The sequence below is a fragment of the Arthrobacter sp. 7Tela_A1 genome, from assembly GCF_049311065.1.
In the GTDB taxonomy this organism is placed as follows: domain Bacteria; phylum Actinomycetota; class Actinomycetes; order Actinomycetales; family Micrococcaceae; genus Arthrobacter_B.
The window spans coordinates 57,672-114,264 of record NZ_JAXIOO010000008.1; the positions used below are offsets into that span (position 1 = coordinate 57,672).

Annotated in this window: 57 protein-coding genes, 2 tRNA genes and 1 other RNA gene (2 of these 60 only partly in view); 37 read left to right on the top strand and 23 right to left on the bottom strand. The window is 65.5% G+C overall.

Going from position 1 to position 56,593, the window contains the following annotated elements:
• Window positions 1-325: the 5' portion of a hypothetical protein gene (locus TVB01_RS05360; RefSeq protein WP_422454701.1), read on the bottom strand. Its footprint begins 1,376 nt before the window's first position; only the first 325 of its 1,701 coding nucleotides appear in the window; it begins with the start codon at window positions 323-325; the stop codon falls past the left edge of the window.
• 253 nt (window positions 326-578) lie between these two features.
• Between TVB01_RS05360 and TVB01_RS05365 the strand changes: the two genes are divergently transcribed.
• The gene (locus TVB01_RS05365) at window positions 579-1,874 is read left to right on the top strand and encodes an ammonium transporter (RefSeq protein WP_422454703.1); all 1,296 of its coding nucleotides are present in this window, start codon (window positions 579-581) and stop codon (window positions 1,872-1,874) included.
• Entirely contained in the window at window positions 1,871-2,209 is a 339-nt protein-coding gene (locus TVB01_RS05370) for a P-II family nitrogen regulator (protein ID WP_227895521.1), read from the top strand. The genes TVB01_RS05365 and TVB01_RS05370 overlap by 4 nt, the downstream gene beginning before the upstream one ends.
• A gap of 100 nt (window positions 2,210-2,309) precedes the next feature.
• Here the strand turns inward: TVB01_RS05370 and TVB01_RS05375 are convergent, their stop codons facing one another.
• The gene (locus TVB01_RS05375) at window positions 2,310-3,728 is read right to left on the bottom strand and encodes a glucose-6-phosphate dehydrogenase (RefSeq protein WP_422454705.1); all 1,419 of its coding nucleotides are present in this window, start codon (window positions 3,726-3,728) and stop codon (window positions 2,310-2,312) included.
• Window positions 3,729-3,857: 129 nt separating this feature from the next.
• On the opposite strand from TVB01_RS05375, the gene ffh reads away from it, so the two are divergent.
• The 13 genes from ffh to TVB01_RS05440 all read left to right on the top strand — a co-directional run bounded on the left by ffh (window position 3,858) and on the right by TVB01_RS05440 (window position 13,357).
• On the top strand, window positions 3,858-5,441 hold the full coding sequence (gene ffh, locus TVB01_RS05380; RefSeq protein WP_422454707.1) for a signal recognition particle protein: 1,584 nt from the start codon (window positions 3,858-3,860) through the stop codon (window positions 5,439-5,441).
• A gap of 86 nt (window positions 5,442-5,527) precedes the next feature.
• Entirely contained in the window at window positions 5,528-6,076 is a 549-nt protein-coding gene (locus TVB01_RS05385; RefSeq protein WP_422454708.1) for an NUDIX domain-containing protein, read from the top strand.
• 34 nt (window positions 6,077-6,110) lie between these two features.
• Window positions 6,111-6,815 (top strand): alpha/beta fold hydrolase, encoded by a 705-nt coding sequence (locus TVB01_RS05390; RefSeq protein ID WP_422454710.1) that lies wholly within the window; start codon window positions 6,111-6,113, stop codon window positions 6,813-6,815.
• A gap of 105 nt (window positions 6,816-6,920) precedes the next feature.
• On the top strand, window positions 6,921-7,805 hold the full coding sequence (locus TVB01_RS05395; RefSeq protein ID WP_422454712.1) for a VOC family protein: 885 nt from the start codon (window positions 6,921-6,923) through the stop codon (window positions 7,803-7,805).
• A 193-nt stretch (window positions 7,806-7,998) separates the two neighbouring features.
• Window positions 7,999-8,406: a 30S ribosomal protein S16 gene (rpsP, locus tag TVB01_RS05400; protein WP_422454714.1), complete on the top strand. Its 408-nt coding sequence runs from the start codon at window positions 7,999-8,001 to the stop codon at window positions 8,404-8,406.
• 1 nt (window position 8,407) lies between these two features.
• Window positions 8,408-8,650 carry an RNA-binding protein gene (locus TVB01_RS05405; RefSeq protein WP_055240819.1) on the top strand — a complete coding sequence of 81 codons (243 nt, stop codon included), beginning with the start codon at window positions 8,408-8,410 and terminating at the stop codon, window positions 8,648-8,650.
• A gap of 121 nt (window positions 8,651-8,771) precedes the next feature.
• Window positions 8,772-9,314, top strand: coding sequence for a ribosome maturation factor RimM (gene rimM / locus TVB01_RS05410; protein ID WP_422454716.1), 543 nt, complete (start codon window positions 8,772-8,774; stop codon window positions 9,312-9,314).
• A complete protein-coding gene (gene trmD, locus TVB01_RS05415) occupies window positions 9,315-10,112 on the top strand; it encodes a tRNA (guanosine(37)-N1)-methyltransferase TrmD (protein ID WP_422454719.1) in 798 nt (265 codons plus the stop codon).
• 227 nt (window positions 10,113-10,339) lie between these two features.
• Entirely contained in the window at window positions 10,340-10,699 is a 360-nt protein-coding gene (gene rplS / locus TVB01_RS05420) for a 50S ribosomal protein L19 (protein WP_422454721.1), read from the top strand.
• 61 nt (window positions 10,700-10,760) lie between these two features.
• Window positions 10,761-11,408 (top strand): signal peptidase I, encoded by a 648-nt coding sequence (gene lepB, locus TVB01_RS05425; RefSeq protein WP_422454803.1) that lies wholly within the window; start codon window positions 10,761-10,763, stop codon window positions 11,406-11,408.
• Window positions 11,409-11,419: 11 nt separating this feature from the next.
• Window positions 11,420-12,202 (top strand): signal peptidase I, encoded by a 783-nt coding sequence (gene lepB, locus TVB01_RS05430; protein ID WP_422454723.1) that lies wholly within the window; start codon window positions 11,420-11,422, stop codon window positions 12,200-12,202.
• Window positions 12,203-12,267: 65 nt separating this feature from the next.
• A complete protein-coding gene (locus TVB01_RS05435; protein ID WP_422454805.1) occupies window positions 12,268-13,026 on the top strand; it encodes a ribonuclease HII in 759 nt (252 codons plus the stop codon).
• A 7-nt stretch (window positions 13,027-13,033) separates the two neighbouring features.
• The gene (locus tag TVB01_RS05440; protein ID WP_422454725.1) at window positions 13,034-13,357 is read left to right on the top strand and encodes a DUF2469 domain-containing protein; all 324 of its coding nucleotides are present in this window, start codon (window positions 13,034-13,036) and stop codon (window positions 13,355-13,357) included.
• Here TVB01_RS05440 and TVB01_RS05445 read toward each other — a convergent pair.
• Complete coding sequence (locus tag TVB01_RS05445) at window positions 13,354-13,962, bottom strand: GNAT family N-acetyltransferase (RefSeq protein ID WP_422454727.1); 609 nt, start codon at window positions 13,960-13,962, stop codon at window positions 13,354-13,356. The two genes, TVB01_RS05440 and TVB01_RS05445, sit on opposite strands and share 4 nt — an antisense overlap.
• Window positions 13,963-14,011: 49 nt before the next feature.
• Here TVB01_RS05445 and TVB01_RS05450 point away from each other — a divergent pair, with 49 nt between their 5' ends.
• From TVB01_RS05450 to TVB01_RS05480, 7 genes are all read left to right on the top strand, one after another.
• Complete coding sequence (locus tag TVB01_RS05450) at window positions 14,012-14,671, top strand: 2'-5' RNA ligase family protein (protein ID WP_422454729.1); 660 nt, start codon at window positions 14,012-14,014, stop codon at window positions 14,669-14,671.
• A gap of 99 nt (window positions 14,672-14,770) precedes the next feature.
• The gene (locus TVB01_RS05455) at window positions 14,771-15,145 is read left to right on the top strand and encodes a YraN family protein (RefSeq protein ID WP_422454731.1); all 375 of its coding nucleotides are present in this window, start codon (window positions 14,771-14,773) and stop codon (window positions 15,143-15,145) included.
• On the top strand, window positions 15,145-16,689 hold the full coding sequence (locus TVB01_RS05460; RefSeq protein ID WP_422454733.1) for a YifB family Mg chelatase-like AAA ATPase: 1,545 nt from the start codon (window positions 15,145-15,147) through the stop codon (window positions 16,687-16,689). Before TVB01_RS05455 ends, TVB01_RS05460 begins: the two co-directional genes overlap by 1 nt.
• Window positions 16,686-17,921 carry a DNA-processing protein DprA gene (gene dprA, locus TVB01_RS05465; protein ID WP_422454734.1) on the top strand — a complete coding sequence of 412 codons (1,236 nt, stop codon included), beginning with the start codon at window positions 16,686-16,688 and terminating at the stop codon, window positions 17,919-17,921. Before TVB01_RS05460 ends, dprA begins: the two co-directional genes overlap by 4 nt.
• Before the next feature lie 50 nt (window positions 17,922-17,971).
• A complete protein-coding gene (locus TVB01_RS05470) occupies window positions 17,972-18,496 on the top strand; it encodes a methylated-DNA--[protein]-cysteine S-methyltransferase (RefSeq protein WP_422454735.1) in 525 nt (174 codons plus the stop codon).
• Window positions 18,497-18,527: 31 nt separating this feature from the next.
• Window positions 18,528-19,541, top strand: a complete 1,014-nt coding sequence (locus tag TVB01_RS05475) for a tyrosine recombinase XerC (protein WP_422454737.1) — start codon at window positions 18,528-18,530, stop codon at window positions 19,539-19,541.
• A gap of 212 nt (window positions 19,542-19,753) precedes the next feature.
• On the top strand, window positions 19,754-20,257 hold the full coding sequence (locus TVB01_RS05480; protein WP_227895540.1) for a DUF3145 domain-containing protein: 504 nt from the start codon (window positions 19,754-19,756) through the stop codon (window positions 20,255-20,257).
• A gap of 104 nt (window positions 20,258-20,361) precedes the next feature.
• On the opposite strand, the gene fabF is transcribed toward TVB01_RS05480, so the two are convergent.
• The 8 genes from fabF to TVB01_RS05520 form a co-directional block, all read right to left on the bottom strand.
• Complete coding sequence (fabF, locus tag TVB01_RS05485) at window positions 20,362-21,603, bottom strand: beta-ketoacyl-ACP synthase II (protein WP_422454738.1); 1,242 nt, start codon at window positions 21,601-21,603, stop codon at window positions 20,362-20,364.
• Between the two features lie 96 nt (window positions 21,604-21,699).
• Complete coding sequence (locus TVB01_RS05490; RefSeq protein WP_055240832.1) at window positions 21,700-21,945, bottom strand: acyl carrier protein; 246 nt, start codon at window positions 21,943-21,945, stop codon at window positions 21,700-21,702.
• 78 nt (window positions 21,946-22,023) lie between these two features.
• Complete coding sequence (locus TVB01_RS05495; protein WP_422454740.1) at window positions 22,024-23,085, bottom strand: beta-ketoacyl-ACP synthase III; 1,062 nt, start codon at window positions 23,083-23,085, stop codon at window positions 22,024-22,026.
• Window positions 23,082-24,038: an ACP S-malonyltransferase gene (locus TVB01_RS05500; protein ID WP_422454742.1), complete on the bottom strand. Its 957-nt coding sequence runs from the start codon at window positions 24,036-24,038 to the stop codon at window positions 23,082-23,084. Before TVB01_RS05500 ends, TVB01_RS05495 begins: the two co-directional genes overlap by 4 nt.
• 109 nt (window positions 24,039-24,147) lie before the next feature.
• On the bottom strand, window positions 24,148-25,380 hold the full coding sequence (locus TVB01_RS05505) for a PucR family transcriptional regulator (protein ID WP_422454743.1): 1,233 nt from the start codon (window positions 25,378-25,380) through the stop codon (window positions 24,148-24,150).
• A gap of 117 nt (window positions 25,381-25,497) precedes the next feature.
• Window positions 25,498-27,009: a carboxyl transferase domain-containing protein gene (locus tag TVB01_RS05510; protein ID WP_422454745.1), complete on the bottom strand. Its 1,512-nt coding sequence runs from the start codon at window positions 27,007-27,009 to the stop codon at window positions 25,498-25,500.
• Window positions 27,006-28,211: a CaiB/BaiF CoA transferase family protein gene (locus tag TVB01_RS05515; RefSeq protein WP_422454747.1), complete on the bottom strand. Its 1,206-nt coding sequence runs from the start codon at window positions 28,209-28,211 to the stop codon at window positions 27,006-27,008. The genes TVB01_RS05510 and TVB01_RS05515 overlap by 4 nt, the downstream gene beginning before the upstream one ends.
• A gap of 69 nt (window positions 28,212-28,280) precedes the next feature.
• Window positions 28,281-29,642 (bottom strand): SLC13 family permease, encoded by a 1,362-nt coding sequence (locus TVB01_RS05520; protein WP_422454748.1) that lies wholly within the window; start codon window positions 29,640-29,642, stop codon window positions 28,281-28,283.
• Window positions 29,643-29,817: 175 nt separating this feature from the next.
• Here TVB01_RS05520 and TVB01_RS05525 point away from each other — a divergent pair, with 175 nt between their 5' ends.
• On the top strand, window positions 29,818-30,513 hold the full coding sequence (locus TVB01_RS05525) for a FadR/GntR family transcriptional regulator (protein WP_422454750.1): 696 nt from the start codon (window positions 29,818-29,820) through the stop codon (window positions 30,511-30,513).
• A gap of 103 nt (window positions 30,514-30,616) precedes the next feature.
• Here the strand turns inward: TVB01_RS05525 and aceE are convergent, their stop codons facing one another.
• Window positions 30,617-33,355: a pyruvate dehydrogenase (acetyl-transferring), homodimeric type gene (gene aceE, locus TVB01_RS05530; protein ID WP_422454751.1), complete on the bottom strand. Its 2,739-nt coding sequence runs from the start codon at window positions 33,353-33,355 to the stop codon at window positions 30,617-30,619.
• A 344-nt stretch (window positions 33,356-33,699) separates the two neighbouring features.
• Here aceE and TVB01_RS05535 point away from each other — a divergent pair, with 344 nt between their 5' ends.
• From TVB01_RS05535 to TVB01_RS05555, 5 genes are all read left to right on the top strand, one after another.
• Window positions 33,700-34,119, top strand: a complete 420-nt coding sequence (locus tag TVB01_RS05535) for a DUF3052 domain-containing protein (RefSeq protein ID WP_422454753.1) — start codon at window positions 33,700-33,702, stop codon at window positions 34,117-34,119.
• 5 nt (window positions 34,120-34,124) lie between these two features.
• Complete coding sequence (locus tag TVB01_RS05540; protein ID WP_422454754.1) at window positions 34,125-34,610, top strand: peroxiredoxin; 486 nt, start codon at window positions 34,125-34,127, stop codon at window positions 34,608-34,610.
• 1 nt (window position 34,611) lies between these two features.
• Entirely contained in the window at window positions 34,612-35,571 is a 960-nt protein-coding gene (locus TVB01_RS05545; protein WP_422454756.1) for an NAD-dependent protein deacetylase, read from the top strand.
• An 84-nt stretch (window positions 35,572-35,655) separates the two neighbouring features.
• Window positions 35,656-35,728: transfer RNA gene (locus tag TVB01_RS05550), tRNA-Val, on the top strand.
• A 198-nt stretch (window positions 35,729-35,926) separates the two neighbouring features.
• Entirely contained in the window at window positions 35,927-36,793 is an 867-nt protein-coding gene (locus TVB01_RS05555) for a serine hydrolase (protein WP_422454757.1), read from the top strand.
• A 30-nt stretch (window positions 36,794-36,823) separates the two neighbouring features.
• Here TVB01_RS05555 and TVB01_RS05560 read toward each other — a convergent pair whose 3' ends face one another.
• On the bottom strand, window positions 36,824-38,143 hold the full coding sequence (locus TVB01_RS05560; protein WP_422454759.1) for a cation:proton antiporter: 1,320 nt from the start codon (window positions 38,141-38,143) through the stop codon (window positions 36,824-36,826).
• A gap of 231 nt (window positions 38,144-38,374) precedes the next feature.
• Here TVB01_RS05560 and TVB01_RS05565 point away from each other — a divergent pair, with 231 nt between their 5' ends.
• A complete protein-coding gene (locus TVB01_RS05565) occupies window positions 38,375-39,685 on the top strand; it encodes a DUF2252 domain-containing protein (protein ID WP_422454761.1) in 1,311 nt (436 codons plus the stop codon).
• A gap of 138 nt (window positions 39,686-39,823) precedes the next feature.
• The gene (gndA, locus tag TVB01_RS05570) at window positions 39,824-41,260 is read left to right on the top strand and encodes an NADP-dependent phosphogluconate dehydrogenase (RefSeq protein ID WP_422454763.1); all 1,437 of its coding nucleotides are present in this window, start codon (window positions 39,824-39,826) and stop codon (window positions 41,258-41,260) included.
• A gap of 63 nt (window positions 41,261-41,323) precedes the next feature.
• Here gndA and epsC read toward each other — a convergent pair whose 3' ends face one another.
• The 3 genes from epsC to msrA form a co-directional block, all read right to left on the bottom strand.
• The gene (gene epsC / locus TVB01_RS05575; protein WP_422454764.1) at window positions 41,324-41,908 is read right to left on the bottom strand and encodes a serine O-acetyltransferase EpsC; all 585 of its coding nucleotides are present in this window, start codon (window positions 41,906-41,908) and stop codon (window positions 41,324-41,326) included.
• Between the two features lie 46 nt (window positions 41,909-41,954).
• Window positions 41,955-42,890, bottom strand: coding sequence for a cysteine synthase A (gene cysK, locus TVB01_RS05580; RefSeq protein ID WP_422454766.1), 936 nt, complete (start codon window positions 42,888-42,890; stop codon window positions 41,955-41,957).
• 79 nt (window positions 42,891-42,969) lie between these two features.
• Window positions 42,970-43,494, bottom strand: a complete 525-nt coding sequence (gene msrA, locus TVB01_RS05585) for a peptide-methionine (S)-S-oxide reductase MsrA (RefSeq protein WP_422454807.1) — start codon at window positions 43,492-43,494, stop codon at window positions 42,970-42,972.
• An 87-nt stretch (window positions 43,495-43,581) separates the two neighbouring features.
• Between msrA and TVB01_RS05590 the strand changes: the two genes are divergently transcribed.
• From TVB01_RS05590 to TVB01_RS05600, 3 genes are all read left to right on the top strand, one after another.
• Window positions 43,582-44,523: a Nif3-like dinuclear metal center hexameric protein gene (locus tag TVB01_RS05590; RefSeq protein WP_422454768.1), complete on the top strand. Its 942-nt coding sequence runs from the start codon at window positions 43,582-43,584 to the stop codon at window positions 44,521-44,523.
• A 73-nt stretch (window positions 44,524-44,596) separates the two neighbouring features.
• Window positions 44,597-45,337 (top strand): zinc ribbon domain-containing protein, encoded by a 741-nt coding sequence (locus TVB01_RS05595; protein ID WP_422454770.1) that lies wholly within the window; start codon window positions 44,597-44,599, stop codon window positions 45,335-45,337.
• A 4-nt stretch (window positions 45,338-45,341) separates the two neighbouring features.
• The gene (locus tag TVB01_RS05600) at window positions 45,342-46,316 is read left to right on the top strand and encodes a reverse transcriptase-like protein (RefSeq protein WP_422454772.1); all 975 of its coding nucleotides are present in this window, start codon (window positions 45,342-45,344) and stop codon (window positions 46,314-46,316) included.
• 18 nt (window positions 46,317-46,334) lie between these two features.
• Here TVB01_RS05600 and TVB01_RS05605 read toward each other — a convergent pair whose 3' ends face one another.
• Entirely contained in the window at window positions 46,335-47,105 is a 771-nt protein-coding gene (locus TVB01_RS05605; protein WP_422454774.1) for a YaaA family protein, read from the bottom strand.
• A gap of 43 nt (window positions 47,106-47,148) precedes the next feature.
• On the opposite strand from TVB01_RS05605, the gene rnpB reads away from it, so the two are divergent.
• The 3 genes from rnpB to TVB01_RS05620 all read left to right on the top strand — a co-directional run bounded on the left by rnpB (window position 47,149) and on the right by TVB01_RS05620 (window position 50,836).
• Window positions 47,149-47,530: RNase P RNA component class A (rnpB, locus tag TVB01_RS05610), an RNA gene on the top strand.
• A 199-nt stretch (window positions 47,531-47,729) separates the two neighbouring features.
• A complete protein-coding gene (locus TVB01_RS05615; RefSeq protein WP_422454776.1) occupies window positions 47,730-49,118 on the top strand; it encodes an MFS transporter in 1,389 nt (462 codons plus the stop codon).
• Window positions 49,119-49,369: 251 nt separating this feature from the next.
• The gene (locus TVB01_RS05620) at window positions 49,370-50,836 is read left to right on the top strand and encodes a glyceraldehyde-3-phosphate dehydrogenase (protein ID WP_422454778.1); all 1,467 of its coding nucleotides are present in this window, start codon (window positions 49,370-49,372) and stop codon (window positions 50,834-50,836) included.
• Window positions 50,837-50,945: 109 nt separating this feature from the next.
• Here TVB01_RS05620 and TVB01_RS05625 read toward each other — a convergent pair whose 3' ends face one another.
• The 5 genes from TVB01_RS05625 to TVB01_RS05645 all read right to left on the bottom strand — a co-directional run bounded on the left by TVB01_RS05625 (window position 50,946) and on the right by TVB01_RS05645 (window position 54,288).
• Window positions 50,946-51,518, bottom strand: a complete 573-nt coding sequence (locus TVB01_RS05625) for a peptide deformylase (protein WP_422454780.1) — start codon at window positions 51,516-51,518, stop codon at window positions 50,946-50,948.
• Between the two features lie 45 nt (window positions 51,519-51,563).
• Window positions 51,564-52,721 carry an acyl-CoA dehydrogenase family protein gene (locus TVB01_RS05630; RefSeq protein WP_422454782.1) on the bottom strand — a complete coding sequence of 386 codons (1,158 nt, stop codon included), beginning with the start codon at window positions 52,719-52,721 and terminating at the stop codon, window positions 51,564-51,566.
• A gap of 110 nt (window positions 52,722-52,831) precedes the next feature.
• Window positions 52,832-52,907, bottom strand: a tRNA-His gene (locus TVB01_RS05635).
• Between the two features lie 142 nt (window positions 52,908-53,049).
• Entirely contained in the window at window positions 53,050-53,667 is a 618-nt protein-coding gene (gene orn, locus TVB01_RS05640) for an oligoribonuclease (RefSeq protein ID WP_422454784.1), read from the bottom strand.
• Window positions 53,668-53,712: 45 nt separating this feature from the next.
• Window positions 53,713-54,288, bottom strand: a complete 576-nt coding sequence (locus TVB01_RS05645; protein ID WP_422454786.1) for a hypothetical protein — start codon at window positions 54,286-54,288, stop codon at window positions 53,713-53,715.
• 252 nt (window positions 54,289-54,540) lie between these two features.
• On the opposite strand from TVB01_RS05645, the gene mptB reads away from it, so the two are divergent.
• Window positions 54,541-56,079 (top strand): polyprenol phosphomannose-dependent alpha 1,6 mannosyltransferase MptB, encoded by a 1,539-nt coding sequence (gene mptB, locus TVB01_RS05650; protein WP_422454788.1) that lies wholly within the window; start codon window positions 54,541-54,543, stop codon window positions 56,077-56,079.
• On the opposite strand, the gene TVB01_RS05655 is transcribed toward mptB, so the two are convergent.
• A protein-coding gene (locus TVB01_RS05655; RefSeq protein WP_422454790.1) for a glycosyltransferase 87 family protein crosses the window boundary here: on the bottom strand, window positions 56,042-56,593 show its final stretch. It continues 711 nt past the right edge of the window; only the last 552 of its 1,263 coding nucleotides appear in the window; its start codon lies off the right edge, out of view — the gene reads right to left on this strand; its stop codon occupies window positions 56,042-56,044. The genes mptB and TVB01_RS05655 overlap by 38 nt on opposite strands.

Below are 56,593 nucleotides of genomic sequence, written 5' to 3' on the forward strand. Positions count from 1 at the left end.
TGGCGCTGATATCCAGCGAAAGCGGGTCTACAGCATTCAGGGGAGATCCCTCGGGCGGGCCGGCCTGGTTGTAATAGGCGAACTCCGGCTCCGGGGGCAAAGTGGCCGCAGCGGCAATTGAGACTTTTTCACCCTCGGAAGAGTTCAGGGCGAGAGGGACGGCGATTCCAGCCGTCAGCAGGACGGCGCCCGCGACGCCGCCGGCAATCCATTTCTTCCTGCGAGCCTTAGTGGGGTCTGCGCGGCGGAGGCGCCTGGGCGGCTGGGCCCCGTTCGTGTCCGGCTGCTGTGCACGGCTTCCGCGCGCAGGATTCTGTTGGGGCATGGAAAAGTTCCTCAGGACGGGGACGGGAGTCGCCTACATACTATCCGCGCGCCGCCTGCAAGCCCTGTACTCAACATCCCCGGCAAGTTCCCATCGCCGGGTAACGTGCCTGAAACTTTTCCGTCACTGGTCTTTTACACGGACGGCATCTTTGTAACCTTCCGGCAATCCGGGCGGCCGAAGGCCGAAACCTGACCCGGGCAAAGTTCTTTCCAGGCGGGAGATGCCCGCACAAATGTGGAAGGACGCGAAGATGGATCTGACAGCAGGTCACGTCTGGGTGATGATATCGGCGGCACTCGTGCTGCTTATGACTCCCGGAGTGGCATTCTTTTACGGTGGTATGACCCGGGCCAAGGCTGCCCTCAATATGATGATGATGAGCTTCGTCTCCATTGGTCTTGTCGGAGTCGTCTGGGTTCTCTGGGGCTTCTCCATGACCGGGGGAGACGGCATTGCCGGGCTCTTCGGCAGCCCCTTCGCTTCCTTCGGCCTTGAAGGCCTGATCGGTACGGAAGACATGATCAGTGCCGGCTTCGGAGCCACCTTCGCCATCATCACCGTCGCCCTCATCAGCGGTGCGATCGCAGACCGGGCCAAGTTCAGTGCCTGGGCAATCTTTGTCCCCGTCTGGGTCACCCTGGTCTACTGCCCGCTGGCGTTCATGGTCTGGGGCGGCGGCCTGCTCGGTGAAGAAGGAGCCATTGGTTCCGTGGTCGGGGAAGCCATCGACTTTGCCGGCGGCACCGTCGTCCACGTCAACGCCGGCGTAGCGGCCCTGGTCCTTGCACTGATCATCGGCAAGCGCCGCGGGTTCGGCTCCGATCCGAGCCACCGTCCGCACAACATCCCGTTCGTCATGCTCGGTGCAGCAATGCTCTGGTTCGGCTGGTTCGGATTCAACGGCGGCGCGGCGGGCACTGCGGAGGAAGCCGGCCTGATCTGGGTGAATACCCTGGCAGCTCCCGCCGCCGCAATGGTCGGCTGGCTGATCACCGAACGTGTCCGCGACGGCCGTCCGACGTCCCTCGGCGCTGCCTCCGGCATCGTGGCCGGTCTCGTGGCGATCACCCCGGCCTGCGCCAGCATCTCGCCGCTCGGTGCCCTGGCCCTCGGTCTCGTCGCCGGCATCGTTTCTGCCCTCGCGGTGGGTCTGAAGTACAAGTTCGGCTACGACGATTCCCTCGACGTCGTTGGCGTCCACCTGGTCGCCGGCCTGATCGGCACTGTCGCCCTCGGCTTCATTGCACTGCCGGTCGACGGCGAAGGCGGTGGCCTGTTCTACGGCGGCGGCTTCGCCCAACTGGGTGCACAGATCGTTGCGACCATCGTCGCTATCCTCTTCTCAGCGGTGATGACGCTCATCATCGGCCTGGCTATCCACAAGACCATCGGCTTCCGGGTTTCCGAGGAGCAGGAAATCAATGGCGTGGACCTCAGCGAACACGCTGAGACCGCCTACGAACTCGGCGGCGTCGGCGTCGGCGGTACTTTCCGCCCCATGGCCGAAACCGTTCCCGCTGCCACCAAGGAGAGCATCAACTCATGAAACTCGTCACCGCAATTGTCCGGCCCGAGAAGTTCGACGCCATCCGGGGCGCCCTGGAAAGCTACGGAGTGCAGGGCCTGACGGTCAGCCAGGCCAGCGGCTACGGCCGCCAGCGCGGACACACTGAGGTCTATCGCGGCGCGGAATACACCGTCGATCTGCTGCCGAAGCTGCGCGTCGAGGTGCTGGCCGCCAACGAATGGGTCAACGACATCGTGGATGTCCTGGTTTCCACTGCCAACACCGGCCGGGCCGGAGACGGCAAGGTCTGGGTGACCAATGTCGAAGAAGCACTGCGCGTCCGGACGGGCGAGCGGGGTGACTCCGCACTGTAGGTTCTCCACAAACCGGCATCTCCCAGAGGAAACCTCCCGGCCCCGGCCGGGAGGTTTCCTCGTTATCCGGCTCCGTCAACGTGCCGGCAAAGCCGGAGGGCTACGGGTTGCTGCGGCTGGTGTTCCAGTCCCGGGGACCCTCCGTGCCCGCAGCATAGGTTTGCAGAGGGACCTTGTTTTCCCGCCAGGCGGCGAGCACGGGATCCACGATCCGCCAGCATTCCTCGGCAACGTCCCCGCGGACGGAGAGCAGTTCGTTTCCTTCCAGAACGGCCTCCAGGACTTCTCCGTACGCGGTCAGCCGGGAGGCATGCAGTTCTGCCGTCAGGGAGCTGCGTTCGAGCTTGAAGATGTCCGCAGGGCCGTTGACGTTCATTTCCAGTTCCAGAAAGGCCGGGTTGAAGGAGATCCTCAGCCGGGACGGGAGCGCGGTATCTCCCGTGAAGCCTCCGGGCAGGTGGTTGACCGGCCGGAAGGTGACGACAGCTTCTTTGCGGCGCCGGGCCTGGGCCTTGCCCGAGCGGAGGATAAACGGGACCCCTGCCCAGCGTTCGTTATTGATGGCGATTTCGATCTCAGCGAGGGTCTCCGTGCCCCGGTGGGGGTCTACCCCCGGGGATTCGGTATAGCCGGGGATTTCCTTGCCCTCAATGACGCCGGCTGTGTAGCGGGCACGCCGCGTGCTGGCGGGAAAGTCCTCCGGCACTGATGAGGCCCGGAGGACGGCCGCCACCAGATCGCGCAGGTCCCTTTCACCCAGGCTGGCCGGCGGGCCAATCGCCATGAAGGCCATCGTGTGCAGCAGATGGCTTTGAATCATGTCTTCCAGGGCCCCCGCGCTGTCGTAGTACTTTGCCCGGCCTTCGAGGGCCAGCTGCTCGTCAAACAGGATCTCCATCTTTTCGATGTGCAGGGAATTCCATACGGGTTCCAGGAACCGGTTTGAAAACCGCATGCCTACGAGGTTCATGACGGTTGTCATGCCGAGGAAATGGTCTACCCGGAAGATGTCCTTTTCCGGTACCAGGTCCGCCAGGAGCCGGTTGAGCTCACGTGCCGAGGACTGGTTCGTTCCAAAGGGTTTTTCCAGGACCAGCAGGGTATTCGGGGGAAGGTCGTCGCGGTTGAGCCCCTGCACGACCGAAAGGGTCAGCGCCGGGGGGAGCCCAAAGTACACGGCCAGGGGAACATCGAAGGTGTGCAGCGAGGCTCCCAGATCGTCCGGCCGGGACAAGTCCATCTGCAGGTACCTGCTGCGCTGGACCGCGGCCGAGAGTTCGCGCTGCCCGTCCATATCGGCGTCGTCGTACTCGGAGCGGAAAGCCTCCCTCACCCGGTCCTGCCACTGCTCCCGGGTCCAGTCGCGGGACCCGGAGCCGACTACCACCAGTCCGGGCGCACGCCCACCGGCGATCAGCCGGGCCAGCCCCGGCAACAACAGGCGGCGGGACAGATCACCGGTGGCGCCAAGGATCAGCAGGGTATGGACACGCGTTTCGCGGATGCCTTCATCAGCCATTTCTCCAGCGTGCCACCGGGGGTGCTTTGGTGTAAGGGCCATGCGGTGAATACCCACCCGCGCTTGGTACCCTTAACAGCTGGGCCTGGCAAACATGGCGAACTACCCGATGAAAGAAGTGCGCAGCGCGTGTTCAATTCACTGTCTGACCGGTTGACCTCCACGTTCAAGAACCTGCGGGGCAAGGGACGTCTGAGCGAAGCGGACGTCGATGCCACAGTGCGGGAAATCCGCCGTGCCCTCCTCGACGCCGACGTCGCGGTGCCCGTGGTCCGGGCCTTCACCGCATCGGTCAAGGAGCGGGCCCTCGGTCTTGAGGTTTCGCAGGCCCTGAACCCGGGGCAGCAGGTCGTCAAGATCGTCAACGAAGAGCTCGTCGGCATCCTCGGCGGCCAGACCCGCCGTCTCTCCCTGGCCAAGAACCCGCCGACGGTGATCATGCTCGCCGGCCTCCAGGGCGCTGGTAAGACGACATTGGCGGGCAAGCTGTCCCGTTACCTCAAGGACCAGGGCCACAGCCCGCTGCTGGTCGCTGCCGATCTCCAGCGCCCCAACGCTGTCAAGCAGCTGCAGGTCAACGGCGAACGCGCCGGCGTGCCGGTCTACGCCCCGCACCCCGGCGTCAGTTCGGAATTCGAAGCCGCTACCGGCGATCCGGTCGCCGTCGCCCGGCAGGGTGTTGAGGAAGCCCGCACCAAGCTGCACGACATCGTCATTGTGGACACCGCAGGACGCCTGGGCGTCGATGCGGAACTGATGCAGCAGGCCGCCGACATCCGCGCAGCGATCACGCCGGACGAAGTGCTTTTCGTCATCGACGCCATGATCGGCCAGGACGCCGTTGCCACGGCGCAGGCCTTCAACGAAGGCGTGAACTTCACCGGCGTTGTCCTGACCAAGCTCGACGGCGATGCCCGCGGCGGTGCCGCGCTCTCCGTTGCCTCCGTCACCGGCAAGCCCGTGATGTTTGCTTCCACCGGTGAAGGCCTGAAGGATTTCGAGGTCTTCCACCCGGACCGCATGGCCAGCCGCATCCTGGACATGGGCGACATCCTCACCCTCATCGAGCAGGCGGAGAAGACCTGGGACAAGGATGAAGCTGCCCGGATGGCGAAGAAGTTCGCCGACCAGGAAGACTTCACTCTGGACGACTTCCTCGCCCAGATGGTGCAGCTGCGCAACATGGGTTCCATGAAGAAGATGCTCATGATGATGCCCGGCGCCGCCGGAATGCGTGAGCAGCTGGAGAACTTCGATGAGCGCGAAATCGACCGCGTCGAGGCGATCGTCCGCTCCATGACGCCGCACGAACGCGTGGCTCCCAAGATCATTAACGGTTCCCGCCGTGCCCGCATTGCCCGCGGCTCCGGCGTCCACGTATCAGAGGTCAACGGCCTGCTCGAGCGCTTCGCCCAGGCCCAGAAGATGATGAAGAAAATGGCTGCCGGCGGCGGCATCCCGGGAATGCCGGGAGTTGCCGGCCCTGGCGGGTTCGGCGGCGGCCGCAAGAAGCAGCAGGCGGCCAAGGGCAAGAAGAAGGCGCGCTCCGGCAACCCGGCCAAGGCTGCCCAGGAACTGGCGGAGGCCGAGGCGCGCCGCGCCGGGGCACGCAAGTCCCTGCCCGCCGGTTCGGCCTTCGGACAGCAGGGCGGGGACTTCGACCCGTCGTCCCTGAACCTTCCCAAGGGCTTCGACAAGTTCCTCGGGAAATAGCCGGCTGACCTGAGAGCTGTCATTCCTCCACCCAACGGATAGGCTTCACCGCAACCGTGAAGTGATCCGTACAGGGAGGAAAGAACGTGGCAGCTTCGGGTTTGGCCCGCTTCTACGGCGGCGTCTTCCGCCGCCGGGTCGACGCCGCCGCCCTCGTGCGCGACAGTATGGGTGCCGTTCTTGCCGTCCGTGCAGGCGACGGGCCTTGGGGACTGCCGGGCGCCGTCGTCAAAGCGGGTGAAGACCCCCGGGCTGCGGCTGCACGGGCGTTGTCCTCCGTCCTGGGTGAGCGGATTCCTGCCGGCAGGATGCTTGTGTTCGACTGTGCGGTCACTTCGGCCCAGGAGGCCGGCGGCCTGGCGTTCGTGTACGACGGCGGATCGCTGCCGGCCGCCAGTTCCGGCTTTCGGGCCGCCGGCGATACCGTGCATGCCAGGTTCCTCTCCCTTGATGCGTGCACGAGGCTGCTCAAGCCGGCAGGAGTGGCCCGGCTGGCGGCAGCGCTGACGGCCCTGGAAACGCAGTCCGTGGCGGAGCTGGTCGACGGACAGATGATCCCGGGAGGCCTGCCTGCCAGGACGGGAATACCAGCCATGATGCCGCAGCTTCCCGAGGTGTCCCACCTGCTCGGCTAGAGCACGCCCGGGCTCCCGGAGATAAGCTGGCCGGATGGCCCAGCAGCGGATTGTCTTTGTCCACGGAAACGGATCTTTCGGTGCGGCCGCGTGGCGCGGGCAGCATGCACTGGCGCGCAGTTATGACTGCCTTTTCCTGCGCCGGCACGGTTACCACCCGGATCTGCCGCCGGCGCCAACCAGTCACCGGACCGACACTGACTCCGTCCTTGCCGCCCTCGGGGACGGCGGCCATGTTGTCGCCCACGCGGAGGGCGCCATTTGCGCGATGATGGCGGCCGTTGAGCAGCCGGGCCGCGTCTTCTCCCTGACACTGTGCGAGCCGGCGGTCTTTTCCCTGACACGGGACCTTCCGGCTACGGCAGCCCACCGTTCACTGCTGGAACCGCTGTTCCGCCGGGCACCGCACCTGAGTGACGACGAGTTCGCCCAGGAGCACAGGCGCCTCGTCTTTCTCCCCGAGACCCGCCCTGCGGGTGAAGCCGATGCGAAGGCAGCAGCACGCCGGAGGATGCAGGCCCCGCCGTGGGACGCGCCGCTGGAGATCGTTCCGGGAGTGCCGACGCTCGTGCTGACAGGCGGCTGGGAACCGCTGTACGAAGAAGTCGCAGCCTTCCTCGAATCCACCGGCGCAGAGCACATCGCAGCCGGCGGCAACCACCGCCCGCAGGACAGCCCTGAAGGCCAGGACGCGATCCGGGCCTTTCTCGGCGGTTGCCGGGGGAGTGCCGCAGCATGAACGGCGCTGTTCGTCCCGCGTCGCCTGCGAGCTGCGCCTGCTTCCCGCGATCGAGGCTGCACAGGCCCGCTGGGAAATACGTGAAGCTTCAAGTAAGCTATTTACATGAATGTTCAACTAAGTCCTGATCTCCTGCCCGCCGACCTTGCCATGGGCACCGTGATGCTGAAGGTGGGCAATATGGAGCGGGTCGGGGGCTACTACCGTGACGCGCTGGGACTTGAGGTCGTTGCAGAGGCTGACGGCGGCCTGTACCTGGGACGCGGGACGGAGCCCCTGGTGCACCTGGCGCCCGCGCAGGGGCTGCAGGTGGCCTCGCGGGGTGAGGCGGGGCTGTTCCATACGGCGATCCTGTTCGAGACCCAGTCAGACCTTGCCGCAACGGTGGTGAAGGCGGCACAGTTCGATCCTTCCGCCTATGTCGGCAGCGCGGACCACCTGGTCAGCGAGGCCTTCTATTTCACTGATCCCGAGGGCAACGGGATCGAACTCTACTGGGACCGTCCCCGGGAGGCGTGGGACTGGGATGCGACGGCGGCAGGCAGGACCGTCCGGATGGCGTCCCTGGCGCTTCCTCCGCAGCGGTATTTCGAGGAGCACCTCTCCGAAGAGGCCGTGTCGCGGGTTGCCGCAGCAGCAGCCGGAGTAGGGCATGTGCACCTGCAGGTTGGCGACACCGCCACCGCGGCCGAGTTCTACGTGGGGATCCTGGGCTTTGAGCGGACAGCGGATTTCCATGGCCAGGCACTGTTCGTGTCCGCCGGTGGCTACCACCATCACATGGCAATGAATGTATGGAACAGCCGCGGCGCCGGCCCCCGAAAGGACACGCTCGGACTTGGTGAGGTGCTCATCCGGGTTCCAGGGCAGGACGACGTCGGAGCGCTGGCTGACCGGCTGAAGACCGCCGGTATTTCCAGTCATCACACGGGCGCGGAACTGCGCTTTGAAGATCCCTGGCGCAACCGGATCAGGGTTGCCGCCGGGTAAGCGGTGACAAAACCTCCCCGGCGGGGCGCGAGTCGCAAAAGATGGAGTCATCTGGCACAATGGTCAGGTACTCGATCTGCGCGGCCCCTCTCTCCGTGCATGCATCTTGTCCTTTTGAACCCCAACGTATGGCCCGCCCCACGGGAGCAGAAGTACGGGTTCGCCCCATTTCAGATCAGGAGTGACCACAAAAGTGGCCGTAAAGATTCGCCTTAAGCGCCTTGGCAAGAAGTTCTCAGCACACTACCGCGTTGTTGTCATGGATTCCCGTGCCAAGCGCGATGGCCGTGCCATCGAAGAAATCGGACTCTACCGTCCGACCGAGGAGCCGTCGTACATCGACATCAAGTCCGACCGTGCCCAGTACTGGCTCGGCGTCGGCGCCCAGCCGACCGAGCAGGTCGCAGCTCTGCTGAAGATCACCGGTGACTGGCAGAAGTTCAAGAACATCGACGGCCAGGAAGGTACCCTGCGTACCAAGGCCCCGAAGGAGCCCTTCGTGGTTCCCGAGAAGAAGTCCGTGATCGTCCCCGAGGCAATCACCCCGAAGGCCAAGAAGGAAGAGGCAGAAGCCGCTTCCACCGAGGCTGAGGCTGAGTAGATTGCTGGCCGAAGCGCTGGAGCACCTCGTGCGCGGAATCGTTGACTCCCCTGAGGACGTCAAGGTTTCCGCCAAGAACAACCGCCGCGGGGAAACCCTCGAGGTCCGTGTTCACCAGGACGATCTTGGCCGGGTCATCGGCCGCCAGGGACGTACCGCCCGCGCACTGCGCACGGTGATTTCCGCCCTGGCCGGCAGCGACCAGGTCCGCGTCGACGTCGTCGACACTGACCGGCGCCGCTGACGCACCAGCAATTCAAGCAGTTCTTAGCATCCGGCCCCGCACCAGATAATGGTGTAGGGGCCGGATGTTTTTTTACGCCGCCGGCCCTCACCGGCAGCCCCTTTCGAACCTAGGAGAATCCATGCAGTTACAGGTGGCACGCATCGGCAAGCCCCACGGCATCCGCGGCGAGGTGACCGTGCAGGTGCTGACCGACGCCCCCGAAGACCGCTTTGTGCCCGGTGCGGTGCTCACCGTTGAGCCGGCGTCCAAGGGTCCGCTGACTGTGCTGAGCGCGCGCTGGAACAAGGACATCCTCCTGCTCGGATTCGAAGAGGTGGCGGATCGCAACGGTGCCGAGGAACTGCGCGGCGTGAAGCTCTTCATCGACACCGATGAAGCCGACGCGGAAGAGGACGGCGAAGGCTGGTACGAACACGAACTGGTGGGCCTGAAGGCCAAGGTGGGCGGCGACGTCGTCGGTACCGTGACTGCGCTCCGTACCCTCACCGTCCAGGACCTGCTCATCGTGGAAGACACGCAGGGGCGGGAGGTCCTGGTCCCCTTCGTCGAGGCGATCGTTCCGGAGGTCAACACCGAAGACGGCTATGTGCTGCTGACGCCGCCGGCCGGACTGTTTGAACTCAACATCCCGGAGGCAGACAAGGGCGGGGCAGGCAGCTAAGTGCGCATCGACGTCTTCTCCATTTTTCCGGAGTACCTCGCCGCACTGGACCTGTCCCTGATCGGCAAGGCACGCCAGGACGGACTCCTTGACGTGCGTGTCCAAGACCTGCGCACCTTCACCACCGACCGGCACCGCACCGTGGACGACACCCCCTACGGCGGCGGAGCCGGCATGGTGATGAAGCCCGAACCCTGGTCCCAGGCGCTTGCCACCTCCCTCGCGGACGCCGGTACAGGGGACACCGCCGGTGCCCGGCCGGTCCTGATCGTCCCGTCGCCTGCCGGGGAAGTCTTCACCCAGGCCACGGCCTATGAACTCGCGGAGGCAGAGCACCTGGTCTTCGCCTGCGGCCGCTATGAGGGCATAGACGAGAGGGTGCTGGAATGGGCCGGGGAGAACTTCGACGTCCGCCCCATGAGCCTGGGCGACTACGTCCTGAACGGCGGGGAAGTGGCGGTGCTGGCCATGGTCGAGGCGATCGGCCGCCTGGTGCCCGGCGTCGTCGGCAATCCTGAATCCCTCGTCGAGGAGTCCCACTCCGACGGCCTCCTGGAGTACCCGGTCTATACCAAGCCTTCGGTCTGGCGTGACCGGGCGATTCCGGAGGTGCTGCTGAGCGGCAACCACGCGAAGATTGCCCGTTTCCGGCGGGACGAACAGCTCAGGCGCACGTCCGAGCGCCGGCCTGACCTGCTGGCCAAGCTCGACCCGGCCAGCCTGGACAAGGCAGACAAGGCCACGCTGGCAGCCCTGGGCTGGACCGTTACGCCTGAAGCCGTCCTGCCCCAGCCCTGACCCGTCCGCAGTTGGGAGCTGGGGCCAAAGCTGTGGCAGAATAGGTAGTTGTGTCATCTGGGTCCGCGCCTGCCACAGGGGGAGCGAGGCCAACAGGTACGGCACACCGGCAACCGATTCCCGGACGGCCGGTTTCATAGCTTCGGCAGTATCTGTGCGCTGAGTGCGCATCCTTGCTGCCGTGACCAAAGTGGATGACCTGTGGCGTTCACCAGGAGTGAGTAACAATGCACATCCTAGATTCTGTTGACGCAGCCTCGCTGCGTTCGGACATCCCCGAGTTCCGCGCCGGTGACACGGTCAAGGTTCACGTCAACATCGTTGAAGGCAAGAACACCCGTGTTCAGGTCTTCCAGGGCTTCGTCATGAAGCGCCAGGGCGACGGCCTCCGCGAGACCTTCACGGTCCGCAAGGTCAGCTTCGGTGTCGGCGTGGAGCGTACCTTCCCGGTGCACTCCCCGGTCATCGACAAGATCGAGGTCGTTACCCGTGGTGACGTCCGCCGCGCCAAGCTGTACTACATGCGCGACCTGCGCGGCAAGGCTGCCAAGATCAAGGAAAAGCGCGACTTCCGTCCCGCCAAGTAATAACTTGCCTGATACATCCGCCGACGGGGCCCCGCCCCGAAAGCACGCGAAACGCCGGTCCCTGGGGGACTGGCGTTTCGTGTTCTGGGCCGCAGCAGCGGCCGTAGTGCTTGCCGGAGTCGTCCGCGCCTTCTTCTTCGACGTGTTCTATATTCCCTCCGGGTCCATGGAGCCGCTGCTTGAACCCGGGGACCGCATACTGGTCTCACGGATGGAATACCGCAGCGGCGAGATCCAGCGGGGCGACGTCGTAGTCTTCGACGGACGCGGGTCCCTGGCCCCCCTGCACAGCAGCGATCCCCTGCTGCAGCAGGGACTGGCCAAAGCGGGCCAGTGGCTCGGTCTGACCGGCAGCGATTCCATCTACGTCAAGCGGGTCATCGGCCTTCCGGGGGACCGGGTTGCGTGCTGCTCGGACAACGGCAGCCTGACCGTCAACGGCACACCGATCCAAGAGCCCTATGTGTTCGCCGGCGACGCCGCCAGCGAGCAGGCGTTCGACGTCGAGGTTCCGGACGGGCGCCTGTGGCTCCTGGGGGACCACCGTTCCGAATCGGCCGATTCCAGGTCGCTGCTCGGCGCTCCCGGCGGCGGGCTCATCCCGCAGGAGCGTGTGATCGGGCGCGCCCAGCAAATCCTTTGGCCGTTCGAAAGAAGCTCAGAGATTGAACGGCTAGAGTTGGAAGCCGTATGGAATTTAGCGGAATAAGAGGACAGCACATGGCGCAGGACTTCCCGGACGATCCCCGTGACGGGAATGCGGACTCCGGCGAACCGCGCCGCAACGCCGCCCACGCCTCCGGCAAGGACGGCAAGAGCCGCGGATTCGCTGCCTGGCTGCGTGAAGTACTCACTATCGTTGTCATCGCGCTCCTGCTCTCCTTCCTGATCAAGACCTTCCTGTTCCGGGCGTTCTTCATCCCCTCCGGTTCCATGGAAGAGACCCTGGAAATCCATGACCGGATCTTCGTGAACCTGCTGGTACCGGAGCCGTTCGACCTCACCCGCGGCGACGTCGTCGTGTTCAAGGACACCCAGGGCTGGCTGCCGCCCACGGGCAACGGGGATGACGGGAACTTCATCGCCGATGCGCTGACATTCGTGGGACTGCTGCCCGATGAATCCGAACAGCACCTGGTCAAGCGCATCATCGGCATGCCCGGTGACCATGTCACCTGCTGCACCGCCGACGGCAAAATCACCATTAACGGTGAGCCCATTGACGAACCCTACGTGTATCCGGGTGCCCTTCCCTCCGAGACGCCCTTCGACGTCGTCGTTCCGGAGGGCAAAGTCTGGGTCATGGGTGACCACCGCAACGCCTCTGCCGACTCCCGGGAACACCAGGACGGCGCAAACGAGGGCTTCGTCAACATCGAGGACATCGAAGGCAAAGCCGCTGTCATTGCCTGGCCGCTGGACCGTGCCGGCTTCATCGGCAGCTACCCCGAAGTCTTCAAAAACGTTCCCGCACCAGCCGGAGCCGAAACGGTTTCCCCGTGAGCGCCGAACCCCAGCAAGAGCTCCGTATTCCTTCGGGCGCCTCGGCAGCGAAGCCCGCAGGGAGCGTGCGCACCGCGCGGCCCAAGGCGGGAGGGGCCAGGGCGGCCGGGGCGAAGGGCCCCTCGCTGCGGTTTGAACGCACCTTTACCGCCGTCGGGCACCGGGTCCTGGCTGGATGCGACGAGGTGGGACGGGGTGCCCTTGCCGGTCCCGTCAGTGTGGGACTGGTGGCGGTCGAGCTCGAGTCCGTGCGCTCCCTGAAAGGGGTCCGTGACAGCAAGCTTCTTTCGCCGGCCGACCGCGAAGCACTGGTCCCGCTCATCAAGAAGTGGTGCCCGGCGTGGGGAGTCGGGCACGCCAGCGCCGCGGAGATCGACCTGCTGGGGCTTATGGGAGCACTGCGGTTGGCCGGTACACGCGCGTGGGCCCAGGTCTGCGAGACGCTCACACCCGACGTCGTGCTCCTGGACGGTAACCACAACTGGCTCTCTCCCCAGCTGCAGGCGAGCTTGTTTGATGAACCATCCGAGGAGGACGACGCCGCCTGCACCGCTCCGGTCCATACGCGGATCAAGGCTGACATGACGTGTCTCAGCGTTGCTGCGGCCTCGGTGCTGGCCAAGGTCGAACGCGACGCCATGATGGTCGAGTATGCCCGGCTGCACCCCGCCTACGGCTGGGAAATCAACAAGGGATACGCCACCGAAGCGCACCGTGCCGCTATCGATACACTCGGGCCTTCGCCGCTGCACCGCCTGTCCTGGCGGCTGGGGTCCGGCAGATCAGAGGAAGATGGGCCTGCTGCAGGCCCGGTTGGGGGATGATGGTGCCATGAGCGCAGAGGATCTTGAGAACTACGAGACAGACATGGAGCTGCAGCTCTACCGTGAATACCGCGACGTCGTCGGGCTGTTCAGCTACGTGGTGGAAACCGAACGGCGCTTCTACCTGGCGAACCATGTGGATCTCCAGGCACGCTCGGCCGACGGAGAGATCTATTTCGACCTCACCCTGCAGGATGCCTGGGTCTGGGATGTCTACCGGTCAGCGCGTTTCGTGAAGAGCGTCCGGGTGATCACGTTCAAGGACGTCAACGTCGAAGAGCTGACCCGCAGCGACGACCTGACCCTGCCCAAGGCCGACGAACTGGGTTAGCTGGCCGCCGTATCCGGTCCCGGTGCAGCCGGGAGATGAGGCAGGAGCCTGAGTGCATTGCTCCACAGGATCCGCGGTGTCCGCGGGGCACCGGACTCCAGCTCGGAAAACCAGCCGTCAATCATCTGGCCCCGATGTGCCAGCATGTGCGGCACTCTGACGGGAAGCGGAAACCCGTTGCGCCAGACGGTTTTGTAGCTCCCGAGGTTACCGACGTTGCAGGACCAGTTCAGCCGTTCCCAGCCCAGGGTATCGAACGCGTAGCCGACCGCCAGACGGACAGCCCGGCTCATGAGCCCCTGGCCCCGGAACTCGGGGGAGGTCACGAATCCCAGTCCACCGGTGCCCGCCCCCTGCCAGCGCAGGTCGATGCTGCCGGCATATCGGCACTTGTTCTCCAACGCCCAGGACAACGTGTCCTGCTGGGGCGTGCCCACCGCCCGGATGTAATTCAGGGCCATGTCCGGTGTGTAGTCCAGCGGCACCGTGGTCCATTCAATAGTGAGCGGGTCCACCGAGCGCGCCACGACGGCGTCGGCATCCGCCTCGGTGTGCGGCCTCAGCAGGAGGGACTCATCCCGCAGCAGCGGTATTTCGAGGACCATTTCTCCAAGGTACCGCCGGGGCCCGGACCAGGCATCATAAACTTCCCTCGTGGCCAACTACCTGCCCAATCCCGGCGGTCCGCCCTCCGGAAGCATTCCCGGCGCACTCTCCGGCGTGCGGATCTACGCCCAACTCAAGCCTGACGAGGCGGCCCTGGCCCGGCTGCTCCAGCTTCAGGCCCGCGCCCGGGAGCCCGCGCCGGGAACGCGCCGGGTCTCCCCGGGCAGGCTGCACCTCACCCTCATCCATTTCGGAAAGGCCGACGAAGCTTATTCGCGTATGTCAGGTGCCACGGGAACAGGACTGGCGGCGTTCCGGGAAGCGCTGGCCGATTACCTCAAGGCCACAACTGCCGCCCTGCCCGACACGGATTTCCATCTCACACCGACGCATTTGTCCGCCTTCGGAAGCCATGGCTCGACCCTCGCGTTGGAGCTTCGCTCCACTCCGGCACTGGAAGCAGTGCACACAGAGCTCTACGCTGTGCTGCTGGAGTTCCTCTCCGCCTGCGGCATTGCCGATCCGGCAGGGTACGCGGCGGGGGACCCGGCCCTTTGTTTCGCAGCACAGCTTCGGCCGCACATCAGCCTCCTGCACGGATTCCGCGGCTTTCACGGTTTCGCCGACGGCGCAGGGCCGCGGGTAGGCTCCGCGCCCCTGCGGCTGCAGGTCCTGCCGGTGCTCTACCCGGTCTCATGGGGCGGTTAGCTCCTGCACATTGCCCCGGCAGTCCAGGTAGATGGCGTGCTTGTCCACACTGCTGCCCGTGGGACATCTCCTCACACGGGGGCGGCGAAGAATCAATGCATGAAAGCCAAAGACCTCCTGGGCAGGACAGGCGAAGAACTCGCTGCCGGACACCTTGCTGCTGCCGGCTACCAAATTCTCGAACGGAACTGGCGGTGCCGGCAGGGTGAGATCGACGTCGTAGCCCGCGACGGCGACACACTGGTGGTGGTGGAGGTCAAGACCAGGTCATCCCTGGATTTTGGCCACCCCTTCGAAGCAGTGAGTGCTGCCAAGCTGGCACGCCTGTGCCTCTTGGCCGCCGCATGGGCGCGGGCTCACGCGGCTTCCGCGCGGAGCTGGCGGGTGGACGCCGTCTCCGTCCTGCTTCCTGCCGGAGACGGACCCGGCGACCGTCCCGCCCCTGTGATCGAGCACTTGAAGGGTATCGGCTGATGGGGCTCGGACGTACCTACGGCGTGGGGTTGACCGGTTTGGAGGGGCGGATGGTTGAAGTCGAGGCGGATATCGGGCAAAGCCTTCCGGCGTTCATCCTTTTGGGTCTGCCCGATGCGTCATTGAACGAGTCCCGTGACCGGGTTAAGTCTGCTGCCAAAAACTCGGGGCTGCCGCTGAGCCGGAGGAAAATCACGGTCAACCTGATGCCGGCGGACGTACACAAACGCGGCTCCGGCTTCGACCTGGCCATTGTGATGGCCGCACTGTGCGCAGCCGGTGACGTCCGGCCGACGGGACGGACCGTTTTCCTCGCCGAACTTGGCCTCGACGGCAGGCTGCGACCCCTTCACGGTGTTCTTCCAGCGGTCATGGCCGCGGTCGCAGCGGGCTTTCCCGACATTGCGGTGGCGGCGGCCAACGCCGCGGAGGCGGCACTGGTGCCATCCTCGCGTGTGCATGGCTTTTCCTCACTGGCAGCTGTTGCAGAGGCCTTCGGAGCGGATCCCGAAAACCTGGTGTTCCCTCCGGAGGATGCGCCGGTTTCAGACCCTGCCGCCCAGGACGGCGCGGAAGCCGGACCGGAACCTGACCTGGCCGATATCGCGGGCCAGTCGGAGGCGCGGTTTGCACTGGAGGTTGCCGCCGCCGGTGCCCACCACCTCCTGATGACGGGACCGCCCGGGGCCGGCAAGACCATGTTGGCCGAACGATTGCCCGGTCTGCTGCCTGACCTGGCGGACACCGCAGCCATGGAAGTCACGGCGATCCATTCCCTTGGCTGGCGGGGCAGGCCCTGCTCGGGCCTGGTCCGGCGGCCGCCCTTTGAGAGTCCGCACCATACTGCGACTGCTGCAGCGGTCATCGGCGGGGGTTCTGGAATTCCACGCCCGGGTGCCGCTTCGCGAGCCCACCGGGGGGTGCTCTTCCTTGACGAGGCGCCGGAGTACGAACCCCGTGTCCTGGATGCCCTGCGTCAACCGCTCGAAAGTGGAACCCTGGTGCTGCACAGGGCAGCGGGAACAGCCGTCTATCCTGCACGGTTCCAACTGGTCCTGGCAGCGAATCCCTGCCCCTGCGGGCTGGCAAGCGGAAAGGGGACTGAATGCACCTGCAGTGCCCAGCAGAGACGCCGCTACTTCAGCCGGCTCTCCGGCCCGCTCCTCGACCGGGTTGACCTGCAGCTGGCCATCCGCAGGGTCTCCCTGCTGGACTTCACCGAGGCCGGCAAGGCGGAGCCAACGGCTGCCGTTGCCCGCAGGGTCCATCAGGCCCGCTCGAGCCAGCGGGAACGGCTGCTGCCGCTGGGCTGCGAAACGAACGCCGAAGTGAGCGGACAGGTCCTGCGCGGACCGCTCCACCCCGGAAGCCGCAGCACGGCGGCGCTGGACCGGGCACTGGATCGCCAGACACTCACTGCCCGAGGTTATGACCGTGTCCTCCGGGTGGCATGGACAGTAGCGGACTTATCCGGTCACGTGTGTCCTGATGCCGATGACATAGGGCAGGCCCTCGCGTTCCGGCAGCAGGCAGGCGCCGCATGAACGCCGCAGATTCCGGGATCCTGCTCGCCAGGGCTGTGCTGTCCCGGCTTATCGAACCATCCGACGCACTTGGCCAGGCACTGGTGGCAGTTGCCGGCCCCGAGTCCGCGGCCCGTATTGCTGCGGGACGCCAGGCGGCCGCGGCAACCCTGCGCCGCAGCGTTGCCGCCTTGCTGGAAGAGAACGGCCTCCAAGCCTCGGACCGCACGTTTGAACAGGGGTTGGAGCGCTGGCTCCCGCGCGCGGCGGATGTGGCTCCCGAACGCGACCTCGCCACGGCGGCCCGCTTCGGGGGAAAGCTGCTTGTCCCCGAGTCCGGGGATTGGCCTCAGGCGCTCAACGACCTGGGCCTGGGGACCCCGTTTTGTCTCTGGACCCGCGGTCCGGGCAGAGTCCCCGACACCCGGCGCTGCCTTGCCGTTGTTGGGTCCAGGGATGCGACCTCTTACGGGCTGGCAGTCACCGCAGACATCGCCGCTGGACTTGCTGCCCGGGGGAGGACCGTGATCTCCGGCGGTGCCTACGGCATAGATGCCCAGGCCCACCGGGCAGCACTCGCGGGCGGGCGGGAGCTGCCCGGGAATGATGACGTGCCGGTGACCATAGCCGTGATGGCCGGAGGCATCGACCGCTTTTATCCGGCCGGGAATGAGGATCTGCTGCGGGGCGTGGCAGAAGCGGGCCTGATCCTCAGCGAGGTGCCGCCGGGGTCCGCGCCTACGCGGTGGAGGTTCCTGCAGCGCAACCGGCTCATCGCAGCGCTCGCCGCCGTGACAGTGGTGGTTGAAGCGCGGTGGCGTTCAGGGGCCCTTAACACGGCACACCACGCTGCCGGCCTTGGGCGCGGCGTCGGGACAGTGCCCGGTCCGGTGTATTCCGCCAATTCCGCGGGCTGCCACCGGCTTCTCCGCGAAGGCAGTGCCGTCTGCGTGACTGATGCCGCTGAAGTTCTTGAGCTGGCTGATCCTTTCACCGTCGCCATAGGGGAGGAACCCGTTGAGGCACTTCCCGATGCGCAGGACCGGTCCCCGCGGGCGGACCACGACGGCTTGGCGGCGGAGGACATCCTCCTGCTGGACGCGCTGCCGCTGAGAAAGGGATCCGAAGTGCAGAAGCTGGCCGTTGTGGCCGGCCTTGGCGTTCCCGCCGTCCGGGCCGGACTGGCACGCCTGGAACTCGCTGGACTGGCGCGCAGGACAGTTCAGGGACTTTGGCAGCGGGCCAGCCGCTAGCTCAATCGAGATCATCCATCCATCCAAAACCAGCAGAAACGGACAGCGCCATGAGGATCCATAAAGTCATCGCTACGCCCCTCGGAATCTTCACCCTGGTGGCTGAGGACTCCCTGCTCATCGCAGTGGAACCCTCAGCGCCGGATCCGGCTGCACCGGTGGCAGCCCGCTTCGGGCTGGCAGCCGAAACCGGATTCGAAGCAGCTGAACGACAGCTGGAGGAGTTCTTCCAAGGCAGGAGGTGCTGCTTCGACCTCCCGGTGTCGCAGGAAGGAACCCCGTTCCAGCGCCAGGTGTGGAGTGCGGTAAAGCTGATTCCTTACGGCCAGACCCGCACCTACAAACAGCTGGCCCTTGAACTGGGTGACGCGTCGAAGGCACGCGGCGTCGGCGCCGCGCTGGCACGCAACATGCTTAACATTGTGGTTCCGACCCATCGGGTTCTCGGCAGCCGTGGAAAACTGACCGGCTATTCCGGTGGGGTCGATGCCAAGCGGATGCTCCTGGACCTGGAAGCCGGCCCGGATAACGAGGCGCTCCGCCAGCAGTGCGCCGGCGCCGGTGTGCCTGCTTGAAGCCGCCGCTGAAAGCAGGGAAGGTAGGACAGTGAGCAAAGAGCCGGGCACCACTGCAGCAGTGGAGCGGACACGCCAGACCGCGGTCCCGGAAGCAGTCCAGGTTCCGGCAGATGCTGGAGGAACCACTGCCAGGCCGCCGGAGTTCAGCCGGGCACTTGAGTCCTTCTGCAGCTACCTTGCCTCGGAACGGGGGCGCTCGGCACACACGGTCCGGGCCTATGAAGGGGATGTGTCGGCCCTCCTGGATTACGCTGCGGGCCTTGGTCTCACAACCCTCGCCGATGTTGACCTGCAGGTGCTCCGCGGCTGGCTCGGCAAGCAGAATGAAGCTTCCCTGGCCCGCACGACCCTGGCCCGGAGAGCGGCCACCGCGCGGTCGTTTACCGGTTGGGCGCTGCGCGAAGAACTGATCGCCGCTGACCCGGCGCTGCGCCTGAAAGCGCCGAAGCGAAACAAGACCCTCCCGGGGGTACTGCGGCCTGGGCAGCTCGAGACTCTGTTTGAGACCCTTGCCGCGGCTGCGGCGGAAGGAGAGCCGCTGGCCCTCCGCAACCGTGCGCTGGTGGAGCTGCTGTACGCCACCGGTATCCGGGTCGGGGAACTTGTCGGCCTCGACGTTGACGATCTTGACCTGGAGCGCCGGACGCTACGGGTACTCGGCAAAGGCAACAAGGAGCGCACCGTTCCCTATGGACTGCCGGCAGCCCTATCCGTCGATGACTGGCTGCGCCGCGGCCGGCCAGAGCTGGCAGGAACGGAAAGCGGGCCGGCTCTCTTCCTGGGCCGCAGGGGACGCCGAATCGATCAGCGTCAGGTCCGGTCCGTGACTTCTGCCCTTTTCGAAGCCCTTGGCGATACATCCGCCACCGGTCCGCACGCCCTACGGCACAGCGCCGCGACCCACCTGCTTGATGGGGGAGCCGATCTCCGAAGCGTCCAGGAGATCCTGGGACACAGCAGTTTGGCCACCACACAGCTGTACACCCATGTCTCCGTGGACCGGCTGCGGCAGAGTTACCAGCAGGCCCACCCGCGTGCCTGAGTCACGGCAGGCGGCTGCCGTGAAAGATTTGCACTTGCAACCAAGTAGTTTCATTGGCGTAATCGAGTAACTTGCGGCACAATGATGCTAGGTCTCACGGTGAGCGGTTCCATACTGCCGGGGGCGCAGCAGATTTAGGGCTTACTGCTTCAGGATTCTGTCCCGCATTGCAGGTCGTTGGGGAAGACGCACCTACAGCTACGGAGGATGGAATGACTGTTGTGATGGCGCACGGCGTATTGTTCGTGCACTCAGCCCCTTCTGCGTTGTGCCCGCATATCGAGTGGGCCATCGGATCCGTCGTTGAAAAGCGGACGGAATTTCAGTGGACCCCGCAGCCTGCCGCTCCCGGGATGGTCCGTGCGGAGCTCGCTTGGTCCGGACCGCAGGGCACAGGTTCTCTGCTCGCGTCCGCCCTGCGGGGCTGGGCACACCTCCGGTATGAAGTCACTGAGGATCCCAGCGCCGGTGCAGACGGCAGCCGCTGGTCCCACACACCCGAACTCGGGATTTTTCACGCCACCACCGATGTCAGCGGAAACATCATGGTTTCCGAAGACCGGATCCGTTATGCCTATGAAAACGGTGCAGGCGACCCGGCAGCCGTCTACCACGAGTTGTCCCTGGCACTCGGGGAAGCCTGGGACGACGAACTGGAACCCTTCAGGCACGCAGCGGACGGCGCGCCGGTGCGCTGGCTGCACCAGGTCGGCTGAGTCCTCCTCCACACGCGTCTTACCCGGTATTCAGCGTTAATCGGCAAAGGCCGCGGGGCCCCCCGGGGGGCCCCCCGGCCTTTTGTCTGTCCTGCCGTCAGGAACTAGTGGTTGCGAAGGGCTACAACGGCGTTGTGTCCGCCGAACCCGAAGGAGTTGTTCAGCGCAACGATGTCACCCTGCGGCAAATCGCGTGCCGTGGTCACGACATCGAGCGGTATTTCGGGATCTTGGTTGTCCAGGTTAATCGTGGCCGGAGCCTGGCGCGTGTAGACGGCCATGGCTGTCAGCACGGCTTCCACAGCACCTGAGGCACCGAGCAGGTGCCCGGTCTGTGACTTGGTAGCCGAGACGGCGACATTGTCCACATGCGAGCCGAGCGCAGCCTTCAGTGCCGTGTATTCCGGCTTGTCGCCCACCGGCGTGGAGGTTGCGTGCGCATTGACGTGGACTACGTCCCCGGCCTGGGCACGGGCATCGAACAGCGCGGCCTTCAGGGCACGGGTGGCGCCCAGACCTTCGGGATCCGGTGCGGTGATGTGGTAGGCGTCGGCGGTGACGGCGGTTCCGGCCAGTTCGGCGTAGATGCGTGCACCGCGGGCCAGGGCGTGTTCTTCTGCCTCGAGCACCAGGGCGCCCGCGCCTTCACCCATCACGAAGCCGTCCCGGTCCCTGTCATAGGGACGTGAGGCGCGTTCCGGATCGTCGTTGCGCTTGGAGAGTGCCTGCATGGAGGCAAAGGAAGCCAGCGGCATGGGGTGGATAGCTGCCTCTGCTCCGCCGCAGACCACAACGTCTGCCTTTCCGGAACGGATGAGTTCCAGGCCCTGGTGCAGCGATTCCGTTCCCGACGCGCAGGCCGACACAGGCGTGTGCGCGCCGGCACGGGCACCCAGGTCCAAGCTCACAGCGGCCGCGGGGCCGTTCGGCATCAGCATGGGCACGGTCATCGGCAGGACGCGCCGGGGACCTTTCTCCCGCAGCGTGTCCCACGCGTCAAGCAGGGTCCAGACACCGCCGATGCCGGTGGCGAAGGAGACGGCCAGGCGGTCGTGGTCAATTTCGCTGTCTGCCAGGCCCGAGTCGGCCCAGGCTTCCCGGGAAGCGACGACGGCGAACTGCGTCGAAGGGTCCATTCGCTTTGCTTCAACCCGGGAGAGGACTTCAGTGGCCGGCGTGGATACGCGTGCAGCGAAGGTGACGGGCAGGGCATACTTCTCAACCCATTCGTCCTCCAGCGTCCGGGCACCGGAGACGCCTACCAGGGCGTTCTTCCACATGGTCGGGACGTCTCCGCCGATCGGCGACGTTGCGCCGAGGCCGGTAATGACTACTTTGCGGGCCATGATTCACTCTCTCGGAAAATTGGTGGCTCACCGCTCTGCGGCGAGTCGAGGTGATGCTGTAAAGGGCGGCCGCAGGCAGCGGCCGCCCTCCACGAACTACGCCTGGGCGTTGGAGATGAAGTCGACGGCGTCGCCAACGGTCTTGAGGTTCTTGACCTCTTCGTCGGGGATGCGAACGCCGAACTTTTCCTCGGCGTTGACCACGATGGTCATCATCGAGATGGAGTCGATGTCCAGGTCATCCGTGAAGGACTTGTCCAGCTCAACGGCCTCGGGGGCCAGACCGGTTTCCTCGTTGACGATCTCGGCGAGACCGGCCAGGATTTCTTCGTTGCTAGCCATGGGGGCTCCTTTTTTCGTTGGTACCGGTGCTGGACCGGCGTCGGTTTTCCAACCGCCGAAGCGGTGTGGTCTGTGAAACTAGGGGAGGACAACTACCTGTGCGCCAAACACCAGGCCGGCGCCGAAACCGATCTGCAGCGAGAGCTTCCCACTCAGTTCGGGATGTTCATTGAGCAGCCGGTGCGTGGCCAGGGGAATGGAAGCGGCGGAGGTGTTGCCGGCGTCGGCAATGTCGCGGGCGATGACCACTGACTCGGGCAGCTTCAGCTGCTTGGCCATCTCATCGATGATTCTCATGTTGGCCTGGTGCGGGACAAAGGCTGAGAGGTCGGCGGCCGTGATGCCCGCAGCGTCAAGCGCCTGCTGGGCGGCCTTGGCCATTTCCCAGACAGCCCAGCGGAAGACGGTCTGTCCGTCCTGGCGGAGGGTCGGCCACAGCTTGGTTTCGCGCTCAGCCAGCACCGAGGCCGGAATCGTGCCGTCGGACTCGGCAGCCAGGGAGAGTTCCCGGATTTCAAGCATGGAGTGGGTCATGCCAATGGCGCCGGACTTGCTGCCGTCCGATCCCCACACTGAAGGCCCGATGCCGGGTGTGTCGGAAGGCCCGATGACGACGGCGCCGGCACCGTCACCGAGGAGGAACGAAATGGTGCGTTCGGTGTTGTCGATGAAGTCGGAGAGTTTTTCGACGCCGACCACCAGCACGTACTTGGCGGCCCCGGATCGCACCAGGGCGTCGGCCTGGGCAATTCCGTAGCAGTAGCCTGCGCAGGCAGCGGAGACATCGTAGGCGGGCGCCGGTGTGGCACCCAGGCGGTCAGCGACCTGGGCGGCAGCCGAGGGAGTGGCGTAGGGGTGCGTCACAGTGGAGACGATGACAGCGCCCAGTGCGGATCCGTCGATCCCGGCCTTTTCGAGCGCCTCGCGTCCGGCCAACTCGGCCATGTCCACAACGGACGTACCCTTGTCAGCGCGGTGGCGGGTGACAATGCCCGTCCGCTGCCGGATCCACTCGTCCGAGGATTCGATCCACTGGCAGACGTCGTCGTTGCTGACAATCACGTCGGGCCGGAACGCGCCGATGCCGTGAATACGGCTGAACTCGTGGATGGGGGACTGCTTCAGGGTGGGCGTGCTCACGCGTTACCTTCTTGTGTTGTAACTGCTGCCGCACCGGAATGCTCGGCCACGAAGGCCCGAGCAGCGGCGAGGTCTTCGGGGGTCTTCAGGGCCAGGGCCGGAACTCCGCGCATGCCGCGCTTGGCCAAACCGGTAAGGGTGCCTGCCGGAGGAAGCTCCAGCATGCCGGTGACGCCCATGCCCGTCATGGTTTCCATGCACAGGTCCCAGCGGACCGGACGGGACACCTGGGCGATCAGGCTGTCGAGGTTGGCCTCACCGCTGACGACTGCGGCGCCGTCGTAATTCGAGAGCAGCGTAGGGCGGGGCTCGGCGGGAGACAGCGAGGGCCGCAGTGCCTCAAGGGTGCTGAGCGCCGGCTCCATATGGCTGGTGTGGAAGGCTCCGGCCACCTTGAGCGGAATAACCCGCGCCTTGGCAGGGGGGTTTTCAGCCAGCAGGCCGAGCTGCTCCAGCGTTCCGGCGGCGACGACCTGCCCGCCGCCGTTGGCGTTGGCGGCAGTGAGTCCCAGCTCGGCAAGGACGCGTGCCACGTCGTCTGGATCGCCGCCGAGGATGGCGCTCATGCCGGTGGGTACCGCTGCCGCGGCGCGGGCCATGGCATTGGCGCGTTCGCGCACGAAGGCCATGGCGTCGGCTTCCGGGAGTGCACCCGCCAGTGCGGAAGCAGTGATTTCGCCGACCGAGTGTCCCGCAACAACCGTGGCTGCAGTCAGCGCTTCGGCATCCAGCAGCAGCCGGCCGGCCACAAGTCCGGCCGCGACGATCAGCGGCTGGGCGACGGCGGTGTCCTTGATGGTTTCCTCATCGGAGACGGTGCCGTGGGCCACCAGGTCAAGACCTGCGACGTCGGAGAGCTCTTCGAGGTGCTCCCGGACTCCGGGCAGTTCGAGCCACGGAGCGAGGAAGCCTGGCGTTTGTGACCCCTGGCCGGGGCAGACGATTGCAAGCACGTAACAAGCTTTCCAAAGAAGGTGCGATTTGCCGGGTGTTTAGGTGAACCAAGCTCTCTGGGACGCGTTGTAGGAAGTCTACAAGCGAAGTCCCTGCTGGCAAGGGTACTCAGGAGCGCGCTGCAGGCCGTTCCGCGGCCGTTTTTCCGGCCGGTGCGAGGCGCCCGACCACCAGGGCTGTCTGCAGCACGAAGGCTTCCCGGGGCAGCATCGGATCCCATCCGGTGATGTCGCAGACGCGCCTGAGCCGGTACCGGACGGTATTGGCGTGGACAAAGAGCTCCCGCGCCGTGGCTTCAAGGGAATGCCCCAGGGAAAGGTACGCCGACAGGGTGTCAGCCAGACCGTTGGAAGCGGCCAGCAGGGGACGGTAGATGTTGCGGATCAGGGCCTTCCTGGCCGAGTCGTCACCGGACATCACACGTTCGGGCCACAGGTCGTCGGCTGCCACCGGGCGGGGAGCAGCGGGCCAGGCTTTGGCAGCTGTCAAGCTGGCGAAGGCTGCCTGGGCCGACGGTCCGGCTTCCACGAGGGACTCCGCCGCCGGGCCGTAGACGACCGGGCCCGGACCGAAAAGGTCAGCAAGCCGGGCGAGGGCGCCGGCCTTGTCGGAGAGTCCGCCCAGGACCAGGATGAGGCGGTCGCCCTGGATGCCCACGAGGGTGTCTTCGGCAAGCCTCCCGGCGACCCTGCGCATCTCATTGACGAAGGTCGGGTTGGGGTCGGCCGGGGGACTGCCAACGATGACGGTCACAGGGGCTGCCGAGGTCCAGCCCACCGCAGCGATCCTTGACCGCAGCGCGTCCGAACTTTCCCCGCGAAGGATGGCGTCGACAACCAGCGCCTCCAGCCTGGTATCCCAGGCGCCGCGGGTCTCCGCTGCCCGGGCATACACGTCCGCGGCTGCGAAGGCGACCTCGCGGGAATACCGGAGAACGGCTTCACGCAGCGGGCCCTGCACTGAACCGGCAGCGAGCTCCGGGACCCGGTCCTCGACAACCTGGACCACCACCCGGATGAGGGAAAGGGCTTTCTGCAGGCTGATGGCGCGGGTCAGTTCAGTGGGTGCGGTGCCGAAAACGTCGCTGAGCACCCAGGCCGGCGAAGCGGGGCGTTCATACCAGTTGACGAATGAGGCGATGCCTTTTTGCGCCACCATGCCCAGCGCCGAACGCTCATCCGGACGAAGCCCGCGGTACCACGGAAGGGAAACGTCCAACTGCTTCAGCGTGGCTGTGGAGAGTTTGCCGATATTCGCTTTCAGGCGCTCAAGGACCAGCGGGTCCGCGCCGCCCGCTTCGGGCGAAGTTGTGGCCTGGGTCACCGGTGGGGTTGCTGGCATCTTTCGAGCTTACGGCCTTGGGCCCGCAACCTCCATTTTGTGAGAAGGCTACAAGTGTGGACAGGAGGCGGGAGGATTTTCCGGAAGGTTCCCGCGGGCAGGTCCCGGCGCCGGCGTTCACAGTACCGATCCCAGGCGGCGGAACCTCTCAGCACGTCCAGCAAGCCTTTCCTCCCCGGGGACGGAACGCAGGGTGGCCAGCTCATACTCAACGGCCTCTGCCATCCGCCGGCAGAACGCCGGTGCCTCGGCGGCGGCGTCGGGGCGTTCCTCCACAATGTGGTCCACGATTCCGTGGGCAGCCAAGGCCCCCACCGTGACACCCTGTTCCTCGGCCATCTGTGCGCCGTGGCTGGTGTCGCGGTGGACGATGGCGCTGGCTCCTTCAGGCGGCAGGGAGGAGAGCCAGGCATGCTGCGCAGCGATCGTGCGGTCAGCGGGAAGCAGTGCCAGCGCGCCGCCGCCGGCACCCTGGCCCATCAGCACCGACACCGTAGGGCACTCCAGTCCCACCAGGTCATTGAGGCTCCGGGCAATTTCGCCGGCCAGCCCGCCCTCCTCGGCTTCCCGGGACAGCGCGGCCCCGGCCGTGTCGATGATCGTCAGCAGGGGCAGATCCAGTTCCTCGGCCAGTCGCATGCCCCGGCGCGCTTCCCGCAGCGACGCCGGGCCAAGCGCTGCCTGCTCGCTGCCGCGCTGCCGATCCTGGCCCAGCACCACGCAGGGGGTGTTGCCGAACCGGGCCAGTGCCAGCAGCAGCCCGGGATCTTTCTCGCCCTGGCCGGTTCCGTTCAGGGGCAGGACGTCGGCAGCGCCGACGTGCAGCAGTTGCCGGACCCCGGGACGCAGGAGATTCCGGGAAATGGTGATGGACTCCCAGGCAGACAGCGCGGAGGGGCCGCTGCCCAGCGACGCCGGTGCCGGCATGGGGTCAGCCGGCCCGGGCAGGAGCATGGACAGTGCGCGGTGAATGGTTCCGGCAAGCTCTTCCGGCGGCAGGACGGCGTCGACGAGGCCTCTGGCCTGCAGGTTTTCCGCCGTCTGGACGCCCGTCGGGAAAGGCTCCCCGTACAGGGCTTCGTAGACGCGGGGGCCCAGGAAGCCGAGGAGGGCACCCGGCTCGGCGACCGTGATGTGGCCGAGTGATCCCCACGAGGCCATCACGCCGCCCGTGGTGGGGTGGCGGAGATAGACCAGGTACGGCAAGCCGGCTTCCTTGTGCCGGCGGACGGCGGCGGTGATCTTCACCATGGACAGGAAGGCCAGGGTGCCTTCCTGCATGCGGGTGCCGCCCGATGCCGGGCCGGCAAGCAGCGGCAGGCCTTCACGGGTGGCCCGCTCGACGGCGTGCATCAGGCGGTCCGCTGCAGCGACTCCGATCGAGCCGCCCAGGAAACCGAACTCGCAGACAACCAGGGCAACGCGCCGCCCGCGGACCAGGCCTTCACCGGTCAGGACCGATTCATCCTCACCGGTTTTCTGCCGGGCTGCGGCGAGGTCTGCCTCATAGGCTTCGCTGTGCCCGGTGTAGGTCACGGGGCTGTCCCAGGAACGGTAGGACCCGGGGTCCACCACCATGTCCAGCAACCCGCGCGCGTCCAGCCGCTTCCGGGGTGCCTGCACGGTCATGACTGCTCTCCTTCCCTGCCCGCCAGCCAGCGCCGGACGCCGTCCCCGTGCTGGTTCAGCAGTGGAGGTGCCGTATGGCTCCGGTGCGTGGTCTCGGTTCCCGCGTCCGCTTCGAAGAACCGCAGGGGCGGGCCCGGAAGGGTCACCTCGCCCAGGACCGGGTGCTCGACGTCGATCATCAAGCCCTGTGAACGGACCTGTTCCCACGCGTAGACCTCATCGAGGGTTCGTACCTTCCCTGCGGGAATCCCCTCGGCCCGGAGCTTTTCCAGGAGCGGCTCGGCGTCGAATCCCGCAAAAGCTTCCTCGACAGCGGCGATCACTGCCTCGCGGTTGCGCACCCTTTCGGCGTTGCCGGCGAACTCCGGCCGGGAGGTATCGATCCCGAATGCGGCGGCGAAGGCCACCCAGAGCTTTTCGCTGCCCACGCTGATCTGGATTTTCCCGTCCCGGCAGGAGAACAGGCCGTAGGGAGCGATCGAGGGATGGTGGTTGCCCTGTGCTGCGGGTACTTCCCCGGCCACGGTGTGGCGAGTCCCCTGGAACGCATGGACACCCACGACGGCGGCCAGCAGGGAGGTGCGGACCACCTGTCCCTTGCCGGTGCGCTCGCGTTCGAGCAGTGCGGCCAGCAGTCCAAAGGCCCCGTACATCCCGGAGAGCAGGTCCGCGATGGGGACACCCACCCGCTGGGGATCGGCAGGGCTGGACCCGGTCAGTGACATCAGCCCGGCCTCGCCCTGGACAATCTGGTCGTAGCCGCTGCGGGTGGCCTCGGGGCCGTCATGGCCGAACCCGCTGATGGAGAGGATCACCAGCCGGGGGTTGAGTTCGTGGAGCTGCGCGGGGGAGAAACCGAGGCGGTCCAGGACCCCTGGGCGGAAGTTCTCCACCAGCACGTCCGCCCGCCGTACGAGGTCCCGAAGGACCGCCGCGCCGTCCTCGGATTTCAGGTCGAGGCTGATGGACTCCTTGTTGCGGTTGCAGGAGAGGAAGTACGTGGACTGCTGGTCATCTTCCGGTCCGGCGAAGGGCGGTCCCCAGCTCCGGGTGTCATCTCCCGTGCCGGGGGTTTCCACCTTGATGACCCGGGCACCGAGGTCTGCCAGCATCATGCCGGCGTGCGGTCCTGCCAGGGCCCTGCTGAGGTCTGCGACAACATAGCCGTCCAGGGGGCCGCGGGTGGGGGAATCGGTAAGCATAGGGGTTTCTTTCCTTTGTTCTGAAGTGCCGGCGTTCCGGCGTTCCACTGCGCGGGTCCGGGTACGGCCCTAGAGCCAGCCGGGAACCACCATGACCACCCACGCGACCAGCGGCCCGGCCACAACGACGATTCCGCTGTAGGAGAGGATCTGCTTGTAGAAGCGGTCCTTGTCCAGGGAATCGGGGGCGTTGGCGAGCACCAGGGCGCCGTTGGTGGAGAAGGGAGAAACGTCAACGATCGTGGAGGACACTGCCAGGGCGCAGATCAGCCCGACGGCGCCAATCTCGCCGGAGGCCAGGAACGGCACGGCGAGGGGGATCAGGGCGGCCAGGATGGCGGTGGAGGAAGCGAAGGCGGAGACGACCGCACCGATGTAGCAGATCAGCAGGGCGGCCAGCAGCGGCATGCCCAGTCCGACCACGCCGTCGGACACGTATTCAACGGTTCCCGCCTCCTGCAGGACGCCCACGAAGGTGAGCATGCCGCAGATCAGCAGCACGGTGGACCAGCTGATCTTGTTGACCGCTCCTTTTTGGGCCTGGGGCGATACGAGGGCCAGGACTACCGCGATGGTGATGGACACGAAACCGACGTCGACCTTGAAGCCGAGGGCCACAACGGCCAGGACGATCAGGCCGGCGATGGTGGCGAGCTGGGGGAAGAGTTCGCCGCGGGTCTTGGTGGCGTCCACACCGTCGCCCGCGGGATCGCGCGGGCCGTAGATACCCGAGCCGGTGCCTTTGTAGGCAACGTCGGTGCGGTCGGCGGAGCTGACGCTCATGCGCGCCGAGGCGACCTGCTCCACGAAGGCGCCGGCTGCGCTGCTGCGCAGCTTGGTGCCGCCGAGGACGAAGAAGAGAATCAGCGCGATGAATGTATTGAAAAGCAGGCTCGCCATGAAAACGGCGAATGGGCTGGACTCGAGGTCGGTGTTGCCGATGATGCCGTTGACGGTGACGCCGTACACCGCGATCGGGGAGAAGCCGCCGGCCTGGGCGCCGTGGATGACCATCATGCCCATCATCAGCGGGTTGATCTTGTTTTTTGCGGCAAAGCCCAGGGCGATTGGGGCAATGATGGCGACGGCGGCAGGGGAGAGGGCGCCGACGGATGTGATGAGTGCGGTGATGGCGAACATGATCCAGGGGATCAGTGCCACCCGGTTGCCGACCAGGCGGACAGCGCCGCGGACTAAGAGGTCAATCGTCCCGTTGTTCTGCGCTATCGCAAACAGGTACGTCACGCCCACGATGGTCAGGAACAGTCCGCCCGGGAAGTTGGCCAGGATCTCCTCGGTGCTCATGCCAAGTACGAGGAAGCCAAGGGCGAAGGCGCCCACGAACGCCAGGGCGCCCATGTTCAGCGGCAGGACGGTGGCCAAAAGGAACATGGCCGCCAGGAACAGTATTGATAGGACAGGAGCGGACATCGGCAGTCCCTACGTCGGAGGTCCCTGCGGTTCCGGGGAGGCGGAGCCCAGGTTGGATGTGAGCCACATCACAGGCTCACTGGCCTAGCCTCTTAGACTCTGGGTCTCCGTGTCAATCCATCTATACTCAAATGTCCCGGCCGGCAGGCGCCGGTCAGCGCCAAGGGAGGCTCCCATGTCCGGTACGACCGATCCGCAAGGCTTCGTCCGGGTCCCGCGGCCCCGGCTCTACGAGGTGCTGGTGAAGCAGCTGCTGGACTATATCGCCGCCACCGGCCTCGGCCCCGGGGACCTGCTGCCTGCCGAAAGGGACCTCGCCGATCGAATGGGAGTCTCGCGGGCCACCTTGGCACAGGCGCTGGTGGCGCTGGAGGTCCTGGGGGTTATCGACGTCCAGCACGGCACCGGAGCGGTGCTCGTGTACCGGCCCAGCGTGGCATCCGTGCTGCGCGAACTGCGTGAACACCGGGACCGGATGCCGGAAATCGTCGAGGCGCGCAGCACCCTGGAAGTCAAACTTGCGGCGCTCGCAGCGCAGCGCCGTACAGCCGCGGACCTCGCCGCCATTGAGGCGGCCCTGGAGGCCATGTCAGCTGAAATCGCCGGGGGCAGCCGCGGTACGGATGGGGACGAGCTTTTCCATCAGGCCGTGGCCGCTGCGGCGCACTCGTCCATCCTGGCGTCCATGATGACGTTCATCGCCGAACTGGTCCGCGAGACCCGGCTCGCGTCGCTGGGCCAGCCGGGGCGGCCCGAAGTTTCGCTGGCCTCCCACCGTGCCATCGCGGACGCGATCAGCGCGGGCGATCCGTCAGCGGCTGCGGACGCGATGCAGGCCCACATCGACCTGGTTGCCGAGACAGACCTGTAGCCGGCCGGATTTGCAGCCCCGCAGACCTGTAGCCGCAGGTGCGGCTACAGGTCTGCGGGGCGGCTGCAGCGGCTCAGTGCCCGGCCACTGTGCGGATGCCGGCCTAGGCGTCGCCGCCGGCGTTGCCGCTGGTTCCCTTCGTGACATCCAGCAGATGGTACTTGGAGATCGCCTCCTGCGGCGCCGAGGCATCCACCTCTTTGCGCCGTGCCAGCATTTCCAAGGACCGGACCACCATGGAATGGCTGTCGATCTTGAAGAACCGGCGGGCTGCCGCGCGGGTATCCGCGAAGCCGAATCCGTCGGCGCCCAGGGACGCAAACTCGTTCGGCAGGAACTGCCGGATCTGGTCCGGCAGCGCCTTCATATAGTCACTTGAGGCGACGACCGGCCCGGTGGCTCCGGCCATTTGCTGCGTCACGAAGGGGACCCGCGGTTCTGCGTCGGGGTGCAGGAAGGAATGCTCTTCCGCTGCCAGTCCGTCACGGCGCAGCTCGTTCCAGGACGTCACTGACCAGACATCCGCCGAAACGTTCCAGTCGTCTGCGAGGAGGCGCTGGGCTTCCAGCGCCCAGGGGACCGCGACGCCGGAGGCCAGGAGCTGCGTCCTGGGTCCGTCAATGCTCGCAGGGGAGAGCAGGTAGATGCCTTTGATGACGCCTTCAACGTCAAGGTCCTCCGGAGCCTTCGGCTGCTGGATCGGCTCGTTGTAGGCCATGATGTTGAAGATGACGTTCGGGTCCTCCGAGTCCGGGCCGTACATCTGCTCCAGGCCGTGGCGGACAATGTGTCCAATCTCGTAGCCGTAGGCCGGATCGTAGGTCTTCACCGCGGGATTTGTGGAGGCCAGGATCGGAGAGTGCCCGTCAGCATGCTGCAAACCCTCACCGGTCAGCGTCGTCCTGCCTGCGGTGGCCGAGATCATGAAGCCGCGAGCCATCTGGTCCGCAGCCGCCCAGATGAAGTCCCCGGTCCGCTGGAAGCCGAACATCGAATAGAACACGTAGACCGGGATCAGGGGAACGCCCTGGGTCGCATAGGCCGTTCCGGCAGCGGTGAAGGCGGCAATGGAACCCGCCTCGTTGATTCCCATGTGCACGATCTGGCCCTGCGGGGACTCCTTGTACGCCAGGACAAGGTCCCGGTCCACGGACAGGTAGTTCTGCCCCTGGGGGTTGTAGATCTTCGCCGTCGGGAAGAACGAGTCCATGCCGAAGGTGCGGGCCTCATCTGGGATGATCGGCACAATCCTGGTGCCGAACTCCTTGTCCCGCATCAGGTCCTTGAGCAGCCGCACAAAGGCCATGGTGCTCGCGGCCAGCTGTTTGCCGGAGCCTCGGTTCGCCACCTCATAGGACTTTTCGCCGGGCAGGTGGATGGGTTTGAAATCCGAGCGGCGCTCCGGGAGGAACCCGCCCAGCTCCCGGCGCCGGTCCAGCATGTACCGGATCTCAGGCGCCTGAGGGCCCGGGTTGTAATACGGAGGGCGGTAGGGGTCCGCCTCGAGCTGTTCATCGGTGATGGGAATCCGCAGGTAGTCCCGGAAAAGCTTCAGGTCATCCAGGGTCAGCTTCTTCATCTGGTGAGTGGCGTTCCGGGCCTCGAAATGCGGTCCCAGCCCGTAGCCCTTCACCGTGTGGGCCAGGACAACAGTCGGCTTGCCCTTGAACTCGACCGCAGCCTTGTACGCGGCATAGACCTTCCGGTAGTCGTGCCCGCCGCGCTTCAGGTTCCAGATGTCGTCGTCGGAAAGCCCTGAGACCATCGCCTTGGTCTGGGGACTCTTGCCGAAGAAGTGGTCCCGGACGAATCCGCCGGACTCGCCCTTGTAGGTCTGGTAGTCGCCGTCGGGCGTGGAGTTCATGATGTCCACCAGGGCACCGTCTTCATCCGCTGCCAGCAGCGGATCCCACTCCCTGCCCCACACGACTTTGATGACGTTCCAGCCGGCGCCGCGGAAGAAGGCTTCCAGCTCCTGCATGATCTTGCCGTTGCCGCGGACCGGGCCGTCGAGGCGCTGCAGGTTGCAGTTGACGACGAAGGTCAGGTTGTCGAGCTTGTCGTTGGCGGCCACGTGCAGCAGCCCCCGGGATTCGGGTTCGTCCATTTCGCCGTCGCCCAGGAAGGCCCAGACGTGCTGGTTGGAGGTGTCCTTCATGCCGCGGTTGTCCATGTACCGGTTCAGCTGCGCCTGGAAGATCGCGTTCATGGGGCCGATCCCCATGGACACGGTGGGGAACTCCCAGAAATCCGGCATGGACCGCGGGTGCGGGTAGGAGGACAGGGCGTGTCCCTCACGGGACTTTTCCTGCCGGAAGCCGTCAAGGTCCTCTTCGGTGAGCCGGCCCTCCAGGAAGGCCCGGGCATACATCCCCGGTGCCGCGTGGCCCTGGAAGTAGACCTGGTCGCCCCGGCCGGGAAAGTCCTTGCCGCGGAAGAAGTGGTTCATGCCCACTTCGTAGAGGGTTGCAGCTCCGGCGAAGGTTGAGATGTGGCCGCCGACGCCAATGCCGGGCCGCTGGGCCCGGTGGACCATGACGGCGGCGTTCCACCGCATCCATGCCCTGAACCGGCGCTCGATCTCTTCGTCTCCCGGGAACTCCGGTTCCTGGTCCACCGGGATCGTGTTGACGTAGTCCGTGGTGGTGACCATGGGCACACCCACGGAATGGGCACCTGCGCGCTGGAGCAGGGAGCGCATGATGAACTGCGCCCGTTCAGTGCCTTCAGTCCGGATCAGGTCGTCCAGCGATTCGATCCATTCGGCGGTTTCTTCCGGATCCTTGTCCGGCAGCTGGCCCGTGAGCCCGCTGAGGATGTCCGTTTTGTCTTCTGCGGCCACGAAATTCTCCTATGCACAGATGGTGACTGGACATTGGTCTGACGCTGCGCTGATGATTCCCGGCCCTGTCTGCCGGGCGGCTGGGTGCTTTGGTCCCATGGGCGGCGTGCGGCCCCGGAGCCCTTTAGGCCACTGTAGACCGGTGGCAGATTCTTTCGTAGGGTTCGCGGCCAACCTCGTGCCTGCGGGGCAAGGGCCCCCCGGACAGCGCGTCCGGGCACGGCCGCAGCGCGCAAAACCCCTTGAAGCTTGCCGCCAAAAGGTGTTCCCTTGTCTTCAGGAACGGGCGGTTCGCCCCAAGATGTGATTCCCTTGTATTTATGCAGTCAACCAGGAGGAGTGAAGTGAGCGAGGCCGATGCCGCCACGGAAAGCAATGTGGCGGAAAGAATGGGTTTCAAAGACGGCGACCTGATTCAGGAATTCGGCTACGACGAGGACGTTGACTTCGATCTCCGGGAGGATCTTGAGGACCTCGTCGGCGGCGAACTCCTGACGGAGGACGATCATGATGTCGTCGACGGCGTGATCCTGTGGTGGCGCGCCGATGACGGTGATTTGGTGGACGCGCTGGTCGATTCGCTGACCACGCTGGACGACGGCGGCGTCGTCTGGGTCCTCACCCCGAAGTCCGGCCGGAGCGGTTATGTTCCCCCGGCAGACATTGAGGAAGCAGCTCCTACAGCGGGCCTGCACGTCACCACCTCCCCGGGTGTGTGCCAGGACTGGGCAGCCACCCGCCTGGTGAGCCGCAGGAAGAAGTAACCTGCATGCCGGCTGAAACCGGACCCGGTCCCGGAGAGCCGGCCCCCGGCTTCGTGCTCCCGAACCAGTATGGCGAGCCGGTGAGCTTGGAGCGGATGGCAGGGAAGCCGGTGGTGCTGGTTTTCTATCCCTTCGCTTTCTCCCGGGTGTGTTCCGGAGAGCTGGCGGAACTGGCAGCACTGCAGCCGGAGTTCCGTGCAGCCGGAGCCTCACTGCTGGCAGTTTCCTGCGACGCAAAGTATTCACTCCGAGCCTGGGCAACGGAGCAGGGGTGGGAGTTTGGCCTGCTTTCGGATTTCTGGCCGCACGGTGCCGTCGCCCGGCGCTACGGTGTGTTTGACGAAAACCGCGGCCTCGCCACGAGGTCCAGTTTTGTCATCGGAGCCGACGGCGTCATCCGCACGGTCCTGAGCTCCGCGATGGGCGAACCCCGCGACCAGGCGGCATACCGTAAGGCGCTCTTGGAACTCTCAACGGCTGGCCGGAGCTGACATGCCCCTGGCGCGCAAACCCTCCGGTCCCGCCGGAACCGGACTGACCGGGTTCGTGACACGCGATCCGGCCGATGCTTCCACCGACCCCACGGATGCCGAGCGGGCGCAGCTCAATGCCGCCGTCGAGCTCCTGGCAGGGCGCCGCATGGCGCTGCTGACAGGAGCCGGCCTCAGCACCGACTCGGGGATTCCGGACTACCGCGGACCCGACGCGCCGCCGCGCAATCCCATGACGTACCAGCAGTTTGTCGGCGACCCCGAGATGCGGCAGCGATACTGGGCCCGCAACCACGTTGGCTGGCACCACCTGCGGCACGCCGTGCCCAACGCAGGACATGAGGCCGTGGTCCATCTGGAAGAGCGCGGGCTGCTGACGGGCGTCATCACGCAGAACGTGGACCGGCTCCACAGCGATGCGGGCAGCATCCGGGTCATCGACCTGCACGGCAGGTATGACCGTGTCCTCTGCCTCTCCTGCGGATCCGTCTACACGCGTGAAGGGATCGCCCGGCTGCTGGAAAAGCTGAATCCGGGATACCTGGAACAGGTCGGTGCCGAGTGGGACACAGCGCCCGACGCCGACGCCGAAATCGCGGATACGGAAGGCTTTACGGTCGCTGACTGCCCGGTCTGCGACGGCATGCTGAAGCCCGACTTCGTCTACTTCGGTGAGAACGTCCCGAAGGAACGCGTCCGGCTGGCTTACGCGGCCGTTGATGATGCCGGCGCCCTGCTCGTGGCGGGCTCGTCGCTGACCGTGATGAGCGGACTGCGTTTTGTCCGGCACGCCGCGAAAGAGGGAAAGCCGGTGGTGATCATTAACCGGGGGCAGACCCGCGGAGACGATCTGGCGGACCTGAAGATCGACATGGGGGTGGGCGCGGCACTGCAGTATCTGGCCCGTGCCCTGCCCGAGCCGGGCACGGCACAGCACGACGCCGGAACGGAGCCGGATTAGGCGTTTAGGACGCCTGTCCGGTAATGTAATTCCTCGTGATGCGGCGCTGGCCGGGATATCCCAGCTGGCATAACGGGTCACGTCGGGTCTTTAGCTCAGCTGGTAGAGCGCCACGTTTACACCGTGGATGTCATCGGTTCGATCCCGGTAGGACCCACGGACAAAACCCGCCTCGGTAACAACCGAAGGCGGGTTTTTTCGTCCCTCGTCAAGGCAGGGTGATCCCCGGAGCCCACCCGCCGAATGCCCCGCCGAGGTGGCGGCCGGCACACACCGGACTCTGAGGTTTCGGTGGTAAGACGGAACAGGCTGCCAATGGGGCGGCCATTCCCTTGTTCGATGCGAAAGACCACCGTTGCGCACCACCTTCTTCAAATCCCTCCTGGCATCGCTGCTGTCGGCGGGGATGCTGGTCTCCGCGGTTGCCGGCTGCGCGCCTGTGCCGAAGCAGAAAGAGGCCACGCTTCCTCAGCAAGCTGCCGCGCCGTCGCCCGCTGCGCGGCCCGAGACGCCGCTGCTCGCCGAATTGGACCGGTACAACGCAGAAACCGCCGTTGACTTCTCGGTCGCGCTGTACGAGCACGACACCGGCCAGGCCTGGACCTACAACCCGTCGGGACGCTACCTCGAAGCCAGCCTGGTGAAAGTGCCGATCCTCCTCACCCTGCTGCGGCAGGCAACTGAGGAAGGCCGGGAGCTTTCGGCCGTAGAGCGCGCACTGGCTGAGGAGATGATCCGCCGGAGCGACAACGCGGCAACCGACCAGCTCTACACCCTGATCGGCGGAGCTCCTGAACTGCAGGCGACGTATGACCGGCTCGGTATCTCGAATACCCCGGCAACGGAGATCTGGGGTGCCAACGAGACCACCGCCGAGGACCAGTTGCGGATTGCGACGGCGGTGGCCCGCGGGGTGGACTGGATTGATCCACGCCTGCATGAGTATGCGGTGGTGCTGCTGGAGAGCGTAGTGCCCGAGCAGGCATGGGGGATCAGCTCAGGGATCCTGCGTTCCGTAGCTGAAGTGGGGCTGAAAAACGGCTGGCTGCAGGATGACCTGCTGTCCTGGAATGTGGGCAGCTCCGGGTTCATTCTCGGTGACGGTGCCGAATACAGCCTGGTGGTCCTGACCGCGGGTACACAGACTCTCGGGGCCCGCAGTGGCGGGCACGAAGGCGCCGCCGCGATCGTGAACCGCTGGGAACTGGGGGACTCCGCGTAACGTCCGGAGTCCGATGCCTGCGGGTCGGAACTATTTTCCGCTGCCCTGCCCGGACACTCGGTGGTACGCGGCGATCAGGGGACCGGCCGAGAGCCCGTGTGCGAAGACACTCAACAGCACTGTCGTGACCACCGTAGCCAGGAGGGTGCCCGCAGCAGGGATACCCCGTTCATAGGCCAGCAGTCCGAAGACCACCGAGGCGAGCCCCCGGGGGCCGAACCACCCCATGAACGCCTTGGTCTGCCAGTCCGCTCCGCTGCCGGCCATGGCCAGGAAAACCGGGAGCATCCGTACCACGGTGAGGCTGAGCAGGGCGTAGAAGAGTACGGCCCATGACAGGTACGGCAAGGCAGCCAGGACCGCCACGGCGCCAAAGACCATCCACGTGGCCGCTGCGAGGACAGAGCCGGTGTCAGCTGTGAACCGGGTTGCGTCCTTCGTCCCGGAGCCGCCCGTCAACAGGAAGGCCATCCCTCCGACAAAGGCGGCAATGAACACGCTTCCGCCCAGAGTACCTGCGGCGGCGTAGGCGCCCAGGGCCACGGCAAGCGTCAAAGGCTGGACCCACTCCCTCTGCAGCCAGTCCCGTGCCCGGGCCGTGCGCAGGATGTACCCGCCGGCCCCGCCCACAGCCAGGCCCGCCGCAGCGCCCAACCCGATTTCTTCAACCACAGCTGCTGCCACGGCCGACGGAACGCTGCCTTCCAGCGTCGCCATCGTAATGTCCAGGGAAACGAGGAAAAACGGCACCGCAATGCCGTCGTTCAATCCGCTTTCCACGGTCAGCGACTCCCGGACCCGGGCCGGCAGCGCGGTGTCATCGACGACCCTCTGGCCAAGGGCGGCATCCGTCGCACAGAGCATTGTGGACAGCAGGAAGACACTCGCCAGTGGCAGGCCCGGGAAAAGGAGCAGGCCAACCCCCAGGCCCAGGAGCAGTGTCAGGGGCAGGCCGATCAGCAAAAGGCGTCCCGGCCACCCGGGACTGCGGCGCAGCAGGCCGAGGTCCAGCCGGGCCGCATCCGTGAAGAGGAGGAAGACCAGGGCCAACTCAGTGACATGTTCGACGACGGTGCTGTCCACTGCCGGGCTCAGCGGTCCCGGAGCGGCCGTGCCCAGGACGATCCCGGCCGTGACGAAGACCATGGCAGAGGTCACGCCGCAGCGGCTCAGGGGTTGGGACAGGGTGCTGAAAAGAACCAGGACGATCGTTCCGATGAGCAGCACAATCATGGGCTTTACCTCCCGTGCCACGCGCCGGTCCAGACCTGCCGTACCGTTCACTGTCACTGTCACTGTCACTGTCACTGTCACTGTCACGGCGCCAAGGTCGAACCGCTTTGCTTCCAAGAATGCGGGAAACCTGCCCACGGCGGAAGCGGGCGGATATCCTAATGAGGTCGGCTGCGGTGCACAGGATCCGGGCAGCGCAGCAAGCCGCTTTGAAAGGCCCCGATTATGGGCAGGACAACCAGTCACCAGAGCGTTCCGGAACGCGCCGCAGGGGGCAGGCAACGCCGGCAGGCGACACCCCGTGCCGTACACCGGGACTGGACTCCGTCGCCTGCGCGGCCGGATCCCGTGGCCCTCATTGAAGAGCAGAACCTGACCCGTGAACCGGACCTGGTACCGGTGAGGCATGCCAGGATGCTGGCCTCGCCGTTGACGTTCTACCGCGGGGCGGCGAAGATCATGGCCGCGGATCTCAAGGACACCGCGCGGGCGGGGCTGGATGTCCAGCTCTGCGGCGATGCCCACCTGTCCAATTTTGGCGTGTTTGCCTCCCCTGAGCGGACACTGGTTTTCGATCTCAACGACTTCGACGAAACCCTCCCCGGACCGTTCGAGTACGACGTACTGAGGATGGCAGCGAGTTTCACCATTGCGGCCAGGCACAATATGTTCAGCCGGGATGACGCGCGCGGTGTTGCCCTTGCAGCCGTCCGGTCCTACCGAGAAGCAATGCGCAGCTTCGCGCAGATGGGCACGTTGGACATCTGGTATGCGCGGCAGTCGGAAGAGGACCTGGTCGCAGCTATCCGGCTCGTGGCCGAGTCCAGCAAGGGCAAGGCGGAGAAAAGGGCGGCAAAGCAGGCAGGAGAGAAGGTGGCGAAGGCCGTTCGGAAGGCACGCTCGCGGGATAGCCTGCAGGCCCTGTCCAAGCTTGCCGAACGGGTCGACGGCACGTACCGGATTGTCAGCCAGCCTCCGATTCTCATCCCGGTCCGGGAACTGGAGGGGGTGTTCGGCACATCCGCGGAAGACATGGCGAACGCGGTACGGGACCAGTTGCATTCCTACCGCCGGAACCTGCAGCATGAGAGGCGCCAACTCCTGGAGCGCTTCGAAGTTATCGACGTGGCACGCAAAGTGGTGGGTGTCGGAAGCGTCGGCACAAGGGCCTTTATCGTTCTTCTCCAAGGCCGCGACTCCGCAGACCCGCTGTTCCTGCAGGTCAAGGAAGCGACACGGTCCGTCCTGGAAGACCACCTGCCCCGCAGCGCCTACCGCCACCCCGGGGCGCGGGTGGTCCAGGGCCAGCGCCGGATGCAGGCCGCGAGCGATATTTTCCTGGGCTGGACGAAAGGCGTCCAGGAAAACCGCTACCTGTACTGGCGCCAGCTGCGGGACATGAAAGGCTCCGCCGTCATTGAAGGCATGCGTCCCCTGGGGATGGGGTTCTATGCCCGGACCTGTGGCTGGACCCTCGCCAGGGCACACGCCCGGTCCGGGGACCCTGTCGCGATCGCGGCGTATCTGGGCAAGGGGGACGTTTTCGACGAATCCGTTGCGGATTTTTGCGACCGGTATGCCGATCAAAACGAACAGGACTATGAGGCCTTCTCCGCAGCCGTCCGCTCGGGGCGGGTTCCGGCCGCGGCCGGATCCTGACCTCCGTGTTCAGGCCACGGCAAAGCAGCCGTGTGGCGGGGGCGGCCTCCGGGAGAATAGGCTAAAGGCTGAAGACGGCGCCGCTGCTGCGCCGACACCGTGCTGGTTCCCGGCACCTGAAGAATCCTTGGAGTGAACTTGAGCGCACAAATCGGTGTAACCGGCCTGGCTGTCATGGGGGCGAACCTTGCCCGCAACCTGGCCCGCAACGGCTACACGGTGGCCCTGCACAACCGGTCGGTGGAAAAGACGGACGCCCTGCTGAACGCCCACGGGGACGAGGGCGACTTCATCCGCACGGAGACCCTGCAGGAGCTGGTGGATTCACTCGAAAAGCCGCGCCGCGTCCTGATCATGGTGAAGGCCGGAGCGCCCGTGGACTCGGTCATCGACCAGCTGGTGCCGCTCCTGGAACCGGGCGACATCGTCATTGACGCAGGGAACTCCCATTACGAAGACACCCGCCGCCGCGAGGCCGCACTGGCCGAAAAAGACCTGCACTTCGTTGGCGTCGGAGTTTCCGGCGGTGAAGAAGGTGCACTCCTTGGCCCGTCCATCATGCCCGGCGGCTCCCGCGAGTCCTACGACTCGCTCGGCCCGATGCTGGAGAAGATTTCGGCCAAGTACAACGGCGAGCCGTGCTGCACCTGGGTCGGCACCGACGGCGCCGGGCACTTCGTGAAGATGGTCCACAACGGCATCGAATACGCCGACATGCAGGTCATCGGCGAGGCCTACGACCTGCTGCGCTCCGCTGCCGGAATCGAACCGGCCGAGCAGGCACAGATCTTCACTGACTGGAACAAGGGCCAGCTGAGCTCCTTCCTGATCGAGATCACGGCGGAGGTCCTGGCCCACACTGACGCCAAGACCGGCAAGCCGTTCGTCGACGTCGTCGTGGACTCCGCCGGCCAAAAGGGGACCGGACGCTGGACTGTGGTCTCCGGCCTGGATCTGGGCTCCCCGGTTTCGGCCATTGCTGAATCCGTCTTCGCCCGCGCGCTCTCTTCCCAGCGCGGCCAGCGCGAGGAAGCGCAGGGCATCCTGGCCCGCAAAGAAACCGCCGTCGAGCTCCCCGAGACCTTCGTCGAGGACGTGCGGCAGGCGCTCTACGCCTCCAAGCTGGTCAGCTACGCACAGGGCCTGGACATGCTCACGGGCGCGGCCAAGACCTACGGCTGGGACCTGAAACTGGATGAGATTGCCTCGCTGTGGCGCGCGGGCTGCATCATCCGCGCGGAACTGCTTGATGACATCATGAAGGCCTACGCGGACGGACAGGCGCCGGCCAACCTGCTGCTGGCCCCGGCCTTCGCCGAGTCCATAGCCGAAGCACTGCCGGCCTGGCGCCGGGTTGTTTCTTTTGCCGTCCAGCTGGGAATCCCGGTTCCGGTCTTCTCCTCCTCGCTGGCCTACTACGACGGCCTGCGCCGCAAGCGCCTCCCGGCCGCCCTGACCCAGGGCCTGCGCGACCTCTTCGGTGCGCACACTTACAGCCGGATCGACGCCGAGGGCACCTTCCACACACTGTGGAGCGGGGACCACTCCGAGATCGAAGCCGTGGACACCCACTAGGTCCGGGCAAAGCAAGAGGCCGGCGGCCCCCTTCCGGAGCAGCCGGCCTCTTGCTTTGTGCCGCTAAATGTAGATCGCAGGATCCACGTACTCCGCGGGATCCACAGCGGGCTGGTTCATCTTGGGGTCGCGGTGGCGCCACGTCGCGGGGATGCCGGTAATGATCGAATCTGCCGGAGCGTCCTTGACGACGACGGCGTTCGCTCCCACGGCGCTGTTGGCGCCGATGGTGACCGGACCCAGGATCTTCGCCCCGGCGCCTACGACGACGCCGTTGCACAGGGTGGGATGGCGCTTGACCTTCGCCAGTGAGCGGCCGCCCAGGGTCACGCCGTGGTAGAGCATGACATCGTCGCCGATCTCCGCCGTTTCGCCAATCACCACGCCCATGCCGTGGTCGATGAAGAACCGCCGTCCAATGGTTGCACCGGGATGGATTTCGATTCCCGTAGCGAACCGTGCCGCCTGGGACAGGACCCGTGCCGGGAAGCGCAGCGCCGGCTTGGACCACATCCGGTGCGTCAGGCGGTGCACCCAGATGGCGTGCAGGCCGGAGTAGACGACGAGGTTCTCGAAGGAACCCCGGGCCGCCGGGTCGTGGGACGCGGCGGCGTCGAGGTCTTCGCGCAGGCGTGACAGGAAACGCACGTGGGACTTTCTGCTTGGTGGTTCTCCGCCGTAGCAGGCGGGCTGGCTAGCCGCGGATGTCGTCGTAGAGAACCGTCGAAATGTAGCGTTCTCCGAAGTCGCAGACAACGGCCACGATCAGCTTACCGGCGTTTTCGGGGCGCTTGGCCAGTTCCAGTGCAGCCCAGACGATTGCACCGGAGGAGATGCCGCCGAGGATGCCTTCCTGCGTGCCCAGTGCCCGGGCGGTGGCAACGGAGTCCTCGATGGACGCGTCAAACACCTCGTCGTAGATCTCGGTGTCCAGGATCTCGGGAATGAAGTTGGCGCCGATGCCCTGGATCTTGTGCGGGCCCGGGGAACCGCCGTTGAGGATCGCGGAATCCTTCGGTTCGACGGCGACGATCTGGACACCCGGCTTGCGCTTCTTCAGGACCTGGCCGACGCCGGTGACGGTTCCACCGGTACCAACACCTGCCACAAAGATGTCCACCTTGCCGTCGGTGTCTTCCCAGATTTCCTCGGCGGTGGTGTTGCGGTGGATTTCCACATTGGCCTGGTTGGCGAACTGCTGGGCCCAGATGGAATTCTCCGTGGTGGCCACAATTTCCTTGGCCTTCTCGACGGCGCCGCGCATGCCGTCTGCACCCGGGGTCAGCACGATTTCGGCACCGAAGGCACGCAGCATGACCCGGCGCTCCGTGGACATCGTTTCGGGCATGGTCAGGATGACCTTGTAGCCGCGGGCTGCGCCGACCATGGCCAGGGCGATTCCGGTGTTGCCGGAGGTGCCCTCCACGATGGTTCCTCCCGGACGGAGGGCGCCGGCCTTTTCAGCCGCGTCGACTATGGCGACGCCGATACGGTCCTTGACCGAGTTGGCGGGGTTGTAGAACTCCAGCTTCACCGCCACGTCGCCGGGCAGGCCATCAGTAAGCCGGTTGAGGCGGACCAGGGGAGTGCCGCCTACCAGCTGGGTGACGTCGTCGTAAATTCGTGCCATGTGGGTTTTCCTCTGTTCGTTGGCCTGTGGGCCGGCGTGAAGACAGTTTCCTCAAGCCTATCGCCGGTCATTCACAGATTTAGGTGTCAAGCCATTCGGCGTAATACTTCCTGGCCTTCGCCAGCTTCGGGTTGATGATCACCTGGCAGTAGCCCTGTTCGGGATGCTTCGCATAAAAGTCCTGGTGGTACTCCTCAGCCCGGTGGAACGTGGGCAGCGGGGTGATCTCCGTGACAATGGGGTCATTCCACAGTGCCTGGGCCCGCTGGACCGCCTTCTCCATCTCTTCGCGTTCCTGGTCTGTCCGGTAGAACATCGAGGACCGGTACTGCGTGCCCACGTCATATCCCTGCCGGTTGAGCGTCGTCGGATCGTGCGAGATGAAGAACATGTCCAGGATGACATCTGCGGGGATGACGTTTTCATCGAACGTCACGGCGACAACCTCTGCGTGCCCGGTGATCCCCGAGCAGACACTCTCGTAATCCGGATGAGCGGTAAACCCGCCGGTGTAGCCGGACACCACGCTCTGCACCCCGCGTGTTTTCTGATAAATGGCGTCGAGGCACCAGAAGCAGCCTCCGCCAAGAACATAGGTCTTCATGCTCATGTACAAGACGGCTGCGCTGTCAAAGATTCCCGGGTTTGCAGTGTGCCGGTAAAGGGGTGCCGTGCGGTAGAACTTATACCTATGGAAACCCCACGCAACGGCGACAATGACGACACCGGCGCCGACCTGCCGGACACTGCCCGGGAAACTCCGGGGAGCCCGGCCGCTCCAGACGAGGAAACCCTGTCCCAACCGACCGTTGGTGACGTCCTGCTGGCCGTCGAAGAGCTCTGGCCCGAGTCGCTGGCCGAGGACTGGGACGCCGTCGGGATGGTGACGGGACGGCCCTCACGCCCGGTCACGCGGATCCTGTTCGCCGTCGATCCCACGCATGAAGTGATCGACGAAGCCCTCGAGTGGGGTGCGGACCTGCTGCTGACGCACCATCCGCTGCTGCTTAAGCCCGTCCACTCGGTGGCGGGCACCGGATTCAAGGGCGACGCCGTGCACCGGCTGATTGAGGGCGGCTGCGCCCTGGTGACTGCCCACACCAACGGCGACAGCGCCGTCGGCGGAGTTTCCGATGTCCTGGCCGATGCTTTTGGCCTGCAGGACACCGTCCCCTTGGTTCCGGCCGTGAACGGACTTCCCGAAGAAGGCATCGGGCGGGTAGGCAACCTCGCAGAGGTCATGACGCTGGGTGACTTTGCCGAACTGGTTTTCAGCATCATGCCGGCTGTCGCCGGTGGAGTGCGGGTAGCGGGGGACCCGCAGGGACTCGTCCGCCGGATTGCCGTGTGCGGCGGTGCAGGCGACAGCCTGTTCGACGCCGTCCGCGCCCAGCATGCGGATGTCTACGTCACCGCTGACCTGAGGCACCACCCCGCCTCGGAGGCGAGGGAAGCGGCCGTGAACGGCCGTCCCTACCTCATCGATGTATCGCACTTCGGCAGCGAGTGGCTGTGGCTCACCCCGGCGGCCCAGGCGCTGGAAAATGTGCTGACCGACCAGGGATATGCGGTGGAAATCCGGGTCAGCAGCCGCAATACCGATCCGTGGGACTTCGTGCTGACCCCCGGCTGAACAGGCGCGGCTCCGGTGGCATAGGCTAGGAGGGCCGCACCAGACAGGCAAGCGGATCAAGTGGAGGTATTTGGTGGCAAAAGCATCATCGGCGGAGCAGCTGCGGCTGCTGGACCTGCAGGCATTGGACAGCAGGATGAAGCAGCTGGACTCCCGCGCCCGGAGCGTGCGCGAGAACCCGGACCTCACGGCCCTGGCCGGGAAAGCCGCCGCGGCACGCAGCGCCCTCGGAGCCGCAGCCACGCAGAGCGCGGACATCGAGCGCGAGCTCGCGCGGGCCGAAGCGGACGTTGCGTCCGTCGTCGCGCGCCTGGAACGCGACCAGAAGCACCTGGACAGCGGCCACGGCGGATCCAAGGAGCTCACGGCGCTGCAGAGCGAGATAGAATCCCTCAGCCGCCGGCGTTCGGACCTGGAAGACACCGAGCTTGAGGTGATGGAGCGTCTCGAAGCGGTCAAGGCCGTAGAAGCCGAGCGCCGCACCGAGGCTGCAGCAGCCGAGACCGAACTCGCTGACCTTGAGGGCCGGCGGGATGCAGAACTTGCCGAGATTGAAGCCGAGCGCGCCGAGACCATGCGCCAGCGCACCGACCTCGCCGGACGTTTTGCGCCCGACCTTCTGGCAGTCTACGAACGCACCCTTTCCCGGCACGGGATCGGCGCGGCGCGGCTGTTCCACGGAACCTCGGAGGGATCCGGCATGCAGCTGAGCCCCGGTGACCTTGCAGATATCCGCAAGGCAGCAGCAGACGACATCGTCTTCTGCCCGGATTCCGGCTGCATCCTGGTGCGCTCCTCGGAGTGGGGCAGCTAGTTCCGTGACCCTGTTTGACCCCTCGGACACGCCTGTCCATGCTTCAGCTGCTCCCGCCCGCCGGACCCTCATCGTCGAAGCGGACGGCGGTTCGCGCGGAAACCCGGGCCACGCCGGGTACGGCGCCCTGGTCCGTGACCCGGATACCGGGGAGATCCTGGTGGAGAAGGCTGAATACCTGGGCATCGTTTCCAACAACGTGGCGGAGTACTCCGGCCTGATCGCTGCACTGGAGCTGGCCCATGAGGTCGACCCCGAGGCCTGGATCCTGGCCAAGATGGACTCAAAGCTCGTTGTTGAACAGATGAGCGGACGCTGGAAGATCAAACACGAGGACATGCAGCGGCTTGCGGCCAAAGCCAGGGCCACAGTGGATCCCCGCCGCGTGAAGTACCAGTGGATCCCGCGGGAAATCAACAAGGACGCGGACCGCCTGTCCAACGAAGCCATGGACGCGGGAATTGCCGGCGTGCCGTGGAAGCAGCGGGAATCAACCCGCAACGCCGCGCCGCCTGCCGTCTCGCCGGCGGCAGCGGACAGTGAGGGTTCCGCCGGGGAAGCAGCACGCGCTGCGGACCGTGCCCCTGCGGGCCGCATCCACCACACCGAGATCTGGGTGCGGGACCTGGCCCGGGCGGAAGAGAGCCTGGGCTGGCTGCTGGAGCGACTGGGCTTCCAGCGGCGGGACCGGTGGTCCACCGGTGCGCGCTGGCAGGGCGCAGCAGGTTACATCGTGATTGAGGCAGGGCCCGACGTCGTTCCGGCGGACCACGAACGGCGCAGGCCAGGGGTCAACCACCTGGCGTTCGGCGCGGGATCTCCTGCCGATGTCGACCTTCTGGCCCGCCGGGCCGCGAGCCACGGCTGGAGCCTGCTCTTCGGAGATAAGCATCCGCATGCCGGGGGAACGGACCATTACGCTGCCTACCTCGAAAACGCTGACGGTTTCGAAGTTGAGCTCGTAGCAGATCTTCCCTGACGCGCCCGTGCCGCGGGACTAGTGGTCTTCGGGCAGGATGAGGTTGAGCTGATGGGGTTTTCGACCCTTTGCCGGAACGAGCTCAGCTTCCCACTTTTCGGCTGCGGCGTGCTGCAGTTCGTCTACGGTGGACGGCTCGGCGCCGGTCCTGGTGAGCAGGTGCCGTGCGAGTTCCCCGCGCGTGTGCTTGGCGAAGTGGGATACGACCTTGCGCTCCCCGCCCCGCATCTGGAAGACGTTGACTGCTGCGCTCTGCGCAGGATCCGGCTGCCACGCTGCTGCATAGGTGCTGGAGCGGCAGTCCACCACCAGTTGGCCGGCAGCGCATTCATTCAGCGGTTCCGTGAGCGCTGCCTTCCAGAAGGCAGCGAGCCGCCCGACGCCGGGAAGATTTGTTCCCATGGACAACCGGTAGGCGGGGATCTCGTCCGCAAAGCCAATGGCGCCCCACAGGGCAGAGATAACCACGACGGCGGCGTCGGCACGTGCCTGCTGCGGCGGCGTCAGGGACGCATAGCCGAGAGCATCGTAGAGGACTCCGGAGTACACCTGGTGCGCCGGGGCGCAGGGCTCGCTCTCCAATACCGTGTTGCGGGTGACTTCGGCGGCCAGCGAGAGTCCTGCGCCGAGGATTCTGTGGGCATCCTCTGAAGCACTGGTCTCGGCCAGGGCAGAGAGCACGAGCTTCCGGGCCGTGGCCAGCTCCGGAAAGCGGAGGAAATCGGGGTTCAGCGTGGGCCCCTGTGCGGGACGGGTCTTGCCCTCCGAGGGCGGCAGCAGGATCAGCACTGATTAATCCTACGTTCCCGGGCAGGTAGCATTGACCGCGGGACGGGTTGGCCAGGCAATCGCGTCAGGACGGCTTCGGCCGGACCTGCCGAGGAAAGTCCGGGCTCCGCAGGGCAGGGTGGTGGGTAACGCCCACTCGGGGAAACCCGCAGGCCAGTGCCACAGAGAAGAGACCGCCCGCGTTCATGCGCAGGTAAGGGTGAAACGGTGGTGTAAGAGACCACCAGTGTCCCGGGTGACCGGGACAGCTAGGTAAACCCCACCCGGAGCAAGGCCAGACAGGATGTGTTCGAGGGCTGCCCGCCCGAGCATCCGGGTAGGCCGCTGGAGGGTACCGGCAACGGTACTCGTAGATGGATGATTGCCGCCCGCCCGCTGGTAACGGCAGGCAGGTACAAAACCCGGCTTATCGGCCAGCCCGTCCCTCATGAGCTGGTTCGGCCGGGCACGTCGCCCCTTTGGCGGTCTTGGTGTGCCGGGGCAGGGGATTCTGCGGACGTGCCGCATACGTCTTCCCGGAAGCGGAAACAACTGCTGCAGCGGTTTTCCGCCTCATTTCCGGCCACTTTTCCCCAAGCGCACGGCGTGCCATGCGATTGCATCCACCTCGGCTATTCTGTGTCGATGGTCACTATGTCTCCGCCGTCACGGCACCTGGTGCTTCGCAATGCGAACTTCCGGGCGCTCTGGATTTCGTCGACCATGGGAATCCTGGGCGGATCCGTGACCGCGGTCGCCCTGCCGGTAATTGCCGCCGTCGAGCTCGGGGCCAGTGACTTTGCCGTCGCTGCCCTTTCGGGAATGGTTTTCCTGCCCTGGCTTCTTTTTGGACTGCCGGTCGGTGTCGTCGTGGACCGGCGCCGGCGGCGTCCGGTGATCCTCGTTTCGCTCATCGCCAGGGTAGTGCTGCTGGCCACGCTTCCCGTTGCGTACTGGATGGGAGTGCTCAGCACCGCACAACTGTTTATCGTGTCGTTCCTGGCCGGCCTGGCAGCGGTCTATTTCACCCTCGCCGAGGCTGCCCTGATACCCCGTGCCGTTGCCAAAGAGGAATTGATAGAAGGCAACGGCTTGATGACCGGTTCCGGAGCTTCGGCCGACGCCGTTGGCCGCGGGCTGGGAGGCTGGCTGACGCACGCCGTCGGCGCTTCCAACTCGCTGCTGGTCCAGGTGGCAGCATCGGTCGCCTCCTGCGCGGCGATACTTCGGCTCAACGTCGAAGAGCCGCTCCCGGCATCAACCGAGAAACGCCACATCTGGCGTGAAATGGGATCGGGGCTGCGCTATACCCTCAGCACGACGCCGCTGCGGGTCCTGCTGCTGGTCGCCGCACTGTGGAACCTCGGTGGCAACATTGTGGTGTCCTTGATCGTCCTGCTGGTCGTGAGGACGCTGGGCCAGACCGGGACCTGGCTCGGGCTCCTGATGGCGGCTACCGCGGTGGGCGGAACCCTGGGCGGGCTAAGCGTCAAATGGCTTGCGGACAAGTACGGGTCGGGCGTCGTATGGCGCTACTCCATGTTCCCGGCGGCCGTTGGCTACGCAGCGCTCCTGCTCATGACGCCCGGCTGGGGGATGCTTCCGGGATTCTTCGGCATGTTCCTGACCGGTCTCGCCATTTCGATGAACATCGTGGTCTCCACGAGCTTCCGCCAGCGGGTATGCCCGCCCGACATGATGGGCAGGCTGGGCTCCGCGACCCGGATGGTGAGCTGGGGGATGCTGGCCGTTGCGTCCCTGGTTGCCGGCATCCTGGCCTCCACCATCGGCGTGCGCGCCGGCATCGTGACGGGAATCTTCATAGCTATCCTGGCGCCGGTGGTTGCCTCCTTTGGTCCGCTGAGGGGTGTGCGGGATCTGGAGGACCTGGCGCCGATGCCCGAGGATGGCCCGCCGAACGATTCGCCGGCTGAGGGCGGCCGGGGACCCGGCGCCACGGCACCGGTCCCTGAAGGCATAGAAGCAGAAGGAACGCGGTCCAGGGAAAACAGCGAAGCGGTCCTGGAAAAGTAGGAGGTGCCTTCCGTGGTACCTGAAGTCGAGGCTCTCGCTCAGGCCGCAGACCACCCTGTGACGAAGATCTCCCGGGCTCGTCCTGCTCCACTGCTGTGGCCTAATACACTAGTAGTGGTCCGCGGCACGCAGCACCGGCCGCCGGCCACAATGAAGACCCGGCCCCAACGGGCTTGCCGCCGGTGTGATTTCCGGCGGTCCTACCAACCGTCACAAAGCAGTGCCGGCTGAGACAAAGGATGTGAAGATCTGTGAGCCAGAAGTCCGATACCTGCCTGGATGCGTGGATGGACAGGGAGGCAATGGCAGAAGCCATGATCCCGCTTATTGGCCGGCTTTACCGGGAGAACAGCGTTGTCACGTCGGTTCACGGCCGCCCGCTGGTCAACCGTTCCGTCATTGACATCCTGAAGGCACACCGCTTTGCCCGGCAGATCGACGACGTTGAGCTTCCTGTCTCCGAGACCCTGCCGATCCTTCGTGCCCTGACTGAACTCGAACTTGGCGCAGCTTCCGTGGATCTGGCCCGCATGAACGCGAAGTACCAGCGTGAGGGCAACGGCGCCCCGCTCCTGGACTTCCTTCGCACGGAGCTGGCAGATGTTGCCGGCCGGCACGGCGCCGACGAGCGCACCAGCACCGACGTCGTGCTCTACGGTTTCGGCCGGATCGGCCGCCTGCTGGCCCGGATCCTGATCGACCACGAAGGCGGTGGCCACGGCCTTCGCCTGCGCGCCATCGTCGTCCGCAAGGGTGCCGAGAACGACCTCGTGAAGCGTGCGAGCCTGCTGCGCCGCGATTCAGTCCACGGAGCCTTCCCCGGCACCATCACGGTTGACGAGGAAAACAACACCATCCTGGCCAACGGAACGCTCATCCAGGTCATCTACTCGAACGATCCGGCATCCGTCGACTACACCGCGTACGGGATCCGCGACGCGATCATCGTGGACAACACCGGACGCTGGCGGGACGAAGCCGGCCTGGCGCAGCATCTTGCCGCCAAGGGCGCAGCCCGGGTCCTCCTGACCGCTCCGGGGAAGGGTGACCTGAAGAACATCGTGCACGGCATCAACCACACGGCGATCGCGGACGAAGACAAGATCCTCTCCGCGGCGTCCTGCACCACCAATGCCATCACGCCCGTCCTCAAGGTCCTCAACGACAAGTTCGGCATCGTGAACGGCCACGTGGAGACGGTCCACTCCTTCACCAATGACCAGAACCTGATCGACAACTTCCACAAGGGAGACCGCCGCGGTCGCTCGGCTGCCCTCAATATGGTCATCACAGAGACCGGTGCGGCCAAGGCTGTCGCCAAGGCACTTCCGGAGCTTGCAGGCAAGCTCAGCGGCAACGCGATCCGCGTTCCCACCCCGGATGTCTCCATGGCCATCCTGAACGTCAACCTCGAAACCGAGACGACGAAGGAAGAACTCAACACCTTCCTGCGTGAGATCTCGCTGAACTCTGAGCTGCACAAGCAGATCGACTACATCGATTCTCCCGAAGTCGTTTCCACGGACTTTGTCGGCTCCAAGCGCGCCGGCATCGTGGACGGGCTGGCCACCATCTCCAACGGTAAGAACGCCATCCTCTACGTCTGGTACGACAACGAGTACGGCTACAGCTGCCAGGTCATCCGTGTCCTGGAGGAGATGGCACACGTGAACCCGCCGGCGTTCCCGCGGGCTGAGGAACTGGCAGTCACTGCCTAGAAGCACGCCTACCTGATAAAAGCAGTGCCCGCCCGGTAACCCGGGAGGGCACTGCTTTTCTCTGCGGCTGTTTGCGGCGGCTGCTTGTTCCCGCTGCAGTATGTGGTTGTCAGTGGCCGAAAGGATCCGGATCGACTCCGGGCATCCAGGTTAGGCCGGGAACCCCCCAGCCATTGGCTTTGAGGACCTTGCGCGCCTTGCGTCCCCACCGGTCATTGAGCCGGTCGACGTAAAGCTTGCCGTCCAGATGGTCGTACTCGTGCTGGAGGACCCTCGCGAACCAGTCGGTGGCTTCGAACTGCAGCGGCTTTCCGGTCTCATCAACGCCGGAGATGCGCGCCCATTCGGCCCGCCGCAGGGGAAAGTTCTCTCCGGGGACGGACAGGCAGCCCTCGGAGTCCTCATCCGGGTCCGGAGCGGATCCCGGGACCTTCGAGGTGACCAGGACAGGGTTGATCAGAACGCCGCGGTCCGGCGCGTCGTCGTCATTCGGGAAATGGAAGGTGAAGATGCGCAGCCCCACGCCGATCTGTGGGGCAGCCAGCCCCACACCGTTGGAAACATCCATGGTTTCGAACATATCGGCCACCAGGGTGCGCAGCTCATCGTCGAAGACCTCGACCTCGGCAGCCCGGCGGTGCAGGACGGGCTCCCCGTGGATGACTATGGGACGGACGGTCATGGCGTGTTGTGCTTCTTTCTTCCGGGAAGGGCTGAGTGGACCGTGCTAAGCGGCAATGCTGCGCCCGATGGCGTCGCGCATGATTTCCGATGTTCCGCCGAAAATCGTCAGGAGGCGTGCCGCGAGGAAGGCCTGCGCAACCGGGTATTCCATGATGTAACCGTAGCCTCCATGGAGCTGCAGGCAGCGGTCGGTGATGGACTTGACCCGCTCGCTGGCCCAGAGCTTGGCCTTGGCGGCAGAGACGGCGTCCAGGGTTCCGGCGTTGAAGGCCAGCACCGCGGAATCGACGTAGGCTTCCGTGACCTCCACCTCGGTAAGGATGTCTGCGAGGACGAAACGCGAGTTCTGGAAATCAGCGACCCTCTGGCCAAAAGCGGCACGGTCCCGGGTGTACTGTCTGGTCGCTTCATAAACCGCACGGGCGACGGCGGAGGAGGCGACAGCGATGGCCAGGCGTCCCTGGGGGAGCTGCTCTGCCGCGTACTTCAGGCCCTGCCCTTCCTCGCCGACGAGGTTCCCGGCCGGAACGCGGACGTCGTCAAAGAAGAGTTCAGCAGTATCGGAGGCCTTGATGCCCATCTTGTCGAGCTGGCGTCCGGTGGTGTAACCCTCGGTCTTCTCCACCATGAACATGCTGAAGGAATGGCCCGACCCCCGCCCGGTGCCGCCGTCGGTCCGGGCGAGGACCAGGGCAGCGTCGCCGCTGATGCCGTTGCCGATAAAGGTCTTTTGGCCGTTAAGCAGCCAGTCGCCGTCGGACGTCCTGACCGCCTTGGTGCGGACGCCCCGCAGGTCGCTCCCGGCGCCCGGTTCGCTCCACGCTACGGAGGTGACCTTGTCCCCGCTGACCATCTGCGGCAGCCAGCGTTCCTTAAGATCGTCGGATCCATAGGCCAGCAGGTGGGGGAGGACCAGATCGTCCTGGAGATGGAACGCAAGCGCCACGGCGAGGTGGCTGGAGCGGGCGAACTCTTCATCGAGGACCACGCGGTAACGGTAGTCCGGCATCCCTGCTCCGCCGAATTCTTCCGGGACGGCAAGGCCGAGGAGGCCCTGTTCTCCCGCTGCTTTCCAGATGCGCCGCGGCATCATGTGGTCCGCTTCCCAGCCGGCATAGCCCGGAGCAATCTCCCGCTCGTTGTATTCGCGGACGAGGTCCCGGAAAAGCTCGTGGTCCTCTTCGAACAGCGTGCGTTCCACGCCGCGCCTCCTTGGTGCAAAAATCCTTGGTGCAAAAACGAAACAACTACGAAGAAGGCCGCCCCGGACTATATCCGAGGCGGCCTGTCGAAGCTGGAAACCAGCCTCATTGGGGTGAGTAACGGGGGTTGAACCCGCGACCTCCTGGACCACAACCAGGCGCTCTGCCAACTGAGCTATACCCACCATGTGCACTCAGATTTTCATTCGCGAAGTCCAGGCGAGTGGTCTTTGCGAACTCATTTATCTGAGGCAGCGGATACAAGCTTACACGCTTTTTCGGGTGCTCCTGACACTATGGGCACCCTGGGCCCCAAATGTGACGGAGCTAACCTTCAAGACCGTCCCGGCCGAGTCCCGCAGCGATCTTCTTCGCGGTGGCCGAATCAGGTCCGGGCGCCGGAACGAAGACAGCGGCACGGTAATAGCGGAGCTCATTGATGGAGTCCCGGATATCGCCCAGGGCGCGGTGCCCGCCGTTTTTCGCGGGGGCCTGGAAGTAGGCGCGGGGGTACCAGCGGCGGGCCAGTTCCTTGATCGTGGAAACATCGATGATCCTGTAGTGCAGGTAATCGATGACTTCCGGCATGTCACGGGCGAGGAACATCCTGTCGGTCCCCACGGAGTTGCCTGCGAGCTGTGCCTTCTTCGGCTCGGGCACCCACGTGGTGATGTACTCGATGACCTCGGCTTCAGCCTCTGCCAGTGTCATGCCGTGAGGGAGTTCCTCGAGCAGCTTCGACGTCGTATGCATCTGCCGGACGAAGTCGCCCATCTGCTCCAGGGCGGAGTCCTCCGGCTTGATGACGACGTCGACACCTTCGCCCAGGACGTTCAGTTCTGAATCGGTGACGAGGACGGCGACCTCGATCAGGGCATCGGCGCTGATGTCCAGGCCGGTCATCTCGCAGTCAATCCATACAATGCGTTCATTTGTTATTGGCACGAGACAAATGTACCCCGGCCGCAGGGCCGGCTGCCGGGCACGGGGCTAGAAGCTCGAATGGCTGCGCTGGGTCCGGTCGCGCCGGTCCGCCGCGGGTACTGCGGGCGTCCGTCGCCGGGTGGGGACGTACGGCTGCAGCGGCAGCGACCCGGTTTCCGGCGGCCCGAAGGTGCGCGTCCAGCGGCTGGGTCCGTCCTGCTGGAAGGACGGGCGGTCCGGAGAGCCGAGGAATTCCCGGACTGCCTCAGGGGCTGCCGGAATGCGCGGGAGGGGGGCTTCTTTCGGGGCGGCGGCTTTCGCGGCAGCAGCGGCGGCCACGGCCTCTGCGACCGAGGGTATCCGGGCCGCAGCGTCGGCAGGAACAGGCGCATCCGCCGTCTCAGACTTGGTGGCGGCAGCGGGAGAGAGGTACCAGGCGAGGACGAAGGCTGCGAGCAGCAGGGCGGACGCTCCGGCGGCCGGTCCGGCTGGAATCTCGGCCCAGAGGAGACTGAGTGCGCTGGTCCCCGTGAGGAACACTCCCCAGGCCAGGAGTTCGGGATTTCGGCGCGCTGTTGTTCCCGTTCCGGGGGTACGCCTGCCCCGCCGGTGTTCTACTGGTTCTGCCCGGTGGCGCCCCACAGCCCGTACCGCCTTGCCTTGTCCGATCCAACCCGCCCAGTCTATGTGAGCCGTGACGCACCTTTGGCCAAGCGCGCCGGGCGGCAGGGGAGCGGATACGCCTCGATGCTAATATTTGGCCTACTGACGAAGCCGCCTTGGCCGGGCCCGCTGACGGACCATGTGCCTGAGCGGGTCCGCGGCGGAGCCTGCCCGTATCCGGCGTCCGAACGTTGGGACAGCTGCACGAACCAGAGATTGGAACGACCCACGATGACCGCCCAGGTCCCCGCGACCGAGCCTTCGTCTCCCTCACCGGAGAACGTGAAAGCCGATCGTCCCAATGTCGCTGTTGTCCAGGGATTCATCGGCTCGCTGATGATGCTGGCCGGTTCCCTCGGTGTTGGATGGCTTTCCCTGTCTTCCGTCGAACTGAGGCGGGTGAGCTTCATCATGTGGCTGCGCTTCGAGCCGGCAGGCGCGGTCATCTCGGTCTTCCTCCTCGCCGTCGGCGGCATGCTCCTGGTCCGCTCATGGCTGCGGTTGGGACAGCGGATTGGAGAATGGGGGCCCGAATCCAGGCCGTACGTGCTGAAGGCGGTCGTAGCCTGGGGAGCGCCCATGGCGGTGGCCCTGCCCCTGTTCAGCAGGGATGTCTTTGCCTACATCGCCCAGGGACTCGTTATGGTCAGCGGCCTGAATCCCTACAAGGACGGCTACTCACAGATTTCCAACTACCTGCAGCTCGGCGCGGACGATTTGTGGGCGCAAAGCCCCACACCGTATGGGCCGATTTTCCTGTGGATTGAGGAAATCGTTGTCCGCATAACCGGCGGGCAGACCGAGTTTTCCATCCTCCTGTTCCGGCTGATCTCCATCGCCGGCGTCGCCATGTGCGTGTATTACGTTCCCAAGCTGGCTGAGCTGCACGGCATCAATCCCCACCGGGCACTCTGGCTCACGGCCGCCAACCCGCTGTTCCTGACCAACTTCATCGCCAGCATCCACAACGACGCCTTGATGATCGGGCTTGCCCTCGCCGGCCTGTACTATGCCGCGGCCAAGCGTCCGATTCTCGGCATCCTGCTGGTGACGCTTTCCGTGGGCATCAAGCCCATCACCCTGATCTTCCTGCCCTTCATCGGTCTCATGTGGGCAGGCAAAGGTGCCTCCTGGCCGCGCAGGTTCCTTTTCTGGTTCCTCACTGCAGGACTCTCGCTGGGACTCCTGGCGGTCCTGGGCGTCGTCAACGGCCTGGGCTTCGGCTGGGTAGGAGCGCTGAGCACGCCGGGCAGCGTCTGGATCTGGTACGCGCCGGTCGGGTTCCTGGGGCTCATCGTCGCGACGCTGGCCAACGCCCTCGGTCTGCCGGGCTGGTCGTTTGCGGACGTCGTCCACACCGTGGGCCGGCTGGCCTCCTTGGCCATTGTCGCCTGGCTCATGTTCGTGGGTGATTACAGCCGGCTGGTCCGGCGGCTGGCCCTGGCTTTCGCGGCGATCGTCATGCTGGCACCGATGATCCAGTCCTGGTATGTCGTCTGGTTGATCCCGCTGTTTGCCGTCACAGGCATCCGCGATGACTGGCAGGTGAAGACCCTGTACCTCTTTGTCTCCTTCTTCATGGTCTATGCGATCAGCGACCAGCTCGACATCTGGCCCTACTTCGAGTTCAGCCTCAGCGCTGCCCGCCAGATTGCGGCAGTTACCGCCGTGGGCTTTGCGCTCTACCTGATCTTCCTTGATCCCAAGACCAAGGTGCTCTTCCGGAAGAAGCTTACGGAGCCGTCTCCGGGCGAACTTCGGATTCGCTGAGCTTCCGCCCCGCCCGCGCCAGCCGGACGATGTCCAGGACAGCCCAGGCGAACAGGGCCATGACGAGGATGTTCCGGACCGTGAGCAGCAGTGCGACGCCGATGTTCAGGTCGTTGTACAGCGCTTCGTAGAAGATCGGGTAGACCAAGGTGGTCAGGCCGGCAATCGGGAGCATCATGGCCGCCGGAACGAGCCACGGCCGGCCCTTCCAGGCAATGCCGACGGCGACGACGGCGCCGAGCCAGAGCATGAACTGCGGCGAGCCGACCTTGTTGAAGACAATAAAGGCACCCACGAGTGCCAGGGAGCCGGAAGCCAGCAGTGCACCGGCGTCGGCTCCGCGGCGCAGCGCCCACAGCAGCAGCACGACGACGGCGGCCGCCGCCAGCGCCAGGAGCGGGGTCATCAGGGCAGCCACGGGCTCGCCAAGGGCGCCCCGGACCTCGCGCGTGTTGATGACGATGTCTTCGTAGATGTGCGCATCCGAACTGCCCAGTATCGCCTGCCACAGACC

Bases quoted from the DNA above. Each gene is read 5' to 3' on its own strand.
- TVB01_RS05365 (WP_422454703.1), top strand. From the start codon at position 579: ATGGATCTGACAGCAGGTCACGTCTGGGTGATGATATCGGCGGCACTC.
- TVB01_RS05370 (WP_227895521.1), top strand. From the start codon at position 1,871: ATGAAACTCGTCACCGCAATTGTCCGGCCCGAGAAGTTCGACGCCATC.
- TVB01_RS05375 (WP_422454705.1), bottom strand. From the start codon at position 3,728: ATGGCTGATGAAGGCATCCGCGAAACGCGTGTCCATACCCTGCTGATC.
- TVB01_RS05390 (WP_422454710.1), top strand. From the start codon at position 6,111: ATGGCCCAGCAGCGGATTGTCTTTGTCCACGGAAACGGATCTTTCGGT.
- TVB01_RS05395 (WP_422454712.1), top strand. From the start codon at position 6,921: ATGAATGTTCAACTAAGTCCTGATCTCCTGCCCGCCGACCTTGCCATG.
- rimM (WP_422454716.1), top strand. From the start codon at position 8,772: ATGCAGTTACAGGTGGCACGCATCGGCAAGCCCCACGGCATCCGCGGC.
- rplS (WP_422454721.1), top strand. From the start codon at position 10,340: ATGCACATCCTAGATTCTGTTGACGCAGCCTCGCTGCGTTCGGACATC.
- lepB (WP_422454723.1), top strand. From the start codon at position 11,420: ATGGCGCAGGACTTCCCGGACGATCCCCGTGACGGGAATGCGGACTCC.
- TVB01_RS05440 (WP_422454725.1), top strand. From the start codon at position 13,034: ATGAGCGCAGAGGATCTTGAGAACTACGAGACAGACATGGAGCTGCAG.
- TVB01_RS05445 (WP_422454727.1), bottom strand. From the start codon at position 13,962: ATGGTCCTCGAAATACCGCTGCTGCGGGATGAGTCCCTCCTGCTGAGG.
- TVB01_RS05455 (WP_422454731.1), top strand. From the start codon at position 14,771: ATGAAAGCCAAAGACCTCCTGGGCAGGACAGGCGAAGAACTCGCTGCC.
- TVB01_RS05460 (WP_422454733.1), top strand. From the start codon at position 15,145: ATGGGGCTCGGACGTACCTACGGCGTGGGGTTGACCGGTTTGGAGGGG.
- dprA (WP_422454734.1), top strand. From the start codon at position 16,686: ATGAACGCCGCAGATTCCGGGATCCTGCTCGCCAGGGCTGTGCTGTCC.
- TVB01_RS05470 (WP_422454735.1), top strand. From the start codon at position 17,972: ATGAGGATCCATAAAGTCATCGCTACGCCCCTCGGAATCTTCACCCTG.
- TVB01_RS05480 (WP_227895540.1), top strand. From the start codon at position 19,754: ATGACTGTTGTGATGGCGCACGGCGTATTGTTCGTGCACTCAGCCCCT.
- fabF (WP_422454738.1), bottom strand. From the start codon at position 21,603: ATGGCCCGCAAAGTAGTCATTACCGGCCTCGGCGCAACGTCGCCGATC.
- TVB01_RS05490 (WP_055240832.1), bottom strand. From the start codon at position 21,945: ATGGCTAGCAACGAAGAAATCCTGGCCGGTCTCGCCGAGATCGTCAAC.
- TVB01_RS05505 (WP_422454743.1), bottom strand. From the start codon at position 25,380: ATGCCAGCAACCCCACCGGTGACCCAGGCCACAACTTCGCCCGAAGCG.
- TVB01_RS05510 (WP_422454745.1), bottom strand. From the start codon at position 27,009: ATGACCGTGCAGGCACCCCGGAAGCGGCTGGACGCGCGCGGGTTGCTG.
- TVB01_RS05515 (WP_422454747.1), bottom strand. From the start codon at position 28,211: ATGCTTACCGATTCCCCCACCCGCGGCCCCCTGGACGGCTATGTTGTC.
- TVB01_RS05520 (WP_422454748.1), bottom strand. From the start codon at position 29,642: ATGTCCGCTCCTGTCCTATCAATACTGTTCCTGGCGGCCATGTTCCTT.
- TVB01_RS05525 (WP_422454750.1), top strand. From the start codon at position 29,818: ATGTCCGGTACGACCGATCCGCAAGGCTTCGTCCGGGTCCCGCGGCCC.
- TVB01_RS05540 (WP_422454754.1), top strand. From the start codon at position 34,125: ATGCCGGCTGAAACCGGACCCGGTCCCGGAGAGCCGGCCCCCGGCTTC.
- TVB01_RS05545 (WP_422454756.1), top strand. From the start codon at position 34,612: ATGCCCCTGGCGCGCAAACCCTCCGGTCCCGCCGGAACCGGACTGACC.
- cysK (WP_422454766.1), bottom strand. From the start codon at position 42,890: ATGGCACGAATTTACGACGACGTCACCCAGCTGGTAGGCGGCACTCCC.
- msrA (WP_422454807.1), bottom strand. From the start codon at position 43,494: ATGAAGACCTATGTTCTTGGCGGAGGCTGCTTCTGGTGCCTCGACGCC.
- TVB01_RS05590 (WP_422454768.1), top strand. From the start codon at position 43,582: ATGGAAACCCCACGCAACGGCGACAATGACGACACCGGCGCCGACCTG.
- TVB01_RS05615 (WP_422454776.1), top strand. From the start codon at position 47,730: ATGGTCACTATGTCTCCGCCGTCACGGCACCTGGTGCTTCGCAATGCG.
- TVB01_RS05625 (WP_422454780.1), bottom strand. From the start codon at position 51,518: ATGACCGTCCGTCCCATAGTCATCCACGGGGAGCCCGTCCTGCACCGC.
- mptB (WP_422454788.1), top strand. From the start codon at position 54,541: ATGACCGCCCAGGTCCCCGCGACCGAGCCTTCGTCTCCCTCACCGGAG.